Source organism: Streptomyces sp. NPDC060205 (assembly GCF_042728395.1).
GTDB lineage: Bacteria > Actinomycetota > Actinomycetes > Streptomycetales > Streptomycetaceae > Streptomyces.
In genome coordinates, this window is the sequence record NZ_JBHWZP010000011.1 from 1 (window position 1) to 57671 (window position 57671).

The 57671-nt window shown below is 72.2% G+C and carries 37 protein-coding genes, 1 tRNA gene, 1 pseudogene and 1 riboswitch (1 of these 40 running past the window's edge); of the genes and pseudogenes, 10 read left to right on the plus strand and 29 right to left on the minus strand.

What is annotated here, in order from left to right; translation table 11 throughout:
* Nucleotides 1–152 precede the first annotated feature (152 nt).
* Nucleotides 153–296, plus strand: a riboswitch (SAM riboswitch).
* The 3 genes from ACFWGJ_RS03385 (at nt 290) to ACFWGJ_RS03395 (ending at nt 1883) form a co-directional block, all read left to right on the plus strand.
* Nucleotides 290–397, plus strand: a complete 108-nt coding sequence (locus tag ACFWGJ_RS03385) for a putative leader peptide (protein WP_356538450.1) — start codon at nt 290–292, stop codon at nt 395–397. Its footprint overlaps the riboswitch before it by 7 nt.
* Nucleotides 398–552: 155 nt before the next feature.
* The gene (locus tag ACFWGJ_RS03390) at nt 553–1341 is read left to right on the plus strand and encodes a glutathione S-transferase family protein (RefSeq protein WP_387320622.1); all 789 of its coding nucleotides are present in this window, start codon (nt 553–555) and stop codon (nt 1339–1341) included.
* Complete coding sequence (locus ACFWGJ_RS03395) at nt 1338–1883, plus strand: GNAT family N-acetyltransferase (protein WP_387320624.1); 546 nt, start codon at nt 1338–1340, stop codon at nt 1881–1883. The genes ACFWGJ_RS03390 and ACFWGJ_RS03395 overlap by 4 nt, the downstream gene beginning before the upstream one ends.
* A 42-nt stretch (nt 1884–1925) precedes the next feature.
* Here the strand turns inward: ACFWGJ_RS03395 and ACFWGJ_RS03400 are convergent, their stop codons facing one another.
* From ACFWGJ_RS03400 to ACFWGJ_RS03460, 13 genes are all read right to left on the minus strand, one after another.
* The gene (locus ACFWGJ_RS03400; protein ID WP_387320626.1) at nt 1926–3503 is read right to left on the minus strand and encodes a C40 family peptidase; all 1578 of its coding nucleotides are present in this window, start codon (nt 3501–3503) and stop codon (nt 1926–1928) included.
* A 394-nt stretch (nt 3504–3897) separates the two neighbouring features.
* Nucleotides 3898–4899: a sugar kinase gene (locus ACFWGJ_RS03405; protein ID WP_387320627.1), complete on the minus strand. Its 1002-nt coding sequence runs from the start codon at nt 4897–4899 to the stop codon at nt 3898–3900.
* Nucleotides 4896–5822 carry an SMP-30/gluconolactonase/LRE family protein gene (locus ACFWGJ_RS03410; protein WP_387320628.1) on the minus strand — a complete coding sequence of 309 codons (927 nt, stop codon included), beginning with the start codon at nt 5820–5822 and terminating at the stop codon, nt 4896–4898. Before ACFWGJ_RS03410 ends, ACFWGJ_RS03405 begins: the two co-directional genes overlap by 4 nt.
* Nucleotides 5819–6451 (minus strand): bifunctional 4-hydroxy-2-oxoglutarate aldolase/2-dehydro-3-deoxy-phosphogluconate aldolase, encoded by a 633-nt coding sequence (locus ACFWGJ_RS03415; RefSeq protein WP_387320682.1) that lies wholly within the window; start codon nt 6449–6451, stop codon nt 5819–5821. Before ACFWGJ_RS03415 ends, ACFWGJ_RS03410 begins: the two co-directional genes overlap by 4 nt.
* A 35-nt stretch (nt 6452–6486) precedes the next feature.
* Nucleotides 6487–7320 (minus strand): hypothetical protein, encoded by an 834-nt coding sequence (locus ACFWGJ_RS03420; RefSeq protein WP_387320630.1) that lies wholly within the window; start codon nt 7318–7320, stop codon nt 6487–6489.
* 2 nt (nt 7321–7322) lie between these two features.
* On the minus strand, nt 7323–8468 hold the full coding sequence (dgoD, locus tag ACFWGJ_RS03425; RefSeq protein WP_387320632.1) for a galactonate dehydratase: 1146 nt from the start codon (nt 8466–8468) through the stop codon (nt 7323–7325).
* Nucleotides 8465–9271, minus strand: a complete 807-nt coding sequence (locus ACFWGJ_RS03430) for a FadR/GntR family transcriptional regulator (protein ID WP_387320635.1) — start codon at nt 9269–9271, stop codon at nt 8465–8467. Before ACFWGJ_RS03430 ends, dgoD begins: the two co-directional genes overlap by 4 nt.
* A 56-nt stretch (nt 9272–9327) precedes the next feature.
* The gene (locus tag ACFWGJ_RS03435) at nt 9328–10101 is read right to left on the minus strand and encodes an SDR family NAD(P)-dependent oxidoreductase (protein ID WP_387320636.1); all 774 of its coding nucleotides are present in this window, start codon (nt 10099–10101) and stop codon (nt 9328–9330) included.
* A gap of 67 nt (nt 10102–10168) precedes the next feature.
* Nucleotides 10169–12301, minus strand: a complete 2133-nt coding sequence (locus tag ACFWGJ_RS03440) for an alpha-galactosidase (protein WP_387320638.1) — start codon at nt 12299–12301, stop codon at nt 10169–10171.
* A complete protein-coding gene (locus tag ACFWGJ_RS03445; RefSeq protein ID WP_387320639.1) occupies nt 12298–13191 on the minus strand; it encodes a carbohydrate ABC transporter permease in 894 nt (297 codons plus the stop codon). The genes ACFWGJ_RS03440 and ACFWGJ_RS03445 overlap by 4 nt, the downstream gene beginning before the upstream one ends.
* Entirely contained in the window at nt 13191–14135 is a 945-nt protein-coding gene (locus ACFWGJ_RS03450; RefSeq protein WP_381834251.1) for a carbohydrate ABC transporter permease, read from the minus strand. Before ACFWGJ_RS03450 ends, ACFWGJ_RS03445 begins: the two co-directional genes overlap by 1 nt.
* A 1-nt stretch (nt 14136) precedes the next feature.
* The gene (locus ACFWGJ_RS03455) at nt 14137–15423 is read right to left on the minus strand and encodes an ABC transporter substrate-binding protein (RefSeq protein WP_387320641.1); all 1287 of its coding nucleotides are present in this window, start codon (nt 15421–15423) and stop codon (nt 14137–14139) included.
* A gap of 73 nt (nt 15424–15496) precedes the next feature.
* Nucleotides 15497–17707: a glycoside hydrolase family 27 protein gene (locus ACFWGJ_RS03460; RefSeq protein WP_387320643.1), complete on the minus strand. Its 2211-nt coding sequence runs from the start codon at nt 17705–17707 to the stop codon at nt 15497–15499.
* 285 nt (nt 17708–17992) lie between these two features.
* On the opposite strand from ACFWGJ_RS03460, the gene ACFWGJ_RS03465 reads away from it, so the two are divergent.
* Nucleotides 17993–22102 carry a discoidin domain-containing protein gene (locus tag ACFWGJ_RS03465; protein WP_387320645.1) on the plus strand — a complete coding sequence of 1370 codons (4110 nt, stop codon included), beginning with the start codon at nt 17993–17995 and terminating at the stop codon, nt 22100–22102.
* 22 nt (nt 22103–22124) lie between these two features.
* Here ACFWGJ_RS03465 and ACFWGJ_RS03470 read toward each other — a convergent pair whose 3' ends face one another.
* From ACFWGJ_RS03470 to ACFWGJ_RS03480, 3 genes are all read right to left on the minus strand, one after another.
* A complete protein-coding gene (locus tag ACFWGJ_RS03470) occupies nt 22125–24053 on the minus strand; it encodes a LamG-like jellyroll fold domain-containing protein (RefSeq protein WP_387320647.1) in 1929 nt (642 codons plus the stop codon).
* 146 nt (nt 24054–24199) lie between these two features.
* Nucleotides 24200–24508 (minus strand): hypothetical protein, encoded by a 309-nt coding sequence (locus ACFWGJ_RS03475; RefSeq protein ID WP_387320649.1) that lies wholly within the window; start codon nt 24506–24508, stop codon nt 24200–24202.
* A gap of 154 nt (nt 24509–24662) precedes the next feature.
* Nucleotides 24663–24736 (minus strand) — tRNA-Pro (locus ACFWGJ_RS03480).
* Nucleotides 24737–24836: 100 nt separating this feature from the next.
* On the opposite strand from ACFWGJ_RS03480, the gene ACFWGJ_RS03485 reads away from it, so the two are divergent.
* From ACFWGJ_RS03485 to ACFWGJ_RS03495, 3 genes are all read left to right on the plus strand, one after another.
* Nucleotides 24837–25385, plus strand: a complete 549-nt coding sequence (locus ACFWGJ_RS03485) for a DUF309 domain-containing protein (protein ID WP_387320651.1) — start codon at nt 24837–24839, stop codon at nt 25383–25385.
* A gap of 59 nt (nt 25386–25444) precedes the next feature.
* On the plus strand, nt 25445–26293 hold the full coding sequence (gene cobF / locus ACFWGJ_RS03490; protein WP_387320653.1) for a precorrin-6A synthase (deacetylating): 849 nt from the start codon (nt 25445–25447) through the stop codon (nt 26291–26293).
* 61 nt (nt 26294–26354) lie between these two features.
* Entirely contained in the window at nt 26355–28499 is a 2145-nt protein-coding gene (locus ACFWGJ_RS03495; protein ID WP_387320655.1) for an MDR family MFS transporter, read from the plus strand.
* A gap of 135 nt (nt 28500–28634) precedes the next feature.
* Here ACFWGJ_RS03495 and ACFWGJ_RS03500 read toward each other — a convergent pair whose 3' ends face one another.
* Nucleotides 28635–30527, minus strand: coding sequence for a glycoside hydrolase family 15 protein (locus ACFWGJ_RS03500; protein WP_387320657.1), 1893 nt, complete (start codon nt 30525–30527; stop codon nt 28635–28637).
* A gap of 201 nt (nt 30528–30728) precedes the next feature.
* Nucleotides 30729–31511 (minus strand): sulfite exporter TauE/SafE family protein, encoded by a 783-nt coding sequence (locus ACFWGJ_RS03505; RefSeq protein ID WP_387320659.1) that lies wholly within the window; start codon nt 31509–31511, stop codon nt 30729–30731.
* Between the two features lie 194 nt (nt 31512–31705).
* Between ACFWGJ_RS03505 and ACFWGJ_RS03510 the strand changes: the two genes are divergently transcribed.
* Both ACFWGJ_RS03510 and ACFWGJ_RS03515 read left to right on the plus strand, forming a co-directional pair.
* Nucleotides 31706–32512: an alpha/beta hydrolase gene (locus tag ACFWGJ_RS03510; RefSeq protein WP_387320660.1), complete on the plus strand. Its 807-nt coding sequence runs from the start codon at nt 31706–31708 to the stop codon at nt 32510–32512.
* 110 nt (nt 32513–32622) lie between these two features.
* Nucleotides 32623–32973 (plus strand): DUF3140 domain-containing protein, encoded by a 351-nt coding sequence (locus ACFWGJ_RS03515; RefSeq protein WP_387320662.1) that lies wholly within the window; start codon nt 32623–32625, stop codon nt 32971–32973.
* Nucleotides 32974–32995: 22 nt separating this feature from the next.
* Here the strand turns inward: ACFWGJ_RS03515 and ACFWGJ_RS03520 are convergent, their stop codons facing one another.
* The 7 genes and pseudogenes from ACFWGJ_RS03520 to ACFWGJ_RS03550 form a co-directional block, all read right to left on the minus strand.
* A complete protein-coding gene (locus tag ACFWGJ_RS03520; RefSeq protein WP_387320663.1) occupies nt 32996–33685 on the minus strand; it encodes an SDR family NAD(P)-dependent oxidoreductase in 690 nt (229 codons plus the stop codon).
* Nucleotides 33682–34596 (minus strand): cupin domain-containing protein, encoded by a 915-nt coding sequence (locus tag ACFWGJ_RS03525; RefSeq protein ID WP_387320664.1) that lies wholly within the window; start codon nt 34594–34596, stop codon nt 33682–33684. Before ACFWGJ_RS03525 ends, ACFWGJ_RS03520 begins: the two co-directional genes overlap by 4 nt.
* Nucleotides 34593–35953, minus strand: a pseudogene (locus tag ACFWGJ_RS03530) (amidohydrolase family protein). The gene ACFWGJ_RS03525 and the pseudogene ACFWGJ_RS03530 overlap by 4 nt, the downstream one beginning before the upstream one ends.
* 84 nt (nt 35954–36037) lie before the next feature.
* On the minus strand, nt 36038–37018 hold the full coding sequence (locus ACFWGJ_RS03535) for an alpha-ketoacid dehydrogenase subunit beta (RefSeq protein ID WP_387320666.1): 981 nt from the start codon (nt 37016–37018) through the stop codon (nt 36038–36040).
* Nucleotides 37006–38013 carry a thiamine pyrophosphate-dependent dehydrogenase E1 component subunit alpha gene (locus tag ACFWGJ_RS03540; protein ID WP_387320667.1) on the minus strand — a complete coding sequence of 336 codons (1008 nt, stop codon included), beginning with the start codon at nt 38011–38013 and terminating at the stop codon, nt 37006–37008. The genes ACFWGJ_RS03535 and ACFWGJ_RS03540 overlap by 13 nt, the downstream gene beginning before the upstream one ends.
* Entirely contained in the window at nt 38010–39350 is a 1341-nt protein-coding gene (locus ACFWGJ_RS03545) for a M24 family metallopeptidase (RefSeq protein WP_387320668.1), read from the minus strand. Before ACFWGJ_RS03545 ends, ACFWGJ_RS03540 begins: the two co-directional genes overlap by 4 nt.
* 47 nt (nt 39351–39397) lie before the next feature.
* Entirely contained in the window at nt 39398–40060 is a 663-nt protein-coding gene (locus ACFWGJ_RS03550; protein ID WP_387320669.1) for a helix-turn-helix domain-containing protein, read from the minus strand.
* 284 nt (nt 40061–40344) lie between these two features.
* On the opposite strand from ACFWGJ_RS03550, the gene ACFWGJ_RS03555 reads away from it, so the two are divergent.
* Nucleotides 40345–41004 carry an isochorismatase family protein gene (locus ACFWGJ_RS03555; RefSeq protein WP_387320670.1) on the plus strand — a complete coding sequence of 220 codons (660 nt, stop codon included), beginning with the start codon at nt 40345–40347 and terminating at the stop codon, nt 41002–41004.
* Between the two features lie 137 nt (nt 41005–41141).
* Here ACFWGJ_RS03555 and ACFWGJ_RS03560 read toward each other — a convergent pair whose 3' ends face one another.
* The 4 genes in view from ACFWGJ_RS03560 to ACFWGJ_RS03575 are tightly spaced (at most 58 nt apart) and all read right to left on the minus strand, a layout consistent with a single transcriptional unit that may run on beyond the window.
* Nucleotides 41142–41372, minus strand: a complete 231-nt coding sequence (locus ACFWGJ_RS03560; protein ID WP_387320671.1) for a hypothetical protein — start codon at nt 41370–41372, stop codon at nt 41142–41144.
* The gene (locus ACFWGJ_RS03565; RefSeq protein ID WP_387320672.1) at nt 41369–42943 is read right to left on the minus strand and encodes an amidohydrolase; all 1575 of its coding nucleotides are present in this window, start codon (nt 42941–42943) and stop codon (nt 41369–41371) included. Before ACFWGJ_RS03565 ends, ACFWGJ_RS03560 begins: the two co-directional genes overlap by 4 nt.
* Before the next feature lie 8 nt (nt 42944–42951).
* Nucleotides 42952–43176, minus strand: coding sequence for an MbtH family protein (locus tag ACFWGJ_RS03570; RefSeq protein ID WP_210887588.1), 225 nt, complete (start codon nt 43174–43176; stop codon nt 42952–42954).
* 58 nt (nt 43177–43234) lie between these two features.
* Nucleotides 43235–57671, minus strand: the 3' portion of a protein-coding gene (locus tag ACFWGJ_RS03575) for an amino acid adenylation domain-containing protein (protein ID WP_387320673.1). The gene runs 5075 nt beyond the window's last position; only the last 14437 of its 19512 coding nucleotides appear in the window; its start codon lies off the right edge, out of view; it ends in the stop codon at nt 43235–43237.

The following is a 57671-nucleotide window of genomic DNA, read 5'->3' on the forward strand; positions in this document are numbered from 1 at the left end:
CCTGAAGGCGGGGCTTCGCCCTCGCCCCCTAGGGGCGCGGGGAACTGCGCGGCCGGCCCCCACCGAACCCGCACACGGGCCACTGCCCACGTACTGAGACGTCGTCTCGGCATCTTGACGACGTCACTCACCGCACCGACACTTGCGGGGACGGTCACGATTGTCAGCGCCCGTCGGACGGGTCCCCCGTCCGTGCGGTCATCGGCCCCGGCCCGCTGACAGGCAACCCTTCCACCGCGACGGGGTGCCCCGGGTGACGACCGGGTTCCGCCGGTGCGGCGGGACAAGCGTGGTCTCGCCTCGTGCGAGCCCCGACCGGGACGGGTGGGAATTGCCGAGGAACGGCTTGACGAGGCGACTGCACATCGATCTGTTGCGCGTCTCCAGCGCTTACTAGTCCGCCACCGGTCCACCCGGTTCCCCAGGTCCGCCCGATCCGGACCTGCCGGACCCGTGGATCCTGCCGGACGTGCACGACACAGCGCAGTCACTCCGTTTCGCCACTGGTGCCCACAAGGCGGCCAGGGCTTCCGCGATTCCCTCTGGAGAGCCATGCCCGAGACAGTTTCCCGCGGTTCGAGCACAGGTACCTTCGCCACGGCCGCCCGTAAGGCCGTCACCGGCGCACCCGCCTGCGGCACGGTCGCACCGAGCGCGACCGCACGTCCGCACCGCTTCCGCGGCCGTATAGGTGTCGGCCTCGCCGGCGGCTTCTACCCGGCGCCGCACCGCTATCAGCTGTATCTGTCCGAAGGCTGTCAGCGTTCGCTGCGCGTCTCGATCACCCTCGCCCTGCTGGGACTTGAGAACTCGACGGCCACCACCGTGCTGACCCGGCCCGCCGAGACGCCCGACGCCTTCGCCTCGCTGCGCCGGGCCTACGAGGCGACCTGGCACCACTACGACGGCCCGCTCACCGCGCCCGCGCTGTGCGACCGGTGGAGCGGCCGTGTCGTCAGCAACCACACGCCCGACATCCTGCGCGACCTCGCCGACCTCGCCGACCTCCGGGACGACGAGGGGCCCGGCCTGCCCGCGCTGCGGCCGCCGGCCCTCGCCGCGGAGATCGACGCCCTGCGTGAACTCCTCGCCCGGGACGTCACACCGGACTCCCCGCCCCCTGCCCGGGCGGCGACACTGACCCTGCTCGACCGTCAACTGGCCGCCGGCCCCTATGTGCTGGGGGATGCGATCACGGCCGCGGACGTGGATCTGTGGGTGGCGCTCACATATCTCGCCGCGGCCGACGGCGCCCTGTCCGCGTACCTCCACCTGGACCGGTACGTCCGGCGTCTCGGCCGCCATCCGGCCTTCCTCGCCGGTGTGAGCATGTGCGCATGATCAAGGAAGACGTCAGGGAAGATGCCGGCGAAGAGGGGTGCGTCACTCGGTCGGGGCCGTCCGTCCGATGGGTGACCGAGGAGTGGGACGCCCCGGCCCCGGCCCGGCTGCGGGAGCAGATTTCCGCCGAACTGGCCCCGCGCTACGCGCCGGTCGAGCACCGGCGCGTACGTGCCCCGCAGCCCGCGGCCGAGGAGATCGTCGTCACGTGGGTCGCCTACGCCGACGACCTGCCGGTGGCGACCGCCTCGCTGCGCAGGCTGCCCGACCGGCACGAGGTGAAGCGGGTGTTCGTGCGCGCCGACCACCGCGGCCGGGGTCTGGCGCGAGCGGCCCTCGCGGCGGTGGAGTCGACCGCGCTGACCCTCGGCGTCGACCGGCTGTGGCTGCAGACGGGCGCGCTCCAGCCGGAGGCGCGGGCGCTCTACGCGCGGGAGGGCTGGCAGGAGGTGCGGCCGTACGCCCCGTACGACCGCAATCCGTTCAGTGTCTGCTTCACCAAGGCGCTCACGGAGCCGGCGGTGACACCGCAGTCACCCTGACCGCCGGCTCGTCGTCCCTGGCTCAAGCCCCTCGGCCGGCCCTCAGGCGGGGCGGATCACGCTGTGGATGGCCGCCTCGCCGGCCCAGTAGATCGACTCCTCGCGGATGGCGACGCCCGGGCTCGGTGCGTGGATCATCATCCCGTTGCCCGTGGCGATGCCGACGTGTGCGACCTGTCCGCTGAAGAGGACCAGGTCACCGGGCCGGACGTCCGCGACGGGGACCATCGTGCCGGCGGTCGCCTGGTCCTGGACGGAACGCGGGAGCGCGACTCCGGCGACCTTCCAGGCGGCCTGCGTGAGACTGGAGCAGTCGTACGAGCCCGGTCCCATGGAGCCCCAGACGCACGGCTTGCCGATCTGGGCGCGTGCGAAGTCGACGGCCCTGGCGCCCTGACCGCCGTACCCGGGGTCGGGTGCGGCATAGACGGGCGTGCCATGGGCGGGCGTCGTATAGACGGGCGTGCCATGCGCGGGCGTCGCATAGACGGGAGCGGGAGCAGCGGCCGGGGCGGGGGCGGGCACGCCGTAGCCGGGGTCGGCCGCGGCCTGCATGTCGAGGGCGACTCCCGTGGCGATGGGCGTGCTCGCGTCGACGTACCTGCTCGTGTCGCTCTGCCGGGCGGCGGTGTACGGGCCACCGGCGTACTGGTCGACGCCCAGGTGCACGCCGTTGCCGATGCTCCGGTCGGCGGCGACACCCGCTCCCGTACCGGGCAGGCCGGGGTGGACGGCCGTACCGGCGTACATGTCCGTGCCCGCGCGCATGTCCGTACCGATGGCCGGCTGCTGCCAGGCGTCCGCGGCGGGCGCGGCCGTGCGGTAGCTCTGCGGCTGGGGGGCGGCAGGGCCCCAGGCGCCCTCGACCGCCTGGAACGGCTGCAGTTCCGCCGCGGGCGCGCCGCGCCGGGCCGCGTGTCCGGCCAGCAGGTCGCGGGCCTGTCCGAGTTTGCGCTGGTTGCGCTGCTTCGACGTCCGCAGGGTCGTCTGCGACGGTCCGCCGGACGGCCCGGGCAGGGCCCTGTCGGCCGCCTGGCGCTGGGCCGGGACGGCCGGGAGCGCGGCGGTGGGTCCCGCGGTCAGCTCGGCGACCGGTCTCGCGGTCAGTTCCGCGAGGGGTCCGGCGCCGCCACCGGGGCCGGGGCCGGCGCTCGGGCCGGCGGTCAGCTCCAGGACGGGCTTGTCGGAACCCTCGCGGCCCCCGCGCCCCTCACGGCCACCGCCGCCCGGACGACCGCCGGAATCGGCGGGTCGGGAGCCGGCGGAACCACGGTCCGGCGTCCGGTCGGGCGGCAGCACCGCCGGGAAGACGGGGCCCAGTTGCGAGCGGCCCACGTCGAACCACTGCTTCGCGACGTCCGGCAGCGGGGCTGCCGCGTCGGAGGCTCCGCCCCGGCCGCCCCTGTCCCCTGACGCCGCTCGGGCGTCGCGCGTCGTGGTGCTCATCGCCCGGGTGACATTGATGTTGCCCGTGGCGTTCTCGACCCGGTCGTAGAGATTCGTGATCCGCTGCTGTACTTCCTCGCGGCTGGGTTCGTCACCCCGCTGGGCGGGAATGCCTGCGGAGGCGAACTGGTCCACGGAAGCGGGGGCCGCCTTCACGAGGGCGGAGCGGGACATGCCGGGGAGGCCGGTGCCTCCGGGGCGCTGCGTTCGTTCCGGCGCGATGGGAGACGACTCCTTCCGTGCACCGCCTGCCGGGCCGACCTTGGGTTTCGGGCTGAAGGTTCCGACGTTCATGCCCTACGGCCCCTGCCCGCCGGGCAGTTGGGCCGATTCACCCTGAAGTCGACTGACCTCCGGCTCCGGCCGCCACGAGGGCCGGTCGGATGCGGCGGAGACCGCGCGACCCGGCGAGGTTCACCGGAGCCAGTCGTACGGCCTAGCCGTCAACTTAGCCAACTTGTGTGTCTCGCGTGAAGATTGAAGTGCGAAGTGTCCGATATGTAATTGTGACCTTCGTCGTACCCGACGGTGACCTTGGACCGTTGACCACCTCAGCGCGACCGGTCCGTCACTCGCGGTCCATCCGGGCCCAGTCGGGCGCGGGGAGACCGAGGAGTTCCTCGATCCTGGCCTTGTCGGGCAACGGGCCGTGGTCGCCGGTCACTTGGAGTGCCGACCCGGCGGTGATGTGGCCGAGCCGCAGCGCACGCTCCATGTCGGCGCCCCGCAGCAGCCCGCCCAGGAACCCGGCGGCGAAGGCGTCCCCCGCGCCGACGGGCTCCACCACGTCCGTGCGCAGGGCGGGCACGGTCCAGGAGCCTTCGTCGCCGAAGACCGTGGCCGACCGGCCGCCGTCCTTGACGACGAGCAGACGCGGATGCGGCAACAGCCGCCGTACGCCGTCCGGTTCGAGGCCGGCGTCCCACAGGTCCTGTGCCTCGTCGAGGCCGACGAGGACGAGGTCGGCGCGGTCGGCCAGCTCGCGCAGTACGGGCGCGGCCGTGCCGGGCGGCCACAGCGCCCGGCGGTGGTTGACGTCGAAGCTGATGGCGTACGGGCGTTGGTCCGGCGGGGTGGCGAGGGCTTCCTCCACCAGGCTCAGGCAGGACGGGGACAGGGCCGGGGTGATCCCGGTGAGATGGAGGACGGAGGCGGACCGCAACCGGTCGTCCTTCAGCACCTCGGGGCCCAGGGCCGAGGCCGCCGAGCCGCCACGGTAGTAGTGGACGCGGGTACCGGTGGGGGCGGGCTCCTTCACGAGCAGGCCCGTGGGCCGCTCCGGGTCGTGCCGCACTCCCCCGACGTCGACACCTGCGGCGCCGACCGCGGCGCGCACCCGCCGGCCCAGCGCGTCGTCGCCGAGCGCCGAGAGCCAGGAGACAGGGACGCCCAGGTCGGCCAGGTACATCGCCACGTTCGACTCGGCCCCGGCCACCGACACCCGCAGGGCCTCGGCACTCTCCAGGGACTCGGCCGGGGCGGGGGCGAGGGCGGCCATGGTCTCCCCGACGCAGACCACCGGTCCTTCGCGGGGCAGCCAGGCGGCGCGGGAGGCGGACGCGCTGTTCATCGCAGCTCCTTCCGGGGCGAATCGGGGCCGTGGCGGTCAGGGCCGTGGGGCCGGTACGTGTCCGCCGGCCTCCCGGGTACGTCGACCCGGGCCGTGAACACGGCGCCGTCGTACGGGCCGGGCGCGGCGAGTCCCACGCGGGCGCTGGTGACGTACAGCAGGTCCTCCCGCAGGCACACTCCGGCGGGCTGCCGTGCGGGCAGCCGCAGCGTGCGGTCGAGGCGGCCGTCCGGCAGATACCGGCGTACGGTGCCGGTGCCCCACACCGCGATCCACACCGCGCCCTCGGCGTCCACCGCCATGCCGTCGGGGCTGCCGTCGTCGACGGTGACGTACGTCTCCGGGGTGCCGAGGTCGCCGGTGAGGGGGTCGACGGAGTACCGCCGGACGACTCCGCGGGCGCTGTCGGCCAGGTACATGGTGCGGCCGTCGGCCGTGAAGGCGGGCCCGTTCGGCACGGTGATGCCGTCGAGGACGCGGACCGCCGTGCCGTCTTGGTCGACGCGGTGGAGGGAACCGGCTCCGTCGTCGGCCCCGTAGGCCATGCTGCCCGCCCAGAAGCGGCCGGAGGGGTCGGCGGTCCCGTCGTTCATGCGCATGGGTCGTGCCGCGTCCGCCTCGGGCTGGGCGAGCCAGCGCGGCGGGGCGTCGGGGGTGAGCAGGCAGATGCCGGTTCCCGCGGCGGCGATCCAGGTGCCGGGGGCGTCGGCGACGGGTGCCACCGCGCCCAGGGGGAAGGGTAGTTGGGCCAGTTGCCGGAGGGGTTCGGCGGGACGGTCCGTGGCGGTGAGCAGGCGGCCCGCGAGGATGTCCACGAGCACGATGCCGTGGTCGTGCGTCCAGCGGATGCCCTCGCCGAGTTCGAGACGGTCGGGTCCGAGGACGTCCGCCCCCGCTGGGGCTGCGGCTTCGGGGTGGGTCACGAGGCGCCCTCGTTCGCCACCGCGACGAACGCCCGGGCGCGGTCCCGCAGCGCGGTCAGGCTGCCGCCGTCGGCCGCGTCCCCGATCAGCGGTGAGCCCACGCCGACGGCGGTCGCCCCGGCCGCCAGATACGCGCGGGCGGCGGCCCCGTCGACCCCGCCCACCGGCACGAACAGTTCGTGCGGGAACGGGCCGCGCAGGGCCTTGAGGTAGGCGGGGCCGCCGGCCTGGGCGGCGGGGAAGATCTTCAGGGCGGCGGCTCCGAGGGTCCGCGCGGCCAGGATCTCCGTCGGGGTCATCACCCCGGCCAGGACCGGCAGTCCCAGTTCGCGTGCCGCGGTGACGCCGTCCCCGAGCGCGGGGGTGACGGCGAAGTCCGCACCGGCCTGCCGGGCGGCGCGGGCGTCGTCGGCGGTCAGGACCGTACCGGCGCCGAGGGGGCGGTCGGGGCCGAGTTCCTTGCGGGCCCGCTCGATGACCGACAGGGCGTCCTTGCCGCTGAGCGACACCTCGATCAGCTCGACGCCCTCCTCGGCCAGGGCCAGTACGGTGCGCAGCGCCGCCTCCGGGTCGTCGCCGCGCACGATGGCGACCACGCGGTGGGCGGTCAGGGCCGCTCGAAGATCCAGCAGGTCCATGCAGACTCCTTGTGGAACAGGTCGGTTCAGGTGCAGCGGCAGTGCGTGGTGAGCGTCAGCCGCCACCGCACCTCGCCGGAGGCGGGTACCCGGGCCGCGTCGCCGGGATTCGCCTCCGCGAGGTCGAAGACGCGGCCGAGCATGGGCTCGACGCCTGTGCTGCGGTAGGGGCGCCCGGCGGGGAACCCGCCCAGGTTGCGCCAGAGGGCGACGGAGGTGGGCTGCCCGTCCGTCTCCAGGGCCAGCGAGAGCCGGTCCCGGCCGTCGTGGACGCAGCAGCCGGGGGCGTCCACGACGGCGCCGACCGCGGTGCCGTCGTCCGGCCCGAACCGGTCCAGCCGCAGCCCGCAGGGGGCGGGCCAAATCCCCTCCACCCACGGGGCGTCCTCGGGCCACTCCTGCGCCAACAGCGGGGCCGCCTCGCGGAAGAGCCGGGTGCGCGCCCCGTCGCCGATGCGCACGCTCGCCCGCTCGGACAGATCGAGCAGGGCGTGAGCGGCCCACACGAAGCGAAAACCCGCGCCGGCGGTCAGCACGTAGTCGGCCTCCGCTCCGTCGGGAGTACCGCGGATCGTGCGTCCGAGCGTGAACCGCTCGCAGTGGACGACGTACCGGTCGTCACCCCGCGCCGGGGCCGGGACCCGGGTCCAGGGGCGGGACCACGCGTCTCCGTGGTCCGGGCCGCCCCGGACCGTGGGAACGCATTCCTCCAGGCCGCCCGCGTCCACGAAGGCGTCGCCCGGTGCGACGCCCTCCCGTTCGGGGGCCTCGCGGTGCCACAGCCACTCCCGGCCGGCGGCCGTGCGCAGGGAGGTCCAACGGCCGCCGTGGGCCGGGTCGGTGGCCACTTCGAGCGGCATGCTCACCACTCGGCGAAGGAGCCGTCGGCGTGCCGCCACACCGGGTTGCGCCAGGCGTGTCCGGACCGGTCGGCGGCCCGGACGGCGGCCTCGTCGATGGTGACGCCCAGACCGGGGGCGTAGCCGCGCGCGGCGTGCCCGTCGACGAACCGGAACGGCTCGGGGTCGACCAGGTACGACAGGAGATCGGCGTCCTTGTTGTAGTGGATGCCCCGACTCTGCTCCTGGATCAGGAAGTTGGGGGTGGCGAAGGCGATCTGGAGGCTGGCCGCCAGCGCGATCGGGCCGAGCGGGCAGTGCGGGGCGAGCTGCGCGCCGTGGGTCTCGGCGAGCGAGGCGATGCGGTGCACCTCCGAGATGCCGCCGGCGTGGGACAGGTCCGGCTGGGCGACCGCGATGCCCGCGGTGAGTACGGGCAGGAAGTCGGCGCGTCCGTAGAGACGTTCACCGGTGGCGAGCGGGATCGGGCTCGCGGCGACGAGCCCGGCCAGCAGGTGGCCGTGCTCGGGCACGACGGGCTCCTCGACGAACAGCGGGTGCAGGGGCCCCAGTTCGGACAGGACCCGGCGCGCGCCCGCCGCCGTGAAACGGCCGTGGAAGTCGACGGCGACATCCCGGTCGGGGCCCAGCGCCTCGCGGGCGGCGGCCACCCGGCCCACGATCGCGGCGGTCTCGGCCGGGGTGGGGATCGGCGAGGTGGCTCCGGCGCCGTTCATCTTCACCGCCGTGAAGCCCGCCTCGACCTGCGCGGCTATCTGCTCGGTCAGCTCGGCGGGTTCGTCGCCGCCGACCCAGGCGTAGACGCGGACGCGGTCCCGCACCGGCCCGCCCAGCAGCGCGTGCACCGGAGCCCCGTACGTCTTGCCCGCGATGTCCCACAGGGCCTGGTCGAGCCCGGCGACGGCGCTGGAGAGCACCGGGCCGCCGCGGTAGAAGCCGCCCTTGGACAGCACCTGCCAGTGGTCCTGGATGCGCAACGGGTCCTGGCCGACGAGGTGTTCGGCCAGCACGTCGACGGCGGCGCGCACGACCTCGGCCCGCCCTTCGACGACCGGTTCGCCCCAGCCGACGACACCGTCGTCGGTCTCGACACGGCAGAACAGCCAGCGGGGCGGGACCAGGAAGGTCTCGATACGGGTGATCTTCACTGGGAGCGGGAGCCTTCCGTCGCGTCGGGCACATGGCTGTCACCGGCATCGGCGGCATCCGCTGTAGCGACGTCGCCGGCGTCGCCGGTGTCGTCGGCGTCGCCGAGGCGGTCCAGGTCGCGGCCCGCCTGGTCGAGCAGGGCCCGCATCGCGGCCTCGGCGGCCCGCGGGTCCCGGTCGCGTACGGCGTCCAGGACCGCCCGGTGCGCCGGGACCGGATCCTCGCTGTGCGGGGCGCTGTGCACGATCCGGTCGCGGTGGGCCAGCCCGGACTCGATCACCATCTCCATGCGTTCGAGGAGTTCGTTGTGGGTGGCGGCGAGCAGGGCCCGGTGGAAGGCGAGGTCGGCCTCGACCGCGTGGGCGGCGTCGCCACCGCCCTCCCCCATCGCGTCGAGCGCGCCGTCGAGAGCGGCCAGGTCGGCGTCGGTGCGCCGGTCGGCGGCCAGCCGGACCGCGGCCGGCTCGATGATGGCGCGCACCTCGGCGAGGTTCCGCAGCAGCGCTTCGTCCGCCTCGGAGGTGCGACCGCCCTCGAACTGCCAGCGCAGCACGTCGACGTCGAGGAGGTTCCACTCGGCACGGGTGCGGACGAACGTGCCGCGCTTCTGGCGGGCGTCGACCATCCCCTTGGCGGCGAGCACCTTGAGGGACTCGCGCAGAGCGGTGAGGCTCACGTCCAGCTCGCTCTGCAGCGCCACCAGGTCGAGCGTGGCCCCCTCGGGGATCTCGCCGCCCAGGATGCGGCGGGCGAGGACTTCCACGGTCTGGCCGTGCACGCCGCGGCGGGCATAGGGCGTCATTCTCGTACGGCCTTTCTCTGCGAGGGGGGTGTTCGGGTGAGGGTGCGGTGTCCTGGTCATGCGGAGGCCTTGACCACGCTCCAGCCGCCGTCCACCACCAGGCTCGTCCCGGTGATGTACGAGGCTTCGCCTGCGCTGAGGAAGGCGATGGCCGCGGCCACCTCCTCCGGTGTGCCGAAGCGGCGCGCCGCCGTCTCCGCGATGCTGCGTTCCCGGTCCTCGGGCGTGACCCTGTCCCAGGCGGCGGTCAGGATCGGGCCGGGTACGACGGCGTTGACGCGCACCTCGGGCCCGTACTCGACGGCGAGCTGCGAGCACAGGGACAGCAGGGCGCCCTTGGAGGCGGCGTACGCGGGGTGTCCCGGGATGCCCCTGTTCGCATGGACGGACGAGGTCAGCACGACCGCTCCCCGGCGTTCCCGCAGGTCGGGCAGGCAGGCCCGGAAGCCGAGGAAGGCGCCGGTGGTGTTGACGGCGAGCTGGCGCCGCCACGAGTCGAGGGACAGCTCATGGGCGGGCGCCACCTCGACGGTGTAGGCGTTGCTGACGAGGACGTCCACGGGTCCGAAGCCGTGGGCGGCGGCCACGATCCGGGTCCAGTCGTCCTCGGCGGCGACGTCGGCCCGTACGAACCGTGCGTGGCCGCCCGCCTTCGTGATGCGCGCGGCGACTCTCCCGCCGCGGTCCTCGGCGAGGTCGGCGAGGACCACGGCGGCACCCTCCTCGGCGAGGCGTTCGGCCGTGGCGGCTCCGATGCCGGAGGCCGCGCCGGTGACGACGGCCGTGCGGCCGGCGAAGCGGGCGCCGGGCGGTCGTGCGGGCTGCTCCATCGTGGGGTTCGACTCCTTCGCGTGCGGGGGACGGCCGTCCGTCCCGAAAACATATGCCGGACCGCTGTCACCGCCGCCGCAGCACCACCAGTTCGGCGTCGTGGCCCTCGCTCCAGGTGAAGGGCAGACCGTGGTGCAGCAGATGTGCTCCGCTGTACGTCCTGTCCGATCCGGCATCGCTGTAACGCGCTCCCGGGTCGAGACCGCGCAGTCTGAGCCGGTCGGGGCGGCCGGGCAGCAGCGGCGCCCCGTCGAGGCGCCCGGTGCCGAGGGCCGCGACGACCGTGCGCCCGGACCGCGGGTCGTCGTACTGCACACCGTAGGTGGGGCCATCGGGGGTGCCGAGGAGGTGGACCTCACCGTGGTGGACGGTTTCCCGTACGTCCTTGTAGCGGGCGATCCACCGGGCGGCCTCGGCCCGCTCCCGCGGTGTCCAGGCGCGCAGGTCGGCGCCGATGCCGAGGACTCCGCACATGGCGTTGACGAACCGGAACGCGAGGCTGCGCGGGCGCGGGTCGAAGATGCCGGGGGCGTCGGTGACCCATGAGCTCATGACGTGCGGGGCGTGGGCGTGCAGGAAGCCGTACTGGACGGACAGCCGGTCCAGCGGGGCGGTGTTGTCGCTGGGCCACACCACGTCGGTGCGCGCGAGGGTCGCGTGCTCGATGCGTGCGCCGCCGCCCGCGCAGCCCTCGACCGTGACGCCCGGGTGGGTGGCGCGCAGGTGGTCCAGGACGCGCAGGTATCCGGCGACGTGCTCGGCGTCCAGGTCGGGCCGGGCGTCGTGCGGGGCGTCCGGGCGCCCGCGTTCGGTGGGCGGCCGGTTCATGTCCCACTTGAGGTAGCTGATGTCGTACGCGGTCAGCAGCCGGTCGAGGGTGCCGATGACGAAGTCCTGGACGTCGGTACGGCCGAGGTCGAGGAGCAGTTGGTTGCGGACCAGGCGGGCGGGGCGGTACTCGATCCGGTAGACCCACTCGGGGTGTTCGGCGTACAGGCGGCTGCCGGGGCTGACCGCCTCGGGCTCCACCCACAGGCCGAAGTCGAGGCCCAGCCCCTTGATCTCGTCGACGAACCGGCCGAAGCCGTGCGGGAAGGCCGCCGGGTCCGGGTACCAGTCGCCGAGGCCTCCGGTGTCGTCGGCGCGGCCGGTGAACCAGCCGTCGTCGACGACGAACAGTTCCGCTCCGATGTCGGCGGCGGCTTTCGCCAGCTCCAGCTGCCCGGCCGCGTCGACGTCGAAGCCGGTGGCCTCCCAGGAGTTGTAGAGGACCTTGCGGGGCCGGTGCAGCCGCTCGCCGGAGAGCCGGCGTTCGTAGCGGTGCCAGACCCGGGAGAGCCCGTCGAGGCCGTCCGGGCTGAACGCGCAGGCCAGACGCGGGGTCGTGAGGGTTTCGCCGGGCGCCAGGAACACGGCGCCCTCGTGCGGGACCCGCCCGGCGCGGACGCGGACGAGACCGCCCGGTTCAGCCTCCGCGGTGATGTGCCAGTTGCCGGACCATTCGAGCGCGATGCCGTACGCGGCGCCGCCGCCCCCGGATGCCCCGTCCGCGCTGTCCTGCACCGCGAGCCAGGGCGCGTAGGCGTGCCCTGGCACGCCCTGGACGCTGCCCATGGTGAACGTGCCGCGCGGCAGGTCGAGTTGGGTGAGCTGGAATTCCTGCGACCACTGGCCGGTGAGGTACGTCAGCCGGGCGGCGCCGGTGACGGGGATGTTCACGGCGGCCGAGTCGAGCCGTTCCAGGCGCAGTTCACCGGTGCTCGCGGTCAGTTCGGTCCAGCGCAGGATCACGTCCGTGCCCGGCACCACCTCGTAGCACAGGACCGTACGCAGCCCGAGGACATGGTCGGTGAACGCGAGCCGCAGCCTGCCGTCCCCCTCTCCTTCCTCCGCCCCGTCGAACTCCCACCACACCCCCCGCTCCCCGCCCGGCCGCCCGGCGATCAGCTCGCTTCCGGTGAACGGCCGCAGCCCGTACGGCAGATACTCGGCCGGTGCCGCGTCCGCGGGCGTGATGAAGTGCGTGCGCCGCGACCAGTCGAGGGCGGACGGGCCGTCCTCGACACCGGTCGGCCCCCAGGCCTCCAGTTCGGCCCAGGGGCCGTCCGGGGACAGCCGCACGGTGTAGCTGGTGTGTTCGGCGCGCAGGGTCCAGCGCCGGGCCGTCGCCACCTGTTCCCTCCCCGTTCCCGCGGTCACTTCACCGCTCCCAGGTTGAGGCCGGCGACGAAGTGCCGCTGGAAGCGGAGGAACACGATCACCGTGGGCGCCGCGGCGATGACGGATCCGGCGGCGATGACGTTCCACATGGACACGTACTGCCCCTGGAGTCCGATGAGGGCGGCGGTGATCGGCATCTTGGTGTCGCTGCGCAGGACGGTGATCGCCCACAGCAGGTCGTTGAAGATCCAGGTGAACGACAGGGCGCTGAGGGCCGCGAGGGCGGGGCGGGTCAACGGCAGGATGATCCGCCAGAAGATCTGCCAGGGCCCGGCGCCGTCGACGACCGCCGCCTGCTGGATCTCCGGCGGGATCGACCGCATGAACCCGTGCAGGACGAAGACGTAGAAGCCGACACCGAAGCCGATCTGTACGCCGATCAGTGCGGGCAGGGTGTCGTAGATCCCCAGCAGTTCACTCAGCTTGGAGACGGGGATGAGCAGGATCTGCGGCGGGAGCAGGTTGCCGCCGAGCATGAGCAGCAGCAGGGAACGGCGGAACGGCAGGTCGTAGCGGCTGAGCCCGAACGCGGCCATGGCGGCCAGCGCGAGCGTCACCAGGACGGCCGGCACGGTGACCAGCAGGCTGTTGATCAGGGCGCGCTGCTGGCCGCCGTCGTTCCAGGCCTGGCCGAAGTTGCCGAGGGTGAAGGAGTGCGGCCAGCTGCCCAGACCGTGCGCGGCGATGTCGTCGAAGGACCGCAGGCTGGTCACCAGCACCAGGGCGATGGGCAGCAGCCACAGGACGGCCAGGGTGCCCGCGCCGAGATGGAACCCGGCGGTCGCGGCCCGCCTGCGGCGCAGCGCGGTGGCGGAGACCGAGGGAGCGGACGTGGCGGAGGTGTTCGAGGGGGCTGAGGGGGCGGACATCAGTCGGCCTCCCGGAACGCGCGGACGAGGTAGGAGCAGATGACGCCGAAGGCCAGCACGAAGATGACGACGGCGAGGGCGGACCCGTAACCGAGGCGCAGGGACTGGAAGGCGGTGGAGTACATGTACGTGCTCAGCAGTTCCGAGGAGTGGTAGGGGCCGCCCCGGGTCAGCGACCACACGACGTCGAAGGAGCGCAGTGAGTCGATGACGATGACGGACAGGACGACGGCGTTGACACTGCGCAGCTGGGGCAGGGTGACGTGCCGCAGCCGCTGCCAGGCACCGGCGCCGTCGACCTTGGCGGCCTCGTACAGGGCCGGGTCGATGCCCTTGAGGCCGGCGACGTACAGGACCATCACGTAACCGATCTGGCGCCAGAGCGCGGGGACCATCACGGCGTACAGGGCGGTGTCCTGGTCGGCGAGCCAGGCGTGGCGCAGGTTGCCGAGGCCGGCCGATGCGAGGAGTTGGTTGAGGACTCCGTCGGGCTGGTAGATCGCCTGCCACACCAGTGCGGTGGCGACCAGGGAGAAGACGACGGGCAGGAAGAGGGCGGCGCGGTAGAAGCCGACTCCGCGCCGTTCCTGCTGGAGCACGAGTGCGGCGCCGAGGCCGAGGACGGCGGACAGGCCGCCGAAGAGGAGGAGCCAGAGCACGGTGTGGCCGGCCGCGTCGAGGAAGACGTCGTCGTGGGCCATCTCGCGGAAGTTGTCGAGGCCGACGAACGTCGGTGCGGAGACGCCGTCCCAGCTGGTGAGGGCGAGGTAGAAGCCCTGGAGCGCCGGCCAGAACACCCACAGTGCCTCGGCGAGCAGCGGCACGAGGACGAAGGCGAGGACCAGCGGGGGTGTGCGGCGCGGGCCCCGGTTCCGCCTGCCCCGGGGCGGCGGCGGGGCGGGCGCCTTGCGGTCGGGGGCGGTCAGGACGGCCGTGTCGGGCATGTCAGGCGGTCCAGATCTTCGCGGCGTCGCGCTGCCAGTCGGTGAGGATGGAGCCGATCTGCTTCGGCTTGGCGATGAACTTGGTCAGCGCGTTGTCGGCGGTGGGCTGGAGGGCGTCGCTGGAGTCCCGGTTGAAGAACTGGGTGATCTCGGCGGCCTGTTCGATGTGCGCCCGGCCCTTCTTCACGAGGGCGGTTCCCGCGTCCTTCGCGTCGGGGTTGCACGGCAGGACCGTGCCGGAGGAGCCCTTGATGTAGATCTCCTGGGCCTCGGCGGTGGCGAGGTAGCGCATGAGGTCGACGACCTGGTCGTGGCGGCCGGTGCGGGCGCTGGCGAAGTAGCCGTCCGTGGGGGCTTCCTCGGCGAGCGGGACCTTCGGGTCGATGACGGGGAAGCGGAAGAAGTCGATGTCGTCGAGGGCGTCCTTGGGTGCGGCGTCCGCGAAGAAGGTGCCGATGAGCATCATGCCGCTGCGACCGTTGAGCAGGGAGGTCGTGGCGTCCTGGAAGGCGACCGCGGTGCCGTTCGGGTCGAAGTAGGGCAGCAGTTCCTGCCAGCGGTCGAAGACCTTGCGGACCTCGGGGTCGTCGAACCGGTGTTTCCCTGCGAGGAGTTGGCGGTGGTAGTCGGCGCCGTTGATGCGGATGTCGAGGTAGTCGAACCAGGCCGAGGCGACCCAGGCCGTGTTGCCGCCCGCGCCGAGGCCGATGGGGTCGACGCCCTTGCTCTTGAGCTTGTCGCACAGGTCGAGGAAGTCGTCCCAGCTCTTGGGCTCGCTCACGCCCCATTTGGCGAAGTTCGACTTCCGGTAGAACATGCCCCACCAGTAGTAGGTGGTCGGCACGAAGACCTTCTTGCCGGCGGCCGAGGTGCACAGGCTGTTCAGGGCCTTGGAGTAGCCCTTGAGGTCGGGCGAGGACCAGACCTCGCCGAGGTCGAGCAGCAGGTCCTTCTTCGCGTACGCGTCCGCCACCGACCCGGGGTACCAGGTGTAGACGTCCGGCGGGTTGGCGGAGGTGAGGTAGGTCGGCAGCTGGGTGCGGAAGGTCTCGGCGGCGACCGTGTTGAGGCTCGCGCTCCCCGCCCCCTTCTTGGCGTACGCGGCGACGACGTCCTGCATCGCGGCCTTGGCCTGCGGGGCCGAGAGGTTGGACTGGAGGGTCACCGAGCCCTTGGAGGAGCTCTTGCCGGAGGAGGTCGAGGTGACACAGCCGCTGAGCAGCGCCGCTGTCCCGGCGGCGCCGGCGCCGGCGAGGAACCGGCGCCTGCTGGTCTGGTGGTTCGTCATGGAGGGCTCCCTGTGGATCCGCGCTGATCCAGATTCGCGTGACGCTCACGCCACGTCAAGAATAATTACTAATTTATTTGGACGAGGTCTGGACGGTCTGGACGGTCTGGGCGAACGACGTCAGGTGCACCCGACCGTCGACGCCCCGGTACACCGCGTCCACACCGACCGTGCCGTCAGGCCCGGCCGCCCCGGCCACCGCTCCCAGCGAGCCCTCGAACGCGGCACTCGGGAACTCGTCCCGCTTCGTCCAGCCCTGCCAGGCCCCGTCCTCGTGACGCCGCTGCCAGAGCGTGTAGTCGGCGGCGCGCGCGTACAGCACGACGGTGTCCCCGGCCGTGACGAGGGTCGGGCTGCCGCTGACGGTTCCGCCGAGCGAGGTCCACGGCGACCACTGACCCGCCGCCGTCCGGGTCCGCGTCCACACGTCGTCGGCGGCGGTGCGGACGGCCAGGTGGAGCTGCCCGTCCGAGTCGACGACGGCCGACGGCCGCCCGTACGTCCGAAGCCCACCGGGGGTGCCGAGCGACGACCAGCCGGTCGACGGGCCGCGCTGCACGACCTCCCCGTCCGCGTCGCGGGCGACCAGCGTCCAGTGGCCGGGGTCGGTGAACGCCACCGTCGGCGCGTCGGTCACCCGTCCGCCCAGGCTCTGCCACGCGCCCCAGCGCCCGTCGGCGAAGACCCGCCGGTGGACCCGGGAGTCGGTACCGCGCACGAAGACGTCGATCCGGCCGCCGGCCGAGGCGTACGCGGCGGGCTGCCCCAGGAACCTGCCTCCCGTGGGACCGCCGAGGTCCCGGGTCCGGCCCCGCCCGTTGCCGTCGGAGGTCGTGGTGTGCTGGACGAGGGAGCCGCGCGGTCCGCGCAGGAACGTGCTGAGCGTGTCACCGTCGCGCACCACGGCCGGGCTCGCCGAGGTCTTCTGTCCGAGGCTCGTTCCGGGCAGGGCGTCGGTGCCGGTCAGCTTCAGGAACGCGGTGCCGTGCGCGGGCACTTCGACCGTGTACGTGTCACTGTGGGCGCCCCGGTCCGCACGGGCTCGCAGGTCGCGGACGCCGACGGCCCCGCCGAGCCCGACGTCGGAGAAGCGGACCGTGCGCTCGGCGGGCTCGTCGGAGCGGTTGAGCAGCACGACCGCGCGCCTGCCGTCGCCCTGGAGGACCTTGCTGTAGACGTCACCCGTGGAGTCGCTCGCCACCCGCACGCCCTGGACGGCCAGCGGGTCCTGGTCGACGGCGATGATCTCCGGGTTGCGCAGTGTCCTGAGCATCGACGGCGACAACGTCCGCGGATCGGAGCCGAGGACGAGCGGCGAGGCCATCTCGGCCCACATCACGAACTGCGTGGTGGACTCCTCCTCCGTCAGCTCCAGCGAGCCGTCGCTCATGCGCCGCGTGGGGATGAGGTAGTCGGGGTCGTTGTAGTGGCCGGGCCCCTGCGCCTCGGGGTGCCAGGCGTTGGCGTCCATGTTGCGCAGCACGTTGGGCCACTGGCCGGGGCTCGGGGTGCCCCACGCGATGTCCGTGCCCGTGCGCCACGAGTCGGCGATCGTCGGGGCGTAGACGTACGAGTTGTGCGCGTCCTGCTCGGGTGTGTGCGGCACGCCCCAGTCGTCGGTGAGCGGGTTGCAGAGGTTGAGCAGCATCGTGCGGCCGGACTTGGCGACCGCGTCGCTGAACTCCTTGAACGCCGGGCCCGGATCGAGCTTCGCCCCGATCCCGCACAGGAAGTCGACCTTGACCGCGTCGATCTTCCAGTCGGCGAACTGCCGTGCGTCCTGGTCGTAGTGCCCCCTGCTGCCGAGTCCGCAGCTCTTGCCGCCGTCGTAGGCGCCCGCGTCGGTGTAGATGCCCGCCTTCAGACCCCGCTTGTGGAGGTACGAGACCAGGGCCGGGATCCCGGAGGGGAAGCGATCCGGGTGGGCGACCAGGTTCCCTTGTGCATCGCGCGGGTTGTCGGCCTGCCAGCCGCCGTCGAGCCACACGACGTCGTAGCCGCTGTCGCGCAGACCGCTGCCGACCAGCTTGTCGGCGACGGAGCGCACCTCCTTCTCGGTGGGCGCGCCCAGGCCGTAGTAGGTGTTCCAGCCCATGTAGGGCGTGGGCGCGAGACCGCTGTCGTAGTACTCGGGCGCGCCCTGGTCGACACCGGTCACGGTCCCCGTGCCGGCGGTGGCCGCGGGGGCCGCGGTCACCGCCAGGACCGTTGCGATCGCGACCGTGGTGGTGCGGCGGGTCAGTCTCCGAGCCGCGGGTGTGCGGACCTGCGGGTGTGAAATCACTTGCCTCTCCCGATGGTTGGGAAGCACGAAAGCGCTGGGAAGCACGAGGGCGTGACGTGGGCCGCGCTGCGGCGGCGGCCGTCCGCGTCACGGCGAAGACTGTGGCCCGCGGCCGGAAACCCTGTCAATATTAATTCCTAATTTAATAGAAAGAGAGACGGGGTCTGTCGCAGGGGTTGACAGGAAACTCCGCGGGTCCCAGCCTTTGGCAACGTTGTCAGTGCCTCCCGCGCGCCGTGTTCGGGTCCGGCCCGCGCCGCTGTCTTCCGATGGGACATCACGCTCATGACAGATCAGTCGAGTTCGCCGCGTCAGCTCTCGCGGCGATCCGTCGTCGCCACGGGTTCCACCCTGCTGGCCGGGTTCGGCCTGGGCGCCCTGGCTCCCCTGCCGGCTGCCGCCGCCGCGGGTGGCGAGGGGTCGGCCGGGTCCGCCCCGCCCGCCGAACTCGCCCTGCACCGCCCGGTCACCGTCTCCTCCACGGCCTACGCGGCCACGCCGGGCTCCTTCGTGGTGGACCGGCTCACCTCGCCGGGCGTCCGGGGCAGCGGATGGCGGGCCGGGGCGGGCGACCCGCAGTGGATCTCGGTCGATCTGCAGGCCCGGTGCGAGGTCACCTGGATCCGGCTCACCTTCGAGGGTGACGCGAGCGACCCGGTGTTCACACCGCCCACCACGGGAAATCCGGCCAGTGGCACCACGGGCAAGGAGATCCAGTCGAGCTACGCGGTCGACTTCGTCGTCGAGACGTCGACCGATCACACGTCCTGGACCAGCGTGTACCGCACGACGGCGGGCACCGGCGGTGTGGTGGACATCCAGCTCCCCCGCCCGGTGTCGGCGCGCTGGGTGCGGATGACCTCGCGCAGGCGCTCCAGCCCTCTTCCCCTGGGTCTGAACGGCTTCGAGGTGCACGGCAGCGCCAAGGGTCACCGGCCGTCGGCCACCGGCTGGACGGACTGGGGAACCCTCAACGGTCCCGCGCCGAAGCTGACCGTGGCCGACGACGGCACGGTGCCGCTGGAGTCGGGCTGGCGGCTCACCCTCGACGACTGGGCGGACGGTGACAGCGACAGCGGGAAGGGCGGGGACGGCGGCGGGAAGGGCGGCGACGGCAAGGAGCTGTCGAAGACGTCCGCCGACACCAGCCGCTGGCTGCCCGCCACCGTGCCCGGCACGGTCCTGGCCTCGCTCGTCGACCAGGGCAAGCTGCCCGACCCGGTGGCCGGGCTCAACAACCTGCACATCCCGGAGGCCCTGTCCCGGCACGCGTGGTGGTACAAGCGGGACTTCGAGCTGCCGCGCGGCCTGCGCACCGGGCCCGGCCGCCGGATCTGGCTGGAGTTCGACGGCGTCAACCACCTGGCCGACATCTGGTTCAACGGCCACCGCGTGGGCGATCTGACGTACCCCTTCGCCCGCTCGGCCCACGACGTGACCGGGCTGCTCGCGCCGGGCGGCGGGGCCAACGGGCTCGCGGTGCGGATCACGCCGATGCCGGTGCCCGGCAGCCCAGGCGACAAGGGCCCCGCGGGTGAGGCCTGGGTGGACGCGGGCGCGAACCAGATGAACCTCAACTCGCCGACCTACCTGGCCGCTTCGGGCTGGGACTGGATGCCCGCGGTACGCGACCGGGCCGCGGGCATCTGGAACCACGTCCGGCTGAGATCCACCGGCCAGGTCGTGATCGGCGACCCCCGGGTCGACACCGCCCTGCCGAAGCTGCCCGACGTGTCGGTGGCCGAACTGACCATCGTGGTCCCGGTGCGCAACGCCGACACCGCCGACCACCGTACGACGGTCTCCGCGTCCTTCGACGACGTACGGGTCAGCAAGGTCGTCACCGTCCCGGCGGGCAGGAGCGTCGAGGTCACGTTCACCCCGGACGCCTACGGCCGGCTGCGGGTACGCGACCCCAAGCTGTGGTGGCCGAACGGACTCGGGGACGCCACCCTGCACGGCCTCACCCTCACCGCGTCGGTCGACGGCACCGAGAGCGACCGCCGCACCACCCGCTTCGGCATCCGCCGGTTCGGTTACGAGTTCGAGGTGCCGCTGCCGTTCACGTCCACCGGCGACGCGTACACCCAGTCCGTGCCCTTCGACCGGCAGGAGGCCAGATACGTACGCGTGAAGTGCCTTACGCGCGCGACCAGTTGGGGCAGTTCGCTGTGGGCGCTGTCCGTGTTCGACAGTGAACGGGGCGCGGCCGATCTCGCGCTGCACGCACCGGCCGAGGCATCCAGCGAGGACGGCGGCGACCGCGGTCCGGCCAACGCCACCGACGGCGATCCCGGCACCCGCTGGTCGTCGGCCTACGAGGACGATCAGTGGATCCGGGTCGACCTGGGGTCGCAGCAGTCGTTCGACCGGGTCGACCTGACCTGGGAGCAGGCGTACGCGAAGACCTTCGTCGTGCAGGTCTCCTCCGACGACGACACCTGGACCGATGTCACGGCGGTGGACAACGGAGCGATCCCCCTGCCCTTCAACAACGGCAACGCCAGCCTCCAGGTCGAGGACTTCGCGCCGCGCACCGCCCGCCATGTCCGGATCGCCTGCGGGGTGCGCAACACGAGCTGGGGCAACTCCCTGTGGTCACTCGGCGTCATCGACAGCGCCGAGCCGGGCACCGACCTCGCCCTGCGGCACAAGGCGACCGCGTCCACCGAGGAGTCCGACCACCCGGCCGCGAACGCCACCGACGGCGACCCGGGAACGCGCTGGTCGTCGGCGTACGAGGACCAGCAGTGGATCCAGGTCGACCTCGGCTCCGCGAAGCGGTTCGACCGGGTGGCGATCGTGTGGGAGCCCGCCTACCCGAAGACGTACGTCATCCAGGTCTCCGACGACGGGGACACCTGGACCGATGTGAAGTCCGTGTCCAACACCCCCGACCCGCTGAAGATCAGCGTGAACGGCGTCCGGGTGCTGGCCCGGGGCGGCAACTGGGGCTGGGACGAACTGCTGCGCCGGATGCCGCCGGAGCGGATGGACGCGGCGGTGCGGATGCACCGCGACATGAACTTCACGATGATCCGCAACTGGGTCGGGACCTGCGACCGGGAGGAGTTCTTCGCCGCCTGCGACGAGCACGGCATCCTGGTGTGGAACGACTTCCCGAACGCCTGGGCGATGGACCCGCCGGACCACGAGGCCTTCAACTCGATCGCGCGGGACACCGTGCTGCGCTACCGGATCCACCCGAGCGTGGTCGTCTGGTGCGGGGCCAACGAGGGCAATCCGCCCGCCGCCATCGACAAGGGCATGCGTGCCGCCGTCGAGGAGCAGGCTCCCGGTCTGCTCTACCAGAACAACTCGGCCGGCGGAATCATCACCGGCGGCGGCCCCTACGGCTGGGTCGAACCGGACACGTACTTCGACCCGGCCACGTACGGCAGCAAGGACTTCGGTTTCCACACGGAGATCGGCATGCCCGTCGTCTCCACCGCCGCCAGCATGCGGAACCTGACGGGCGACGAGCCCGAGTGGCCGATACGCGGCGCCTGGTACTACCACGACTGGAGCGAGCGCGGGAATCAGGCGCCGCAGAACTACAAGGCCGCGGTCGAGGCCCGGCTCGGGACGGTCACGGACCTGGACGACTTCGCCGCCAAGGCCCAGTTCGTCAACTACGAGAACACCCGCGCCATGTTCGAGGCGTGGAACGCGAACCTGTGGGACAACGCCAGCGGCCTGATGCTGTGGATGTCGCATCCGGCGTGGCACAGCACCGTCTGGCAGACGTACGACTACGACTTCGACGTCAACGGCACGTACTTCGGGGCGCGTTCGGCCTGTGAGCCGCTGCATGTCCAGGCCGACCCGAAGGGGCAGGTCATCGCGGTCAACCACACGCGCAAGGACCTGCGGGGGGCCGTCGTCTCGGCGCGGCTGCTCGATCTGTCGGGCAAGCAGCTCGGCAAGGGCAGGAGCGCCCGGCTGGACGTGGCACCGGCCGCGACCGGGAAGGCGTTCACCGTCGGCTGGGACGACGGCCTGCCCGAACTGCACCTGCTGCGGCTGACGTTGGAGGACGGCGACGGCCGTGAGCTGTCGCGGAACACCTACTGGCGCTACCGCACCCCGGCCGCCATGCGGGCCCTGACCCGGATGCCACGCGCCAAGGTGTCCTCCAAGGTCACCCGGGTGTCCCGGTCCGGGGCCCGGCACGAACTGACCGCCACCGTACGCAATCAGGGGTCGGCCGTCGCCGCCATGGTCCGGCTGTCGCTGCTGGACGAGAAGACGGGTGATCGCGTCCTGCCGACCCTCTACAGCGACAACTATCTGTGGCTGCTGCCCGGCGAGTCCCGGACGGTCACGCTGTCGTGGCCGGCCCGGGCACTCGTCTCGCACAAGCCGCTCCTGACGGCGAAGGCGTTCAACTCGTAGCGCCGAAGGGCTGGTTGGGCGGCTACGCGTAGGGAGTCAGGAACTCCCCCACGGACAGCGCCCTGTTCACGATGCGCGTGTCGCCCATCCAGCCGTAGAAGCCCTGCCCGAAGCTCTCGTCGAACTGGGTGGCTCCGAGCACGAAGGGCTTGCCGAGCGTGGCGATGCCGGTGGACGGCTGCGAGGGGTTGCGGGCGATCTTCGAGCCGTCCACGTACATCACCGTGCGGCGGCCGTCGTTGACGAGGGCGATGTGCATCCAGCGGCCCACCGGCACCGCGTGGCTCCACGAGGTGGGGTCGGCGTCCTGGCGCTGCGGATAGACCACGAACTGCAGGAACCGCTCGGGTGACAGGTTGAGGCTGCAGGTCGGTTCCAGCGGGGACCAGCCCGTGGTCTTGCCCGCGTCGCCGTTGCGGCCCTCCCAGCTGAGGATGCCCATCCAGGAGTGGTCGCCCTCGAAGGGTTCGGGCAGCCTGATGAAAGTCTCGATGGTGTAGCCGCGCAGGAACTTCTCGCTGTTCAGGGCAGCCCGGGCGGCGGTCGTCAGGATCGCGCCGCGGTCCGGGCTCTTGCCGCCGTCGAAGCGCAGGCTGGCGTGCGCGGGCTGGCCGGGGTGATGGTCGGCCGACCAGGTGAGCGCGTCGGGCCCGCTCGACGCGAGCCGGCTGACGGTCAGGTCGTTGCCGTTGCCGGTGAGGTCGCGCACGACGGCTCCGTCCGCGACGGGCCTGCCCGCGGTGCCGCCCGCCGGGGTCCCTGCGGCGTCGAAGCGCCAGTACGCGACCGTGCCGCGCGGCATGACCGCGGAGGCGGGCCGCGGCTTCGGCACGGCGACGGGGGCGAAGCCCTTGAAGCGCTCGTCGAAGTCGATGTCGAGGCTGAACCGGTCGGCGTCGCCGGTCAGTTCGATGGTCTCGGCCTCCAGCGGCGACCGCTTCTCCGGGTCCCTGGCGAGGAGCCACGGCGAGAAGGTCTCGACGTCGACGACCCCGCGGACCAGATCGAAGCCGTAGGTACGGATCATGCCGGCGCCGCCGTAGTAGCGGTCCTGGTAGTTGGTGATGTGGACGTGGACATCGTTGTCGGAGTCGTTGCGCAGGACGGTGCGGCCCGGCGGCCAGTAGTGGCCGCCCAGCGCGAGGAAGATCTGGTCGTTGGCGCGGATGAGGCCGTCCCACAGGCGCTTGCCGTTGTCGGAGAGCTGCGCCTTCCCGTCGTCGTCGGCCCAGGCGATGTCGTGCGTGGTCAGCACAGCGGGGAGCGTGGGGTGCGCGTCGAGGACGCCCTGCGCCCACGCCATCCCCTTGTCGGAGATCCGCCAGTCGAGGGCGAGGACCAGCCAGGACCGGTCCGCGGCCTTGAGCACGTGGTACGTGTTGTAGCCGTCGGGCGAGGCGCCGCGGTAGGTCGGCATGGACTGGTAGCGGGCGGGCCCGAAAGCGGCGAGGTACGCGGAGTCGCCGCGCTGGTCGTCGCCGGAAGCGATGTCGTGGTTGCCCGCCAGGACGCTGTAGGGCACCTTGCCGTGGAGGGTCCGGAAGGTGTCGGCGGCGCGTTCGATCTCGTCCTCGGTGCCGTGCTCGGTGACATCCCCGAGGTGCGTCATGAACGCGATGTTCGCCTCCCCGCGCTCGGCGACGAGGTGGCGGAAGGCCTCCCGCAGCGGGGCGGGGTCGGCGCTGTCGGCGTCGAAGAGGTACTGGGTGTCGGGCAGGACGGCCAGCACGAAGCGGGGGCTCTCGGGGTCGAAGCGGTCGCTGTGGGCGGCGGCGGTGGCGGTCGCGGCGGCGGTTGTCTGGGCGCCGGTGGGGGCCGAGCCGGCGGCGGCCTGCGCGGACGCCTCGAAGGCGGCGACACCCGCGCCGGCCACGGGCAGGGCTGCCGCTACGCGCAGCAGGGCGCGTCTGTGCAGGGGGTGCGGGGGCTTCTGAGGTTCTGCCGCAGTCATGGACACTCCGTAGGACAGGACCGGACGGCACCGGTCGGCAGCCCGTACGCTCCTCACCCGCCACAGCCGGGCGGTGGCGGGGAGTTGAACGTCCGCTGCCCGGTGTCCGGACGTTTGGCGGAGAAGCCGTCCCGACCTCGCCCGGCTCAGGCCCCGTCGGGGGTGTTCGCTTCCTTCCCGGCTTCCTTCTCCGCGTCGGCGGCTTCCCTCTCCGCCTCCGCCATGCCGAGGAAGTGCCGGATCGTCTCGGTCGGCATGTCGAGGCCCTCGGACGCGGACTGCTCGTCACCGAACACCTGCACCGCCTCGGCGACGGCCACGGCCAGCTCGGTCTCCGCCTTGCGGACCTTGATCTCGGCCTTGTCCACGGTGTCGACCACCGCCAGCTGACGACGCTGCTTCTCTTGAAGCCGCTGCTTACGGGACACCGTCTTGTCGATGTTCTGCACAGTCACGCGCAAGATCATAAGCGGGTGGGGCGTGGCCGCGAAATCAGCAAATCGGCCGCCACGGGCAGTTGTTCGAGGGCAGGAGCACAGGAAAAGGACCCCCGCGGACCGCACGAAAAGGGTCCCCACGGACTTCCGTCCGCGAAGACCCTTCGCATCGTCGGGACGACAGGATTTGAACCTGCGACCCCTTGACCCCCAGTCAAGTGCGCTACCAAGCTGCGCCACGTCCCGATGCGCCTCGTCGCGGTGAACCGCGTGATCGCGCGAACAGAACCTTACCGCACACAGGGGGATGCCTCGAAGACGGGGAGTGAGGGGAGACAATCGGTACATGAGTAACACCTCTGGCCACACCTCTGGCGACACGTCCGGCGACACGTCCGGCGACCGGCGGGACCGGGACACGGAGGGCCGGGCACGCAACGCCCGGCCCCGGGACGGGCTCGGGCGGCCCCTGCCGTACGGGGTGGACGGAGTGGAGCGGCAGCCCGAGGGGGTGGTGCGTGCCCCCGAGGACACCGTCACCGAGGCCCAGGCGCTGCTGGCGGCGGGGAAGCCGTTCCACGCGCACGAGGTCTTCGAGGACGCCTGGAAGTCGGGGCCCGACGAGGAGCGCGCGCTGTGGCGGGGGCTCGCCCAGCTCGCGGTCGGGCTCACGCACGCGGCCCGGGGGAACGTGACGGGCGGGGCCCGGTTGCTGCGGCGGGGGGCCGGCGCGGTCGAGGAGTGGGGCGCGGGCTCCGGCAGCCCCCGTCCGTACGGGCTCGCGTTGGCCGAACTCGCCTCCTGGGCCCGTGAGCTGGCGGCCGTAGTGGAGCGGGACGAAGCCGCCGTGGACGCGTCGGCGTGGGCACCGCGGTTGCGCGGCGGCGACGCGTAGGCCGCTCACCGTCGGGTGGGGGTGCCCTGGGCCGTGACTCCGTGCGGCACACTCGGGACGTGCGAAGGATTCATGTCATCGGCATCGGCGCGGGCGATCCCGACCAGCTGACCCTCCAGGCGGTCAAGGCGATGAGGGACACCGAGGTGTTCTTCATCCTGGACAAGGGCGAGGTGAAGTCGGACCTCGTACGGCTGCGCCGTGACATTCTCGGCGCGCATCTGCCGGAGGGCACGTACCGGACGGTCGAGGCGCGCGATCCCGAGCGCGACCGCACCGCGGAGGGCGCGGGCTACTCCCCCGCCGTCGGGGACTGGCGCAGCGCCCGCGCCGGCGTCTTCGAGCGGCTGATCGCCGGGGAACTGGGCGAGGACGGGACCGGGGCGTTCCTCGTCTGGGGCGACCCCTCGCTGTACGACAGCACGCTGGGTGTCCTGGAGGAGGTCCTGGAGCGGGGTGCCGTGGCCTTCGCGTACGACGTCGTGCCGGGCATCAGCAGCGTCTCGTCCCTGGCCGCCCGTCACCGCACCGGTCTCAACCGGGTGGCGCGTCCCGTGCAGATCACCACGGGCCGGCGGCTCGCCGAGGGCCTTCCCGAGGGCGTCGACGACGTGGTCGTCATGCTGGACGCCCATCAGACGTTCCAGCGGTACGCCGACACCGGCGAGGACATCGACATCTACTGGGGCGCCTATCTGGGCACCCCGGACGAGATCCTCGCCTCCGGTCCCCTGGCGGAAACGGCTCCCCGCATCGTCGAGCTGCGTGCGGAGGCCCGTGAGCGCAAGGGCTGGATCATGGACACGTATCTGCTGCGCAGGCGCCCCGGGAGCGTTTCCGGGGATGAGGGCGCTCCCGGAGTGGGGAGGGTGTCCAGGGACGAGGGCGCTCCCGGGTCGTCGGGCTGACCCGGGCTCCCGCCGTTTCGCTGTGCGGCAGCGGCCCGCGCCCCCGTGCGGACCGCCCCGCATGCACACCCCACCCGCCGGTGTGAAGCTGACCGGTGTGACGACCATCGACACCGCCGGACCCGCCGCCGGGCCGCCCGCCGCCGAAGCGCCCGCCACGCAGCCGCCCGTGCTGGACAAGCGGCGCCGCAACGTCGTCTTCGTGACGATCATGCTCGGCATGCTGCTGGCCGCACTGGACCAGACGATCGTGGGCACCGCCCTGCCCACGATCGTGTCGGACCTCGGCGGCGCGGAGCACATGTCGTGGGTGGTCACCAGCTATCTGCTGGCGGAGACCGTCGCCACGGTGCTCGTCGGCAAGTTCGGTGACCTGTTCGGCCGCAAGCTCGTCTTCCAGGCGTCGGCGATCATCTTCATCACCGGCTCGTTCCTGTGCGGCCTCTCCTCGAACATGCTCCTGCTGATCTCCTGGCGGGCCATGCAGGGCATCGGCGCGGGCGGTCTGATGGTCACCGCGATGGCCCTGATCGCCGACGTCATCCCGCTGCGGGAGCGCGGCAAGTACCAGGGTGCGATCGGCGCGGTGTTCGGCGTCGCCACCGTGATCGGGCCGCTGCTCGGCGGCCTCTTCACGGACCATCTGACCTGGCGCTGGGCGTTCTACGTCAACGTCCCCATCGCGATCCTCGTCGTGGTCGCCGCGGCCCGCACGATCCCGGTGGTGAAATCGCCCTCCCGGCCGGTCATCGACTACCTGGGCATCGCGCTGGTCGCGATCGGCGCCAGCGCACTGATCCTGGCGACGAGCTGGGGCGGCAACGAGTACGCCTGGGGCTCACCCACCATCATCGGCCTCTTCGCGGGCGGTGTCGTCGCCCTCGCCGGCTTCTGCTGGGTGGAGACCCGCGCCACCGAACCCATGCTGCCGATGCGCCTGTTCGGCAACCCCGTCTTCACGGTCTGCTCGATCCTCAGCTTCATCGTGGGCTTCGCGATGCTCGGCGCGATGACGTTCCTGCCGACGTATCTGCAGTACGTGGACGGCGACTCGGCGACGATCTCCGGCGTACGTACGCTGCCCATGGTCGTCGGGCTGCTCATCGCGTCGGTCTTCAGCGGCAACGTGATCAGCAAGACCGGCCACTACCGGGTCTTCCCCATCGTCGGCTCGCTGGTGATGGGCGTCGGGCTCTATCTGCTCTCCCTGATGAACAGCGGCACCAGCACCTGGCTCTCCTCGCTGTACATGTTCGTGCTAGGCGCGGGGATCGGGCTGTGCATGCAGGTCCTCACCATCGCCGTGCAGAACACCGTCGAGTACACCGACCTGGGTACCGCGACGTCCGGCGTCACCTTCTTCCGTACGCTCGGCAGCTCCTTCGGGACCGCCGTCTTCGGCACGATCTACGCCAACACGCTGAAGCCGAACCTGGCGGACGGGGTCGCCGAGGCCGCCCGCACGAGCGGGACCGACCCCGGGACGCTCACCAAGGCGGCGACCAGCCCGGAGGGACTGCACGATCTGCCGTCGGCGACCGCCGCGCCGCTCGTCAAGGCGTACGCGGAAACGCTGCAGACCGTCTTCCTGTGGACCGTGCCCGTGGCGGCGCTCGGTTTCCTGGTCTCCCTGTTCCTCAAGCAGGTGCAGCTGCGCGACAGTGCACGGATGGGGTCGACCGACATGGGCGAGGGGTTCGCGACGCCGTCGGCGGCCGACAACCGGCAGCGGCTGGAGGCCACGGTCGGGAAGATCCTCGGCGGTACCAGGCCCGACGAGCTGCGCCGGATCGTCGTCGGGGCGGACACGCGGCTGGACATCGCGGGGGCCTGGGCGGTCATGCAGGTCGAGATGTTCACCCGGATGGTCGGGCATGCGAACCTGTCGCTGATCGCCGCGCGCCGGCGGGTGCCGCCGGAGGTGCTGGTGCCCGTCTTCCAGCGGATGGTGGACGAGGGGTACCTCACGCATGAGGGGAACCTCTTCTCCCACACCTCGGCCGGGGCACGCGAAGCGGGTGTCATCGGCGAGGCGTGGGGGCGCTGGCTTGCCGACCGCGTCGAGCAGGACCTCGGTCGTCCCTCGGGAGCGGAGCTTCGGGTCGCCGTCGACAGCATCGCGAAGCGGTTGCTGGTGGAGGATCTGACGGACGGGGCGTCGGTGGGGCATGGTCCTGCGGCCCTCGCCACGGCCCCGGCCCCCTAAGGGGCGCGGGGAACTGCGCGGCCAGCCACGACGCGCCCGCAGTGGGCATACGGGGTGGAGGGGCAGGTCCGGTCCGGTTCTCGACTGCGGCTGCGTGGGGGCGGGCCGCGTAGTTCCCCGCGCCCCTTAGGGGGCTCAGCCCAGGGCGCGGTCCAGGTTGAAGGCCGCGCTGATCAGGGCCAGGTGAGTGAAGGCCTGGGGGAAGTTGCCCTGTTGTTCGCCGGTGTGGCTGATCTCCTCCGCGTACAGGCCGAGGTGGTTGGCGTAGGTGAGCATCTTCTCGAACGCCAGGCGTGCCTCGTCGAGCCGGCCGGCCCGGGTCATCGCCTCGACGTACCAGAAGGAGCAGATCGAGAACGTGCCCTCCTCGCCGCGCAGGCCGTCGGGGCTCACCTTCGGGTCGTAGCGGTAGACCAGCGAGTCGGAGACCAGGTCCTCGGTGAGCGCGTCGAGCGTGGAGAGCCACTTCGGGTCGGTCGGCGAGATGAACTTGGCCAGCGGCATCATCAGTACGGCGGCGTCCAGGACGTCGTCGTCCTCGTGCTGGACGAAGGCCTTGCGCGCCGGTGACCAGCAGCGGTCCATGATCCGCCGGTAGATCGTGTCGCGGGCGCCGCGCCAGCGCGGCAGGTCCGCGGGCAGGCCCCGCCGGTTGGCCAGCCTGATCGCCCGCTCGATCGCCACCCAGCACATGAGCCGGGAGTAGAGGAAGTTCTTACGGCCGCCGCGGGTCTCCCAGACGCCTTCGTCGGGCTGGTCCCAGTGGTCGCAGACCCACTCGACGAGCGCGCAGATGTCGTCCCACTGGTCGCTGGAGATCGGCTGGGCCCACTTGTCGTAGAGGTAGACCGAGTCGATGAGGGCGCCGTAGATGTCGAGCTGGAGCTGGTCGGCCGCCGCGTTGCCGATCCGGACGGGGGCGGAGCCCTGGTATCCCTCCAGGTGGCCGAGCTCCTCCTCGTGCAGGTCGGTGCGCCCGTCGATGCCGTACATGATCTGCAGCGGGCCCGCGGGGCGGCCGTCGCCGGGGCTGATGTGCCGGGCCGTGAACGCCATGAACGACTTGGCCTCGCTGGTGAACCCCAGGCGCAGGAGCGCGTACACGCAGAAGGCGGCGTCGCGGACCCACACGTACCGGTAGTCCCAGTTCCGTTCGCCGCCGATCTGCTCGGGGAGGCTGGTCGTCGCGGCGGCCACGATCGCGCCGGTGGGCGCGTAGGTGAGCAGTTTGAGGGTCAGCGCGGAGCGGTGCACCATCTCGCGCCACCGGCCGCGGTACTGGGAGGCGGTCAGCCAGTTCCGCCAGAACGCCACGGTGGCGCCGAACAGTTCCTCGGCCTCGGCGCGCGGGCAGCAGCGGGGCTGTATGTCGCCGCTGACCTGGTCGAGGGCGAACACCGCCGACTCGCCCTCGTGGAGTTTGAAGTCCGCCGTCGCGTCGAGTCCGTCGCAGGCGAGCGGTTCGGTGGAGGTCAGGGCGAGCGACAGGTTCTTGGACTCGAAGACCACCATGTCGTCGTGGAGGCGGGCGGTGTGCGGCTGCGCCGCGTAGTCGAAGCGGGGTGCCACGCGCGCGTGGAAGGGGACCGAGCCGCGGACGCACAGCACGCGGCGGATCAGCCGGTGCCGGTCCGCCTCCGTCCCGCCGCCGTCGCTGTCCCCGTCTCCGTCGCCCTCGACCGGCATGAAGTCCTGGATCTCGCCGACGCCGTCCTCCGTGAAGAAGCGGGTGAGCAGGACGTTCGTGTCCGGGAAGTAGAACTGCTTGGTCCTGGCGGGGACGGCCGCGGCCAGTTCGAAGGAGCCGCCCTTGTCCGCGTCGAGGATCGCGGCGAAGACGCTGGGGGCGTCGAAGGAGGGGCAGCAGTACCAGTCGATGGTGCCGTTGACGCCTACCAGGGCGACGCTGCGGAGGTCGCCGATGAGGCCGTGGTCGGCGATCGGGAGGTAGTGGCCGGAGGCCGGCCCCTCCTGGCCCTCCTGGGCCTCGGACGGCGGTGGGTCCTGGTGCGCGGATGCCTCGGACATGGGCTCAGCGTAGACGTTCCACTGGGAGGATTGTCGGTTTTCTGCGGGTCCGATGTGGCTGGTCGCGCAGTTCCCCGCGCCCCTGAAGAACGGGGCTGCGCCCCAGTTTTTCGCCCTGAAGGGGCGCGGGGAACTGCGCGGCCCGCCCCCACCGGCCGGCAGTCGACGAGCGGCCGATCAGGCGCCACCGCACGGCGCTCCTCAGCGCAGCAGCAGCTGCAGGCCGCCCAGGATCGTTGCCGCGATCACCAGGCGTTCGAAGAGGCGTTGGTTGATGCGGTCCACCGCCCACTTGCCGATCAGGGCGCCCGGGAGGACGAAGGCCACGAGGGCCGCGTCCAGGAGCAGGGAGTGGCCGTCGATCAGGCCGAGGCCGACGCTGAAGGGGACCTTGGAGACGTTGACGATCAGGAAGAAGAAGGCGGAGGTGCCGAGGAAGCCGAGTTTGCGGAAGCCCGCGGAGAGGAGGTACATCGACATCACGGGGCCGCCCGCGTTGGCGACCATCGTGGTGAAGCCGCCCATCACCCCGTAGGAGCGGGCCTTGATCCGGCCGGCCCGCGTGGCCACCGAGTCGGGCTCCTCGGCCGCGTCCGCGCTCTCGGCCTTCCGGCGGCGCCACACGGTGACCCCGGCCATGAACAGCAGGATCGCGCCGATCGACGTACGTACCATCGCGTCGTCGGCCCACACCAGGAACACCGTGCCGACGACCACGCCCGCGGCGACCGCCGGGAACAGCTTCCACAGGGTCGGCCAGTGGGCGTGCCGCCGGTAGGTGAGTACGGCGAGCACGTCCCCGGCGATCAGGATGGGCAGCAGCACCCCCGTGGACGCCCTGGCCGGCAGGACCGCCGCGAAGATCGCGAGGCTGACGGTGTTGGCCCCGCTCACGGCGGTCTTGGAGAAGCCGACGAGCAGAGCCGCGGCGGCGAGGGCGGCGAACTCCCAGGGAGTGATGTTCCAGAGCGTCATCGTGTTCATGCGGGGACCGATGTTATGCCCACCTATCCGGCGCTGTCAGGGGCGTCTCGACAGGTGACCCCCGACAGGCGTCCACTGCCAGGCGTCCCCTGCCAGGTGTCCCCCGCCACCGCCACCGGCCAGGCGCCCTGGACCGTCTCCTCACCCTTTGCGAAGATCGCCCTCGAACCTTCGCCGACGCCGATGGAGGACCCATGGCCGACTCCCGCGAGCACATCCTCACGGGCACCCGGAGCAGCATCACGGCACGCGCGTGGCCCCGGGAACGGCCGCGGTACGTGGCTGTGCTGGTCCATGGGTACGGCGAGCACATCGGCCGTTACGAGTACGTCGCCGACGTGCTGCACCGGCATGGCGCGGCGGTGTTCGGCCCCGACCACCTGGGGCACGGGAGGTCCGGCGGCGAGCGCGTGCTGATCGAGGACTTCGAGGACGTGGTGAGCGACGTCCACGCGGTGGAGCTGCTGGCCAGGGACGCGTACCCGGGTGTGCCTCTCGTGCTGATCGGCCACTCGATGGGCGGCCTGATCGCGGCGCGGTACGCGCAGCGGTACGGGGACGGGCTGGCCGCGCTCGTCCTGTCGGGGCCGGTGATCGGGAGCTGGGGGCCGCTCCATCAGCTGCTCGCGCTCGATCCGCTGCCCGAGGTCCCGATCGACCCGACGGCGCTCTCGCGCGATCCGGCGGTCGGACGGGCGTACGCGGCGGATCCTCTCGTGTGGCACGGACCGTTCAAGCGCCCCACGCTGGAGGCGTTCGTCCGCACCCTGGACACCATCTCCAAGAGCGGTGACGTGGGGGCGCTCCCGCTGCTGTGGCTGCACGGGGACGACGACCGGATCGTGCCCCTGGCCGCCAGCCGGGCCGGTGTCGAGGAGCTGCGCGGCACCGAGTGGGACGAGCGGGTGTACCCGGGCGCACAGCACGAGGTGTTCAACGAGACGGTCAAGGACACGGTCCTGGCCGATGTGACCCGTTTCGTGGACGACGTGCTCGCGTGAAATCCCACCTGCCGGGCAGGCAGGCAGGCAACACACGAAGAGCCTACGAACCAGAAGCCGGCGAGCCAGAAGCCGACGAACGAGAAGCTTCCAAACGAAAGGGACACCCGATGGCCGACGCCCTCGAACTCGACGCGCTGTGGGCCGAGTTCCACCGCGTGGTGAACATGACCTCACAGGAACTGGCCGCCTGGCTGCAGGTGAACGAGGCGTCCGAGGAGTCCGTGGTCCCGCCCGAGCACGCGGGTGCGCCGACCGGCGAGCACGTGCTGGCCATCCTGCAGAAGCGGCGCATCGATCTCACCGAGGACGATCTCGACGTGATGTACGAGGTCGTGGACACCGTCACCGCCGAGACCGGCCCGCAGGGCGGGTCGGGGCAGGCGTCCGAGGCCGAGGAGACCCGGCGCCGCCATCGGCTGATGACCCTGGGCCACGACCCGAGCCGGCCGCAGCTGTGAGAGGTGCGGCCGACCCGTTCCCTCAGCGCAGGGTCCATCCGCCGTCCACCGCGAGGTCGACGCCGTTGACCGCCGCGTTGCTGAGCAGGAAGTCGACGGCGTCCACGACGTCCCGCATGCGCGCGAGCCGTCCCGTGGGCGTCTGTGCGCGGTAGTCCTCCAGCACCTCGGCGGTCTTGTCCGCCCAGAACGGGCTGTCGCCGACGATCCCCGGGTGGACGGCGTTGACGCGGATCGGGGCGAGTTCCAGGGCGAGCGTGCGCACCAGGCCCGTGACGCCCGCGTTCACCGTCGCGACCGTCGTGGCGCCGGGGTAGGGCCGCTCCTTGGCCTGCCCGCCGAAGACCACGACGGCGCTCTCCTCGGTCATCCGCGGCAGCAGCGCGTGGACGACCTCGGTGTAGCCGACGAGTTTGAGGGTCACGAGCTGCAGCGCGGCCTCGACGTCGTACTCGGCGACGGTGTTCCGGTCGCGCGAGACACCGGCGAGCACCAGATGGCCGACGCGCTCGACCCCGGCCAGCGCGGGCGCGATCTCCTGCGGCCTGGCGAGGTCCAGGGCGAGCCCGTGCGCGCCGATCTCCTTGGCCACCGCCCCGGCCCGGTGGGCGTCGCGTCCGGTGAGGACGACGTCGTCACCGCGTTCCGCGCGGGCACGGGCGATCGCGAGACCGATACCGGCCGTACCTCCGACCACGACGACAGCACTCACGACTCAGCCTCCCTTGCCTCCGGTACGCCCAGTACGTCCCGCAGGTGGTCCCAGTCGCGCGCGAACCGGTACGAGTGACGCGACGGCGGCTGCGGTGCCTGCGTCTCCAGCCAACGCACCGGCCCCGTACCGGCGTTGCTGAAGCTGTGGACACACCCGGCGCCCGCCCAGGCGGCGTCGCCCACTCCCAGCCGGTGGTGCTCCCCGTCGAAGGTGGCGTCGACGACGCCCTCGACGATCAGGTACGTCTCCTCGAAGGGGTGGTCGTGGGCGCCCGCGACACCGTCGGCCGCGTACTGGACCATGAACATCGTCGAGGCGACCGCGCCCAGGTCCGCGTCCACCATCATCTTCACGGTGATCCCGCTGTAGACGAGCAGCGCGGTGCGCATGCCGGCCGACACCGACAGGAGGTCCTGGGACTGCTTGCCCGGGTCCATCTGCGCGGGCTCGAAGTGGCCGAAGGAGCGGGTGCGCGGATCGCGTACGTCGATCCGGACCGGCTCGCGGACGGGCAGGGCGGGCACCGCCTGGGTGTCGTGCCCGTAGCGGGCCCTCGGTACCGGCGCGAGCATGTCCGCCCAGCGCGCGACGGTGTCCCCGCCGCCGCGCCAGGCGTGCGGGACCCCCGCCGGCAGCAGCCCGTAGTCACCTTCTTCGAGGAGGTACGAGCCCTCGGGCGTATCGAGGAGCACGGTCCCGGAGAGCAGATGGAAGGACTCCTCGTACGAGTGGACGTGGGCCCCGACCGTCCCGTCCGGCGCCAGTTCGCACACTCCGAAGCCGGTGTGTACGGAGCCGTCCTCCTCCCCCACCACCGGCCACCGCCCGAATCCCGCGCTGGGGTGCGGCAGTTGGGATGGGGCGGCGAACGCGGCGTCCGCCGCCCGCCGGATCACGTGATGTGTCATGCCTGCTGCCGCTTCCCGCGCGCCTCGGCCGCTTCAGCGATGCGGTCGCGGGATTCCTCGACCAGGCGCCGGGCCCGCCCGACGTCGGCGAGGAGCCGGCCGTCGCGCTTGTGGACGACGCCGTCGACGATGACGGTCTCGACGTTGGAGACGTCCGCGCCCAGCGTCACGGCGGCCACCGGGTCGATGAGCGGCGCGAGGTTGAGTGCCGTCGCGTCGATCGCCACGACGTCGGCGCGCTTGCCCGGGACCAGCGATCCGGTCCGGTCTTCGAGGCCTGCGACGTGCGCGCCGTTGACGGTCGCGATCTCCAGCATCTGACGTGCCGTCAACATGGTGTCGGGGATGGGCTGTCGGCCTGCCAGCACTCGGCGTTGACGCGGGCGCGCTCGGCGCCGAAGGCCGCGCGGATCTGGGTGAACATGTCGCCGGGCACGGTGGTGACGACGTCGATGGACAGGGAGGGCCGCAGGCCGTACTCGATCGCCTTCATCACGGGCGGCCAGCCGTGCCCCATCTGTGTCTCGACCTGCGGGGCGACGGAGACGGTGCCGCCGCTGTCGGCGACCATCCGCCACTCCTCCTCGCTGAAGTAGCAGCAGTGGACGTAGGTGGTGTCCGGGCCGAGCAGACCGAGGCCGTGGAGCTGCTCGACCATGCCGAAGCGGCCGGCGAGCCGTCCCATGCCGGCGTGCACGGTGAGGGGGATGCCCAGTTCGCGGGCGAGGTGCCATTCGGCCTCGACGACGTCGTTGATGCAGAAGCCGGGGCCGCGGGTGGCGAGGCCCATCGTCAACAGGCCCTCGTCGGAGGAGAAGTGGCGTGCGCGCACCCTGCGTACGTCGTCGCCGGGTATCGCGATCTTGCTCTCGTACCAGTAGTCGGCGAGCGAGGTGTTGGCGCTGCCGTACGCGTACTGGGCGCGGATGCCGGTCTCGGTGAGGGCCTGGACCGCCGCGTCGGGGTGTTCGGGCGTGTTGTTGATGTGGGACCAGTCGACGAGGGTGGTGATACCGGCGTTGAGGCATTCAAGCGAGCCCGCCAGGTTGCCCGCGTACACGTCCTCGGGGCTGTAGACGGGTGCGTACGTGTCCAGGACCTCGACGAAGTAGTCGTCGAGGGTGGCGTCGGGCGCGCAGCCGCGGATGGAGGCCTCCCAGGTGTGCCGGTGGGTGTCGACGAAGCCGGGCAGGACGATACGGCCCGTCATGTCGAGCACTTCGGCGTCCGCGTCGAGGTCGTGTGCGACCGCGGCGATCCTGCCGTCCTCGATGAGGACGTCACCGCCGGGCAGGTCCCCGATGGCGGGATCCATCGAGAGCACGTGGCCCGAGCGCAGCAGCATTCGGTTGGTCATCGCCCTACTCGCCTCTCTCCATGCCGAGTTCCATGCCGAGTCCCATGCCGGGTTCCGAGTTCCGTGAGCCGTCCGAGGCCCGGTTCAGTACGTGGTGAGGTCGCGGACCTTCGCCACGACCTTGTCGACGGTCGGGATGACCTCTGCTTCGAGCACGTCCGCGAAAGGCAGCGGCACGCAGGCGGCGGCGACCCTGCGGACGGGTGCGTCGAGGAGGCCGAAGCCCTCGTCGGCGACGATCGACACGAGCGTGCCGCCCCAGCCGCCCTGGTAGGGGTTCTCCTCGACGGTCACGAGCCGTGAGGTCTTCGCGAGGGAGCCGAGGACGGTCATCGCGTCGAGCGGCACGAGGCAGCGCAGGTCGATCACTTCGGCGTCGATGCCCTCCTCGGCCAGCCGCTCGGCGGCGGTCAGGGCCAGCGGCACCATCGAGGCGAGGGCCACGAGTGTGACGTCGTCGCCCTCGCGCAGGACGGCCGCCTGTCCCAGTTCGACGACGTGGTCCGGTGGTGCGGGCGGGCCCTTGGTGGCGAGCAGTCCCTTGTGCTCGAAGAAGACCACGGGGTCGTCGCTGCGGACGGCGGCGGCCATCATGCCGATCACGTCGGCGGGCGTGGCCGGGGCCGCGATCTTCAGTCCGGGGACGGTCAGCGCCCAGTTCTCGGTGGCCTGGGAATGCTGTGCGCCGAAGCCGAGGCCGCCGCCGTTGGCCGTGCGCACCACCAGCGGGACGGTCACCTGACCGCCCGTCATGTAGCGGACCTTGGGGATCTCGTTGGCGAGGTAGTCCCAGCAGCAGGCGAGGAAGTCCGAGAACATGATCTCCGCGACGGGCCGCATCCCGGTCATCGCGGCGCCCATCGCCGCCCCGACGATGGCCTGTTCGGAGATCGGCGTGTCCCACACCCGCCCGGAGCCGAACTCTTCGTGCAGGCCTGCCGTCGTCTTGAACACCCCGCCCGCCGCGCCGATGTCCTCGCCCAGGCACACCACCGCCGGATCGCGCCGCATCTCCCGCGCGATGCCCTCGGCGACGGCCTGCCGGTAGGTGATCACGTCCGCCATCGCGCACCTCCGTCGGCCCATACGTCGGTCAGCGCTTCCCGGGGATCGGGCGCGGGCGCGTTCTTCGCGGCCTCGACGGCCGCCTGTACGACGGCTTCGGCACGCCCGTCCGCCGCGGCGACCGTCGCGTCCGGCACCCCGAGTTCGGCGAGCCGGCCCCGTGCCAGGTCGAGCGGGTCGTGCTTGAGCCAGCGCTCCACCTCCTCGGCGGGGCGGTAGGTCGCGGGGTCCGCGCGGCTGTGGCCGAAGTGCCGGTAGGTCCGCGCCTCAAGGAGGCCGGGCCCGTCCCCCGCCCGGGCCCGGCCCGCCAGCCGGTCCACCGCCTCCCGTACGGCGACCACGTCGTTGCCGTCGACGATCTCTCCGGGGATGCCGTAGGCGGGCGCCCGGTCGGCCGCGGGGTGGGCCACGGCGGTGACGTCGGCGATCGGGGTGTACTCCATGTAGAGGTTGTTCTCGCAGACGAACAGCACGGGCAGCTTCCATACGGCGGCCAGGTTGAGGGCTTCGTGGAAGGCGCCGATGTTGGTGGCCCCGTCGCCGAAGAAGGCCACGGCGATCTGTCCGGTCCCCCTCAGCCGTGCCGACCAGGCGGCACCGACCGCCATGGGGAGATGGGCGCCGACGATCGCGTACGAGCCGAGCATGTTGCCGGAGGCCTTGGTGAGGTGCATCGAGCCGCCCTTGGCCCCGCACAGGCCGCTCGCCCGGCTCATCAGTTCGGCGAGGCATTCCTCGGGGGTCGCGCCGCGGGCGAGGGCGTGGTGGTGGCCGCGGTAGGTGGCGAACACGTAGTCGTCGTCGCGCAGGGCCGCGCTCGCGCCGACCGCCACGGCCTCGTGTCCGGCGGCGAGGTGGGTGGTGCCCTTGACGAGGCCGGACAGGAACAGGTCGTGGGCGGCCTTCTCCGTGCGCCGGATGACGGCCATCTCCTCGTAGAGGGCGAGGAGTTCGGCTGTGTCCGGGCCGTCCGCGGTCCGTGGGGCGGCAGTCATCGTCCGCCCCTGCCCTCGCGGGTGTTCAGATGGGACTGGGACTCGCGGCGGGTGTTCAGCTCGCCGCCGACGGTCCAGTACTTGCGGCCCGCGACGAGGAGTTCCTCCGCCGGGAACTTGGTGATCACCTCGCACCCGTCGGCGGTGACGACGATCTCTTCCTCGATCCGGGCGGCCGACCAGCCGTCCGCCGCCGGCCAGTACGTCTCCAGCGCGAACACCATCCCCTCTTCGAGGACTTCGGGGTGGTCGAGCGAGACCAGCCGGCTGAAGATGGGCTTCTCCCAGATGGACAGGCCCACCCCGTGCCCGTACTGCAGGGCGAAGGCGGCGGTTTCGTCGGGGAAGCCGAACTCCTCGGCCCGGGGCCAGACTTCGACGATGTCGGCGGTGGTGGCGCCCGGCCGGACCAGCACGACCGCCTCGTCCATGAAGGCCCGGCAGCGGACGTACGCGTCACGTTGCGCGGGTGAGGCGCTGCCGACGGCGAACGTACGGTAGTAGCAGGTGCGGTAGCCGAGGTGGCTGTGCAGGATGTCGAAGAAGGCGGGGTCGCCGGGGCGGATCAGCCGGTCGCTGTAGACGTGCGGATGCGGTGAACAGCGTTCCCCGGAGATCGCGTTGACGCCTTCGACGTACTCGCTGCCCAGGTCGTACAGGACCTTGCTGACCAGTCCGACGCACTCGTTCTCCCGCACGCCCGGCCGTAAGTAGCCGTACAGCTCCTCGTAGGCGGCGTCGACCATCGAACAGGCCTGGGTGAGCAGGGAGATCTCGTCGGGTGTCTTGACCCTGCGGGCCTCCAGGAAGACCTGCTGGCCGTCGACGACGTCGATGCCCTGCTCCTTGAGGGCGTGCAGGACGGGCATCTCGGCGAGGTCGACGCCCAGCGGTTCGCCGGCCAGGCCGTGTTCGCGCAGTTCGGCGGCCACCTTCGCCGCGACGTCGGCGCCGATCCCGGCGTCCGGGTGGAAGGCGCCGCGCAGGGTGGAGATGCCCGCGCGGGCGCCGGTGGGCGGGCCGCCCTCCTTGCCGTCGCCGTGGTCGAGCCACGGGTTGTACAGCTGGTGGTGGCGGGCGGCGGAGCCGAAGTCCCACACGACCGGTTCGCCGCCGCGGACGAGGAGCGCGAAGCGGATCAGCTTGTCCATCGCCCAGGTGCCGATGTGGGTGGACGACATATAGCGGATGTTGGCGAAGTCGAAGCTCAGCAGGGCGCCCAACTCGCTGCGGTTCAGCGCCGTGTGGAGCCGCTGCAGGCGTTCCGTGCGGAGCCGGTCGAGGTCGATGCGCTGTTCCCAGTCGACGGCGTTCGGTCCGTAGGTGCGGATTGCCATGACGACCACCACCCTCATGCGGAGTGAACGACCGTCCGGGAGAAGTGTCAAGGCATACTGAACACGAACCAGACACCCACGGCTGGTTCGTCGCCGTCGTTGCGGTAGCGGTGCGGGGTCGTCGACTCGAAGCTGACCGCGTCGCCGGGCCGGATGACGTACTCGTCGAAGCCGAGGGTGAGAACGAGTTCGCCGGCGGTCAGGTAGCCGTACTCGGTCCCGGCGTGCCGCATCAGACCGCCCGTGCCGGAGGAGGCTCCGCCGGGGCGGTAGGTCACGAGCAGGAAGTCGACGTCCGCTCCGGGGACCCGGCCGAGGCGCTCCCACACGACGCCCGAGTCCAGCTCAAGCACCTCCCGTTCACCACCGCCGACCAGCGGGCCGATCCTGCGCCGGGGGTCGGCGGCGAAGGCGGCGAGCGCGTGCAGCACGGTGCCTTCGCCGGGCGGTGCGCCCACCGGGGCGGGAGCAGGGGCCGGGGCGGGGGCCGGCCCGCCCTCGGTGTCGAAGAGCGACTCCACCGGGATGGCGAGCGCGGTGGTGATCGCGTACAGGGTGCTCACCGACGGCTGGCTCTTGCCGGTCTCTATCTGCGAGACGAGGCTCGCGGACACCCCGATCTCCCGGGCCAGTGCGCGCAGGCTCATGCCTTGTGCCGTACGCGCCCGGCGGATGCGCGCGCCGACCGGCGGCACCACGACAGGGGACACGAGCGGCTCCTTTCGCAGCGGCGACGTTCGTGCGGGCGTGTGCAGCGGTGCGGAGCGGGGGCGTCGTCCGGCGGTGTTGTGCGAGAGCGTTGCGCGAGGGCGTTCACTTCCATTGAACAGTACGGCGCTCCCGCTCGTCGTCGGGTTCCCCGATGAGCCGGGCGGAGCCGGGGCCACGGCGCGATCGGGTGTCCGACACCCCACCCCTCATCAAGTTAGCTTAGGCTAAGCTAACTTCCCCTAAGAGGGCTCGGGTGTCCACGCCACCAGGGAGGAGTCCGCCCATGGTCCTGCCCGTCATCAACTCTTATGCCATGCCCGACCGTTCAGCGGTTCCCGCGTCCGGTCCGGCGTGGACGATCGATCCGGCGCGGTCCGCGCTGCTCGTCCACGACATGCAGAATCACTTCGTCCAGGCCTTCCCGCCGGACTGCTCGCCCGTCGTGGAACTGATCGACAACATCACCACCCTGCGCGAACTGGCGGGCACCCTCGGCATGCCGATCGTCTTCAGCGCCGAACCGGCCGGGCAACGCCCCGGCCAGCGCGGTCTGATGCGGGACATCTGGGGCCCCGGCATCGGCCCGGCGCCCGACGGGGACGCGGCGGTCGTGGCACCGCTCAAACCCCGGGCGGGCGAACACCTGATGGTCAACGTCCGCCACAACGCGTTCCTGCGCAGCCATCTCGGCAGGCTGCTGCGCGCCGAGGGGCGCGATCAGCTGATCCTCTGCGGGGTGCGGGCGCATCTGGGCATACTGCTCACGGCGGCGGACGCCTTCATGCACGACATCCAGCCGTTCGTGGTGGCGGACGCGGTGGCCGATTTCTCCGCCGAGGACCATTCCATGGCGCTGCGGTGGATCGCGCGGACCGGTGTCGTCTGCACCACCGACCAGCTGATCCGTCACCTTCTGCACGGCAGGGCGGCACGGAGCATGTGACGGGCGCAGGGCCGAGGGTGACGGCCCATCACCCTCGTGGACGCGGCAGCAAGAAAGCTGGGGCTGCGCCCCAGCCTTTCGCCCTTTGGGGGCGCGGGGAACTGCGCGGCCCGCCCCCACCGGCCCGCAGGGAACACCTACGCGCAGGGGCGCCCCGGATACTCGTCGCTCTCCGGTACGCCCGCCTCACGCATCCTGCGCAGGACCTCGCCGCGCGTCGGCCCGTCGTCGAAGTCCACCACCCCGTTGGTGTCCCGGTCGAAGACGAGGACGTCCCCCGCGGTGTCCCAGAGCACCCACCTGCGCGGGTAGGGGGGCGCCTGCCACAGATGGGCGTACGTCTCCACGCTGTCGGTGCGCGTGCTCACAGTGCGCCTCCTTCGCTCTCCCGGCCGTCGACGAACGTCGCGACCACGTCGATGTCACCGATGCGTGAGACCTCGACACCCGTGGGGTCGTCACCCAGGACGACCAGGTCCGCGCTCCTGCCCGGCGTGAGGCTGCCCGCGCGGTCCTCCCAGTGGCAGGCGAAGGCGCCGGCCACGGTGTAGGCGCGCAGTGCCTCTTCGACGGTGATGCCCTCGTCCGGGCCGATGACCTGCCCCGACGCGGAGGCCCGCTCGACCATGAACTGGATCGCCCTGAGCGGCGATCCGTCCGCGACGGGCCGGTCCGAACTGCCGACCAGCGTGATGCCGTGGTCGAGGAATCCCCGTCCACGGTACAGCCAGGGTGCCCGCTCCTTCCCCATGACGGCCGCGTAGTCGTCGCCGAAGTACCGCAGGAAGTTCGGCTGGACCACTGCTGCCACCCTCAGCGCCGCGAGGCGCTCCAGCTGGTCGGGCCGGATGAGGCCCGCGTGCTCGATGCGGTGCCGGGCGTCCGGCCTCGGCCGCAGGCGCTGGGCCCGCTCCAGGGCGTCGAGGGCCACGTCGGCCGCCCGGTCGCCGATGGCGTGGACGGCCAGCTGCCAGCCCGCGAGATGTCCGTCGACGATCGTGTCCGCCAGCGACTGGGCGTCGTCCTGCAACTGGCCCGCGTGGTCGAGCCCTTCGTAGGGGCGGCTGAGGGCGGCGGTACGGGCCATCATGCCGCCGTCGGTGTAGATCTTCAGCGCGCCGACGGAGAGCCGGTCGCCGCCGAACCCCGTACGCAGGCCGAGGTCGAGGGCGCGGGGAATGCCGTCGTCGCGGTGCGCGGTGACGGGCCGCAGCCGGTCGGCGGAGACCATGAGCTGGACGGGCAGGGGCAGTTGGCCCTGTTCCGATGCCAGTTGGTACGCGCCGAGCTCGACCGGGCTGTGCCCGAACAGGGCGCCGCCGATGCCCGCTTCGGCGCAGCCGGTGATGCCCTCGGCCAGACAGCCACGGGCCGCGTGACCGATGGCGTCGGCCAACTCCTGCTGGGAGTAGGGCAGTCGCAGGGCCCGCGCGGCCCCCATGGCTCCCTCGGCGAGGAAGCCGTCCCCGTCGGCGAGTTCGGCGGGCAGCAGGTCAAGGACGGCCGTGTTGACCATGCAGCCGTGTCCGGAGTCGTGCATCAGGAACACCTTGCGCCCGGCGCTGACCGCGTCCAGTTCGGCGGCGGTCAGATGGCGGCCGAGGCCCCGCTGGTCGTAGCCCGCGAGGTCGGTCCAGCCCCCTTCCGGTGTGCGTGCCACCGCCCCGGCCACGGCGGCCAGCACGTCGTCGACCGAGCGGCACGGCGCGATGCTCGGCGTGCCGGCCTTGAAGCCGGTCCAGGCCAGGTGGACATGGCTGTCGATGAATCCGGGCAGCACGGTGGCGCCCTGGAGGTCGACCTCCCTGCGGGCGGGCAGGGCGGCCACCTCCTCGTCCAGGCCCACGATCCGGCCCCGCCAGATGCCCAGTTCGCGGGCGGCGGGGCGGTCCGGATCCATGGTGAGGATGCGGGCGTTGGTGAGTCGGGTGGAGAGCATCGGCGGGCTCAGCCGGCCTGGTCCGCCGCCGTCCGCTCCACGAGGCTCTTGGGGCGCATGTCCGTCCAGTTGACCTCGATGTGGTCCAGGCACTCCTGCCGGGGAGCGGGGCCGTGCGCGACGGTCCAGCCGGCCGGCACGTCCACGAAGTCGGGCCACAGGCTGTACTGGCCCTCGTCGTTGACGAGCACGGAGTAGGTGCCTTCGGGGTTCTCGAACGGGTTGGTGCTCATGGGGTTCCTCCGACTCGCTTGGTTTCGCTGGGGGTTGATAGGGGTGGCAGGGGTGGAACTAGTCACCGGCCGTCCCGGTCGTACGCTCCGCCGCGCGGGCGACGAGCGCCCTGAGCGCCCGGAACCAGGACTCCGCCAGGTCGCGGACCGCCTCCTCGTCCAGGACCGCCTCCGGCCAGGACCAGTGGGCGGCCAGGACGGGACCGTCGGCGCGGTCCTCGGTCACGACGTTGATGCCCAGCGCGTGCCCTTCGCGCATACCGGGCTCGGGACCGATGTCGGAGACGTCCTCCTCGGGGGCGTACGACCAGTCGGTCTCCTCGGGGATGCCGAAGCGGCCGAGGTAGTTGAACTCGATCGGCGGTGCCTCGAAGCCGGCGAGCACCGGTGCCGTACGGGGGTTGAGGTGGCGGAGCATGCCGTAGCCGACGCCTCCTGCGGGCAGCGAGGCGAGGTGGCGGCGGGTCCGGTCGAGCGCCTCCTCGACGGCCGGGCCGCCGTCGAGGGCCGCGTCGAGGTCGACGGGGCCGGGGTCCAGGAGGACGGGGAAGATGCTGGTGAACCAGCCGACCGTACGGGACAGGTCGACGTCCTGCGCCACGTCCTCGTCGCGGCCGTGGCTCTCCAGGTCGACCAGGACCGGTCCCCCGGCGCCGCCGTCGTGCCGTCGCCGCCAGTCGGCCACGGCGAGTCCGAGGCCGGTCAGCAGGACGTCGTTGACGTTCGCGGTGAAGGCGGAGGGCACCGCGGACAGCAGGGGGCCCGTGTGTTCGGCGGGCAGCCGCAGCTCAAGGCGCCGTACGGTGCCGGTCGTGTCGCGGGCCGGGTCCAGCGGGCTCTTCAGCGGCAGGGGTGCGGCGCCTTCCAACACGCTGCTCCAGAAGGGCAGTTCCGACTCCCTTGCCGGGTCCAGGGCAAGCTCTTCGAGCGTGCGTGCCCAGGTGCGGAAGGACGTGTCGACGGGTGGCAGCTCGGCGGGGCGGCCCGCCTCGACCGCTCGCCAGGCGGTCTCCATGTCCGGCAGGAGGATGCGCCAGGAGACGCCGTCGGTCACGAGGTGGTGGGCCATCAGCAGGAGCCTGCCGGGTTCGTCACCGGCGTCGAACCAGACCGCCTTCACCATGGTGCCGGCCTCGGGGTCCAGGGACGCTCGGGCGGTGTGGGCGCCTTCCGCCACAGCCGTCCGCAGGGCATCTGGAGCCAGCCCGGTGACGTCGACGCGCTCGATCCAGGACGCGGGGTCCACGGAGTCCGTGGACGGGACTGCGATGCTCCAGCTGCCGCCGTTGCCGTCCTCGCCGTCGGCGGTGGTGCGTCGGCTGACGGTAAGTGGGGGCTGGTCGCGCAGTTCCCCGCGCCCCTCACGGGGCGCCTGCGGCGCGCCCTGCTTGCGGCCGTCCTCACCCGCGCGGCCATCGACGCCCGCGCCGTCACGAACCAGCGTGCCTCGCAGCATCGCGTGGCGGTCCGCCAGGGCTCGCAGGACTGCCGTGAGCTTCTGGCGGTCCAGGGTGGCGGGGGTGCGGACCAGGGCCGACTGGTGGTAGCCCTGGAACGGGCCGCCGAGTTCGCGCAGCCAGTGCATGACCGGGGTGAGCGGCACGATGCCGGTGCCGTCGTCGGCGGGACGGGCGTCGGCGGCCCCGGTGGTGGTCGCGACTTCGGCGAGACCGGCGACCGTACGGTGCCGGAGCACCAGGCGCGGAGTGATCCGCACGTCGGCCGCGCGGGCTCTGCTGACGAGCTGCATCGCCATGATGCTGTCGCCGCCGAGGGTGAAGAAGTCGTCGTCGACACCGACCTCGGCCAGGCCCAGCACCTCGGCGAACACCGTGCACAGGGTCTTCTCCAGCTCCGTCTCGGGCGCACGCCCGGTGGAGAGCACGGAGAAGTCCGGGGCGGGCAGGGCGGCCCGGTCCAGCTTTCCGTTGGCGAGCTTCGGCAGCCGGTCCAGGAGGACCACGGCGGCCGGGACCATGTGGTCGGGCAGCTGTCCGCCGACGTGGGCGCGCAGCCGTCCCGGGTCGGGCAGCGCCCCGGACGCCGGGACCGCGTACGCCACGAGGAGTTTCCGCCCGCCCTCCTGACGGACCGTCACCACGCTCTGTGAGACGTCCGGATGGGCGGTGAGTACGGATTCGATCTCGCCGGGTTCGATGCGGAAGCCGCGGATCTTGACCTGGTCGTCGGCGCGGCCCAGGTAGTCGAGGTGTCCGTCGGCGGTCCAGCGGGCGAGGTCGCCGGTGCGGTAGAGGCGGGAGCCGGGGCCGCCTCCGAAGGGGTTGGCGACGAAGCGTTCGGCCGTCAGGGCGGGGCGGCCCAGGTAGCCGCGGGCGAGGCCGCCGCCCGCCAGGTACAGCTCGCCCGTCACACCGGGCGGGACGGGCTGCAGCCGGTCGTCGAGGACGTACGCGCTGGTGCCCGCGACCGGGCGGCCGACGAGCGGGCGGTCGCTGTCGCGCACCCGGGCCACGAGCGCGTCGACGGTGGACTCGGTGGGCCCGTACAGGTTGAAGGCCTCGGTGCCGTTCAGGCGTCCGAGCCGTTCCCACAGGGCGTTCGGTACGGCCTCACCGCCGACGCCGACGACCGCGAGGGGGCTGCTGCCGTCCTCGCGTACGAGTCCGGTCTCGGCCATCTGCGCGAAGAACGACGGGGTGACCTCCAGGAAGTCGAAGCCGTGCTCGACGACGGCCGCGGCCAGCAGCTCCGGGTCGCGGCGGGTCTCGTCGGAGACGACGTGCACGCAGTGCCCGTCGAGGAGCCACAGCTGGGGCTGCCAGGAGGCGTCGAAGGAGAACGCCCAGGCGTGTCCGGCGCGCAGCTGCCGTCGGCCGGTGAGGGCCTTCGCGGGCCCGTACAGCGTCTCGCGGTGACTGTGGAAGAGGTTGCCGACCGTCTCGTGGGTGACGACGACACCCTTGGGGCGGCCGGTGGAGCCGGAGGTGTAGATGACGTACGCGGGGCTGCGCGGGGTCAGTGCCGCGATGCGGTCCGCGTCCGTGAGGTCGGTCGCGGGCTGGGCGGCGAGGAGTTCGGCGGTCGCCTCGGCGTCGAGTTCCAGTGCCGGCGGGCCGTCCGCGGGGAGCAGCGGTGCGATCTGCCGTGTGGTGAGCGTCAGGACCGGGCGGGCGTCGGTGAGGGTGTCGGTCAGGTGGGCGGTCGGGGCGTCCGGGTCGAGCGGCAGGTAGGCGGCGCCCGCTTTGTGCACGGCGAGGATCGCCAGCAGGGTGCGGGCGGTGCGGGGCAGGGCCAGTGCGACGAGCCGTTCCGGGCCGGCGCCCTGGGCGACGAGCAGCCGGGCGAGGCGGTTCGCCTTGGCGTTGAGCTGGGCGAACGTCAGCTTGATGCCGTCGGACGCGACGGCCGGCGCCTCCGGGGAGAGCGCGGCCTGCCGTTCGAAGAGGGCGGGCACGGTGGTCGGTCCGGCGAGCAGGGGCCGGGCGTTCCACTCGGTGAGGATGCGCCGGCGTTCGGCGTCCCCGAGGATGTCGATCCGGCTGATCGGGGTGTCGGGGGCGGCGGCCACGGCCCGCAGCAGCCGCACGAGCCGTTCGCCGATCGCCTGGGCGGTCGCGTGGTCGAACAGGTCGGTGCTGTATTCGAGCACGCCGTCGACACCGCCCGCACCGGTGCCGTCGGCTCCGCCGCGCTCCACGAAGTCGAAGGAGAGGTCGAACTTGGCGCCGGTCGCGCCGGCTTCCTCCCGCCGGGCGTCGAGGCCGGTGAGGAAGTCCCCCTCGCCGCCCGCCGCGAGGTACACGACCATGACCTGGAACAGCGGGTGCCGGGCGAGCGAGCGGGCGGGGCTGAGCGTGTCCACCACCCGCTCGAACGGCACGTCCTGGTGGTCGAAGGCGGCCAGGTCGGTCTCCCGAACGCGGGCGAGCAGGTCGCGGAACGCCGGGTCGCCGGAGGTGTCGGTGCGCAGCACCAGGGTGTTGAGGAAGAACCCGACCAGGTCCTCCAGCGCCTCCTCGGAGCGTCCGGCGATCGGGCTGCCGAGCGGAATGTCCGTACCGGCGCCCAGCCTCGTCAGCAGAGCGGCCACCGCCGCCTGAACGATCATGAACATGCTGACGTTGCCGGACCGGGCCAGTTCACGCAGGCCCGCCGCCAGCTCCGGGTCGAGGGCCATGTCGACCACGCCACCGCGGTAGCTGGCCTCCAGCGGGCGGGGCCGGTCGACGGGCAGCGCCAGCTCCTCGGGCAGCCCCTCCAACGTCTGCTTCCAGAAGCCGAGTTGGCGGGACGCCAGGCTGTGCGGGTCCTTCTCGTCGCCGAGCACCGCACGCTGCCACAGGCTGTAGTCGGCGTACTGGACGGGCAGGGGTGCCCACTCGGGCGTACGGCCCGCCGCGCGTGCCGCGTAGGCGGCGGCCAGGTCGCGGGTGAGGGGGCGGTCCGACCACTCGTCGCCCGCGATGTGGTGGAGCAGGAGCAGCAGGACGTGTTCGTCCTCGCCGGTACGGAAGAGGTGCACGCGCAGCGGCGCTTCCCGGTCCAGCTCGAAGCCGTACCCGACCGCCTCGGCCAGCCGCTGCGCCAGCTCCTCCACACCGCTCACGGAGGCGGTCCGCACCGCGACCCCGGCCCGCTCGGGCTCCAGGATCAGCTGGTACGCGCGCCCGTCCTCCTCGGGGAAGACGGTGCGCAGCGGCTCGTGGCGGGCCACCAGGTCGTCGACCGCGAGCCGCAGCGCGTCGGCGTCGAGCGCCCCGGAGAGCCGCCATACCAGCGGGATGTTGTACGTGGGACTCGGGCCCTCCACCCGGTACAGGACCCACAGCCGCTGCTGGGCGAAGGAGAGCGGCAGCCGCTCCGGCCGGTCCGCCGGGGCGAGGACGGGCAGGTCGGCGCGGGCCCCGTCGGTCGCCCCGTCGCGGAGCGCGTCGGCGAGCCGGGCGGGTGTCGGGGCGTCGAAGACCGTGCGCAGGGACGCCTCGGCGCCGAGCACGGCCCGGACACGGGCGGCGAGCCGCATGGCCACCAGGGAGTGACCGCCGAGGGCGAAGAAGTCGTCGTGGACACCGACCCGGTCGAGCTCCAGGACGTCGGCGAACAGACCGCAGAGGATCTCCTCGCGCGGGGTGCGCGGCAGGGACTCGGTGGTTCCGGCGGCGAAGTCGGGCGCGGGCAGCGCCCTGCGGTCGAGCTTGCCGTTGGGGGTCAGCGGCAGGGCGTCCAGGGTCATGAAGGCCGCGGGGACCATGTGCTCGGGCAGTTCGGCGGAGGAGTGCCGGCGCAGAGCGGCGGAGACATCAACGGCAAGGTCCGTGCCATCTGTGCCACGCCCCGCCGCCGGGACGACGTACGCCACAAGACGCTGGCCGTGCGGGACGACGACGGCCTGGGCGACGGTGTCGTGGCGTCCGAGGACCGACTCGATCTCGCCGAGTTCGATACGGAAGCCGCGGATCTTGACCTGGTCGTCGGTGCGGCCCAGGTACTCGACCGTGCCCTCGGACGTCCAGCGGGCGAGGTCGCCCGTGCGGTACATGCGCTCGCCGGGCCCGCCGTTCGGGTCGGCGACGAACCGCTCGGCGGTCAGACCGGCGCGGTCGAGATAGCCGCGGGCCAGCTGGTCACCGGCGAGGTACAGCTCCCCCGCCACGCCCGGCGGCACCGGCCGCAGCGCGGCGTCCAGGACGTACACGCGGGTGTTCCACACCGGCCGTCCGATGGGCACCGAGGTGGCGCCCGGGTGCACCTGGACGGCGGTGACGTCGACGGACGCCTCGGTCGGCCCGTACAGGTTGTGCAGTTCGGCAAAGGCGAGTGTCCGGTGGAAGCGGTGCGCGAGCGGGACGGGCAGGGCCTCGCCGCTGCACATCACGCGGCGCAGGTCCGTGCAGCCGGCGGCCGTCGGTTCCTCCAGGAACAGCTGGAGCATCGAGGGCACGAAGTGCGCGACGGTGACGCCCTGTTGCTGGATCAGCTCGGCGAGGTAGCGGGGGTCCTTGTGCCCGTCGGGCCTGGCGACCACCAGGGCGGCACCGGTGATCAGCGGCCAGAAGAACTCCCACACGGAGACGTCGAAGCTGGACGGGGTCTTCTGCAGCACCCGGTCCCCATCGGTCAGCCCGTACGCGTCCTGCATCCACAGCAGGCGGTTGACGATGCCCGACTGCGGTACGACGACACCCTTCGGGCGCCCGGTGGAGCCGGAGGTGTAGATGACATAGGCGGGACTCGACGGGTCGTACGAGGAGGGAAGCGCGCCCTCCGGCCCCTCGGGCAGGCCGTCGCGGATCACGCACACCGGGCGGGCGTCCTCCAGCATGAACGCGAGGCGCTCCTGCGGGTAGTCGGCGTCCAGCGGCAGATAGGCGCCGCCGGCGCGGTGCACCGCGAGGAGGGCGACGACGAGGTCCGCCGACCGCGGCAGCGCGACGGCCACCGTGCGCTCGGGGCCCACGCCCAGTCCGGCCAGCACCCGCGCGGTGTGTTCGACGCGGGCTTCCAACTCGGCGTACGTCAGGAGCTGTTCGCCGAAGACCAGCGCGAGCGCGTCGGGCGTGCGGGCGGCCTGGGCGCGGAACAGCTCGGGGAGGGTGGTGGGGACGGTGACCTGGGCCGTGTCGTTCCAGTCCGTGAGGACGAGCGCCCGCTCGTCCGAGGTCAGCACCTCCACCTCGCGCACCGGCAGGTCCGGGGCGTCGGCGACCTGTTCCAGCAGTCCGACCAGGCGTCCGGCGAGGCGGTCCGCGGTCGTCGCGTCGCACAGGTCGGTCGCGTAGTCGAGCAGGAGGACCAGCTGGTCCGACTCGTCCACGAAGGTGAAGTGCAGGTCGAACTTGGCGCGGCCGGTGTCCATGTCGGACCACTCGGTGGCCAGGCCCAGCAGGCTGGGGTCGCCGTCGGGGCGGTAGTGGTAGCCGAGCATCACCTGGAACAGCGGGTTGCGGCCCGCCACGCGCGGCGGGTTGACGGCCTCCACGACCCGGTCGAAGGGCAGGTCCTGGTGCTCGAAGGCGGCCAGTGCCGACTCGCGCACTCGGCCCGCGAGCTGACGGAACGTCAGGTCATCGCCGGACAGGTCGGTACGGAGGACCAGTGTGTTGACGAAGAAGCCGACCAGCTCGTCCAGGCCGCTGTCCGTGCGGCCCGCGATGGGCGCGCCGAGCGGGATGTCGTCGCCCGCACCCAGACGGTGCAGCAGGGTCGCCGTGGCCGCCTGGAGGAGCATGAACAGGCTGGTGCCGGTCTCGCCGGACAGCGCGCGCAGGGTGCGGCCGACCTCGGCGGGCACCTCGTGGCGGACCGTGCCGCCGAGTCCGGTGGGTTCGGCGGGACGCGGCCGGTCCAGGGGCAGCGCCAGCTCCTCGGGGAGATCGCGCAACGCCTCGGTCCAGTAGGCCAGTTGTTCGTCGCCGACCTGGGCGAGCAGCTGCTCCTGCCACAGCGTGTAGTCGGCGTACTGCACCGGCAGCGGCGTCCAGCCGGGTTCCCCGCCCGCGACCCGGGCCGCGTACGCGGTGTTCAGGTCGGCCAGGAACGGCCGGTCGGACCACTCGTCGGTGGTGATGTGGTGCAGGACGACGGCCACCACGTGGTCGGCCGGACCGACCCTGAACACCTCGCAGCGCAAGGGAAGTTCGCGGGCGAGATCGAAGGGGCGGCGTTGCGCCGACTCGATCAGCCCGTCCAGCTCCCGCTCGGCGCAGTCCGTCACGGTGAGGCCGGGCGCGGCCTCCGCGGCCGGGACGACGACCTGGTACGGCTCTCCGTCGTGCTCGTGGAACACCGTGCGCAGCGCCTCGTGCCGGCCGGCCACATCGCTCAGCGCGGACGACAGCGCGTCGAGATCGAGTTCCCCGCGCAGCCGGAAGACCAGCGGGAAGTTGTACGCGACACCGCTGCCGGTGATCCGCTCGACCAGCCACAGCCGTCGCTGGGCCGGCGAGAGCGGGACGCGGTCGGGGCGTACGGCCGGGGCGACGGCCGGGCGGGCGGGGCGCCCGGTGTCGGCGCGTGCGGCGAGCAGTTCGGGTGTCGGCGCCTCGAAGAGGTCGCGGATCGCCAGCTCGGCGCCCAGTTCCGTGCGGGCCCGGCTGATCAGCCGGGTGGCGAGCAGCGAGTGGCCGCCCAGATCGAAGAAGCCGTCCTCCGCGCCGACCTCGGGCAGGCCAAGGACCTCGGCGAAGAGACGGCAGAGCACCTCTTCCTGCGGGGTGCGCGGTCCGCGGCCGGTGCCGAGGGCGACCGCGGGCTCGGCGTCGGGCAGGGCGCGTACGTCCAGCTTGCCGTTGTCGTTCATGGGCAGCCGGTCGAGGGTCACGAACGCGGCCGGGACCATGTACTCGGGCAGCTGCTGCTTGAGGTCGTCGCGCAGCCGCCGGACGAGGCTGTTCGCACCGCGCGCCGCGGTGGGCTCGTTGGCGTACGGGGCCTCGCCGCCGCCGGGGAGGTAGAGCCCGGCGGTCCGCCCGGGACCGTCGGCGGGGATACCGGTGGCGGTGTCGGGCACGAACACGGCGTCGTACGTGCCGGGTTCGCGGGACCAGGTCGTCAGGACGTGGCAGCCCAGCCGTGCGCCGAGGTTGTGCAGCGTCTCGGGGTCCACTCCCCCGGCGGCGCCCACCCGGGCGTCGGGTACGCCGGTGAACCGCAGCGGGGTGACCGCGCGGACGAGGTCGGTCAGATCGAGGTCGGCGGTGAAGCCGACCGACGGCACGCGCTCCAGGGCGAGGTCGGCCTCACCGGCGTACAGGACGGCGTCGTACCGGTGGCGGGTCAGCTCGTTGTGGTGGCGGGCGCGCTTGGTGCGCAGGTCGACGCGGTGGCCGAGGGTGGTGAAGTAGTCGGGGTCGACGAGGAGTTCCTTCTCCAGGCGCAGCCCGCGCTCGACGGCCCGCTCAAGGCCCTCCCCGGTGACGCCTCTGGCCTGCTGGATCTCCGTCTGGAACGTCCGGGCGAGGCGCAGGTTGCGGACGTCCCCGACGAACAGGGCGCCGCCCGGGGCCAGGAGCCGCATCGCTCCCTCGATGACCGCGGTCAGGTAGTCGATGCTCGGGAAGTACTGGATGACGGAGTTGATGACGATCGTGTCGAAGTACCCGTCGGCGGGCAGGCCGGTCAGGTCGTCGGCGGGCTGGGCGCGCAGGGTGACGCGTGCGGCCAGCTCCGGGTCCTGCGCCAGCTCTTCTCCTATCTTGCGGATGACGGGGGCGGCGAAGTCGGTCGCCCAGTAGGCCTCGGCCTCCGGTGCGAGCTTCGACAGCAGCAGGCCGGAGCCGACGCCGATCTCCAGGATGCGGCGCGGTCGCAGCGAGCGGATCCGGGCGACGGTGGCCTCGCGCCACTCCCGCATCTCCTCGAAGGGGATGGGCCGCCCGTCGTACGAGGAGTCCCAGCCGGCGTAGTCCTCGGTGAAGACGGCGGTGCTGATCTCCTCGTACTCGTCGGAGTAGATCTCCTGCCACTCGCCGACCTGTTCGCGTTCGGCGCCGTCGCGGTCGTCGCCGGTGAGCGGGGCCGGGACCACATAGCCGACGAGCCGTTCGTCGCGGACGACCACGGCGGCGTGCGCGACCTGGGGGTGCCGGGAGAGCGCGGTCTCGATCTCGCCCAGTTCCACGCGGTAGCCGCGGATCTTGACCTGGTCGTCGGTGCGGCCGAGGAAGTCGAGATTGCCGTCGGGGTTGCGGCGTACGAGGTCGCCGGTGCGGTACATGCGCTCGCCGGGCTCGCCGAAGGGGTCGGCGACGAACCGCTCGGCGGTCAGGCCCGGCCGCTCCAGATAGCCGCGGGCCAGGCCGATGCCCGCGATGTACAGCTCGCCGGGCACGCCCTCGGGCACCGGGCGCAGCCAGGCGTCCAGGATGTGGGCGCGTGTCCCGCGGATCGGACGGCCGACGGTCGGGGTGGCGCTGTCGAGGGTGCCGCCGCCGAGGGTGTTGATGGTGTACTCGGTCGGCCCGTAGAGGTTGTAGCCGTAGGTGCCCTCGGTGTCACGGAGCTTGTTCCACACGGTCTCGGACACGGCCTCGCCGCCGAGCAGCACGAGCGGCGGCCGGTGGCCCTCCAGCAGGCCCTGTTCGATGAGGAGATGGGCGTAGGTGGGGGTCACGTTGATGACGTCGACGCGGTGGGTCTCGCAGTACGCGACCAGGGCCTCCGCGTCGCGCCGCAGCTCCTCGTCGCAGATGTGCACCTCATGTCCCTCGACGAGCCACAGCAGCTCCTCCCAGGACATGTCGAAGGCGAACGACACGGTGTGCGCGATCCGCAGTCCGCGCCCGCCCGCCGAGGCGACGGCCGGTGCGAAGATCTCCCGCTGGTGGTTGAGCTGCATGTTGGTCAGCCCGCGGTAGGGCGTGACGACACCCTTGGGCCGGCCGGTGGACCCGGAGGTGTAGATGACGTAGGCCGGGTGCTCCAGGCTGAAGTGCTGACGCTCCAAGTCGGCCGGATGGGCGGCCAGTTCCGTGGTCACGGCCGGGTCGTCGAGCAGGGCGCGAGGAGTGTCGGCCGCCGCCAGCCGTTCCGAGACGGCGGTGGTGGACAGGAGCAGCGTGGGCCGGGCGTCCTGGAGCATCGCGACGAGGCGGTCGTCCGGGTAGTCCAGTTCCAGCGGCAGGTACGCGGCGCCCGTGCGCAGGACGGCGAAGAGCGCGACGACCATGTCGAGGGAGCGGGGCAGTCCGAGCGCGACGACCCGCTCGGGCGCGGCGCCCCGGTCGATCAGCAGTCGGGCCATGCGGTTGATACGGGCGTCGAGCTGGGCGTAGGTGAGGGTCTGCTCGCCGAAGACGAGGGCGGTGGTGTCGGGCGTGGCCAGGGCCTGCGCCGCCAGCAGGTCGGCGATGGTGTCCTCGGGGTCGGGCACCCGCCCCTCGGCACGCTCAAGCTCCAATTTCTGCTGCTCGCTCGGCAGTTGCGCGTCGAGTCGGCCGACGGGTGCGTCGAGGTCGTCGGTGAGCCGTGCCAGGAGCAGGGTGAACCGGTCGAGCAGATCCTGCGCCCGGGGGCAGGCGATGACGTCGGCCCGGTGGGTCAGGGTGACCTGGATGCTGCGGCCCGGGGTGACGACCAGGTTGACGGGATAGTGCGTGGCGTCGACGTTGGCGACGGCGGTGGCCCCGTGGCGGTCGCTCAGTTCGGCGAGCCGCTCCTCGGTGTCGCTGTTGCGCAGCACGAAGAGGGTGTCGAACAGCCGCCGGTGCCCGGTCTCGGCCTGCAGCACGCCGAGGCCCAGATACTCGTACGGCATGACGGCCAGCCGCTCGTCCTGGACGCGCCGCAGCAGGGCGAGCACGGGTTCGGCCGGGTCGTAGGCGATCCGGGCGGGGACGGTGTTGAGGAACATGCCGATGACGTTCTCGATCTCCGGCACCTCGCTCGGCCGGCCCGCGACGGTGGTGCCGAAGACGACGTCACTGCGGCCGGTCGCGCTCGCCAGGGTCAGTCCCCAGGCGGCGTTGAGCACGGTGTTGAGGGTCAGTCCGTGGCGGCGGCCGAGGTCGCGCAGCCGTGCCCCGACCTCGTCCGGGACGGGCGCGTCGAGGCTCTCCGGGATGTCCGGCTCCAGGCCCTGGTCGGCGGCGGCGAGCAGGGTGGGCTCGTCGAGTCCGGCCAGCGCGGTGCGCCAGGCGGCGGTGGCGACGGCCGTGTCCTGGACCTCAAGCCAGGTCAGGTAGTCGCGGTACGAGCCGGGGGCGGCCAGGGCGCTCGGGTCGCCGCCGGACTCGTACAGGGCGAAGAGCTGGTCGAGGAAGAGCCAGGCGGACCAGCCGTCCCACAGGAGCAGGTGGCGGCCGACGACCAGGCGGTCTCCGCGCTCCTCGCCGAGGCGGACGACGAGGAGGCGGAAGAGCAGCGGGCGGGTCAGGTCGAAGCGGCGGGAGCGTTCGGCGTCTGTCAACTCCCGCAGTCGCACGTCCTGTTCGGCGACGGACAGTCCGGAGAGGTCGACCTCTTCGAGGGGGATCTCGGGGTCGCGGACGATGAACTGCACCGGCTGGCGCAAGCCTTCGCTGGTGAACCCGGCGCGCAGGCTGGGCGTGCGCTCCAGCAGGACCCGTACGGCGGTGCGCAGGCGGTCCGTGTCGAGCGGGACGGCGATGTCGAACGACTCGTGGACGGTGTAGACGTCCAGGGTGCCGGCGTCGTACGTGGAGTGGAAGAACAGGCCTTCCTGGAGCGGGGCGAGCGGCCAGATGTCGTCGACCGGGCCGGGGCTGAGCCGGTGGACGCGCTCGGTCTCCTCGGCGGTGAGGGCGAAGTCGGAGCGCGGGGCGTGCGTCTCGGCGACCGGGGTGGCCGCGGCGGCCAGGGCGAGCGGGGTGCGGTGCTCGAAGACGTCACGGGGGTTCAGGTCGAGGCCGGCCCGGCGGGCACGGCTGGAGACGCCGATCGAGGTGATGCTGTCGCCGCCGAGCATGAAGAAGTCGTCGTCGATGCCGACCTCGTCGAGCTTCAGCACCGCGGCGAAGATCCCGGTCAGCGCGGCCTCCCGCTCGTCGCGGGGCGCGCGCACCTCGGCCCGTACCGCCTGGGGGGCGGGCAGCGCGGCGCGGTCGAGCTTGCCGCTGGGAGTGAGCGGGAGGGCGTCCAGGACGACGAACGCGCCGGGGACCATGGGGGCGGGCAGGGCGTCGGAGAGGGCCGCCTGGAGTTCGGCGGGCTCGGGGTGGGCGTCGCGGGCGGGGACCACGTACGCGACGAGTGCGCTGCCGCCGCTGTCGGTGGAGACGACGGTCACGGCGGCCCGGGCGACGGACGTCTGCCGGGTCAGCGCGGCCTCGATCTCGCCCAGTTCGACGCGGTTCCCGCGGATCTTGACCTGGCGGTCGGTGCGGCCCAGGTACTCCACGACTCCGTCGGCGCGGCGGCGTACGAGGTCGCCCGTGCGGTACATGCGCTCGCCGGGCCCGCCGTACGGGTCGGCGACGAACCGCTCGGCGGTCAGGCCGGGCCTCGCGTGATAGCCGCGGGCGAGCTGGACGCCGGTCAGGTAGAGCTCTCCCGGGACACCCTCGGGCACCGGCCGCAGGCAGGTGTCCAGGACGCGCAGACCGGTGTTCCACACGGGTCGTCCGATGGGCACGGTGGTGCCGGGCGCGCCGTCGTAGGTGTGGTGGGTGACGTCGACGGCGGCCTCGGTGGGGCCGTACAGGTTGTGCAGCGGCACCCCGGTGAGGGCCAGCCAGCGGGCCGACGCGGCGACGGGCAGCGCCTCGCCGCTGCTGAGGACGCGCCGCAGGGAGGCCGCCCACGCGGGACGCCCGGTGGTCTCCTCCGGCTGACGGGAAGGCTCCTCGAAGGACTGGAGGAACGCTTCGAGCATCGACGGCACGAAGTGCAGTGTGGTGACGCCCTGTTCGCGGATCAGCTCGGCGAGGTAGACGGGGTCGCGGTGGCCGTCCGGGCGGGCCAGTACGACCGTGGCTCCCTCGCACAGCGCCCAGAAGAATTCCCACACGCTGACGTCGAAGCTGGCCGGGGTCTTCTGCAGCACCCGGTCGTCGGCGGTCAGCCCGTACGCGCCCTGCATCCAGGCCAGCCGGTTGACGATCGCGCGATGGGTGACGACGACACCCTTGGGCAGGCCGGTGGAGCCGGAGGTGTAGATCAGGTACGCGGGGTCGTCGGGGCCCGCCTCGACGGCGGTGGCGGCTGCCGGCCGTTCGGTGACGCCCGGCTGCTCGGTGGTTTGCGGCTGCTTACCGGCCGGGGCGTCCACCAGGAGGTGGGTGAGGCCCGGGACCTCGGGCAGTCGGTGGGCGGTACCGGAGGTGGTGACGACCGTCGTCGCGGCGGAGTCGGTGAGCATGTGGGTCACCCGGTCGGCGGGATAGTCCACGTCGACGGGCAGATAGGCGGCCCCTGACTTGAGCACGCCGAGCAGGGCGACCATGAGCTCGGCGGAGCGCGGAACGGCCACCGCGACGACGGTGCCCGGCCCGGCACCTCTCGTGCGCAGCCTGACGGCCAACTCCGCGGCACGGGCGTCGAGTTGTGCGTACGTGAGGGTCTCGTCCTCGTGGACGACCGCGGTCGCACCCGGGGTGCGGGCGGCCTGGGCCCCGAAGGCGGCGGCGAGGGTGGTCGCGGGCACGTCGTGGCGTTCGCCGGACGGGTGGGCGTGGGACAGCTCCGCCGCCGACAGCAGTTCCAGGGCGGCGGCCGGCTGACCGGGGTCCGCCGCCAGAGCGTGCAGGATGCGGGTGAGGCGGTCGGCGATTCGGCGTACGGCGTCGGCGTCGAGCCGCTGGGCGTGGTGCTTCAGACGCAGGTCCAGTCGGCGGCCCGGCTTCACGATCAGGGCGAGCGGATAGTGGACGGCGTCATGGAACTCGTGATCCGTGACCCGGATACGGCCGGAGGGGTCGGCGAGGCCGGTGGCGGCCGGGTAGTTCTCGAAGACGACGAGGGTGTCGAACAGTTCACCGCTGCCCGCGAGCCCCGCGACCCGCTGGATCTCGGCGAGCCCGAGGTGCTGGTGGTCGAGGAGCGCGGCCTGCTCGTCCTGGAGGCGCCCGAGGAGACCG

Excerpts from the sequence above, each read along its gene's own strand:
- ACFWGJ_RS03495 (WP_387320655.1), top strand. The coding sequence starts at position 26,355 with ATGCACACCCCACCCGCCGGTGTGAAGCTGACCGGTGTGACGACCATC.
- ACFWGJ_RS03510 (WP_387320660.1), top strand. The coding sequence starts at position 31,706 with ATGGCCGACTCCCGCGAGCACATCCTCACGGGCACCCGGAGCAGCATC.
- ACFWGJ_RS03390 (WP_387320622.1), top strand. The coding sequence starts at position 553 with ATGCCCGAGACAGTTTCCCGCGGTTCGAGCACAGGTACCTTCGCCACG.
- ACFWGJ_RS03565 (WP_387320672.1), bottom strand. The coding sequence starts at position 42,943 with ATGCTCTCCACCCGACTCACCAACGCCCGCATCCTCACCATGGATCCG.
- ACFWGJ_RS03450 (WP_381834251.1), bottom strand. The coding sequence starts at position 14,135 with ATGCCCGACACGGCCGTCCTGACCGCCCCCGACCGCAAGGCGCCCGCC.
- ACFWGJ_RS03540 (WP_387320667.1), bottom strand. The coding sequence starts at position 38,013 with ATGACTGCCGCCCCACGGACCGCGGACGGCCCGGACACAGCCGAACTC.
- ACFWGJ_RS03515 (WP_387320662.1), top strand. The coding sequence starts at position 32,623 with ATGGCCGACGCCCTCGAACTCGACGCGCTGTGGGCCGAGTTCCACCGC.
- ACFWGJ_RS03485 (WP_387320651.1), top strand. The coding sequence starts at position 24,837 with ATGAGTAACACCTCTGGCCACACCTCTGGCGACACGTCCGGCGACACG.
- ACFWGJ_RS03405 (WP_387320627.1), bottom strand. The coding sequence starts at position 4,899 with ATGAACAGCGCGTCCGCCTCCCGCGCCGCCTGGCTGCCCCGCGAAGGA.
- ACFWGJ_RS03465 (WP_387320645.1), top strand. The coding sequence starts at position 17,993 with ATGACAGATCAGTCGAGTTCGCCGCGTCAGCTCTCGCGGCGATCCGTC.
- ACFWGJ_RS03525 (WP_387320664.1), bottom strand. The coding sequence starts at position 34,596 with ATGACACATCACGTGATCCGGCGGGCGGCGGACGCCGCGTTCGCCGCC.
- ACFWGJ_RS03395 (WP_387320624.1), top strand. The coding sequence starts at position 1,338 with ATGATCAAGGAAGACGTCAGGGAAGATGCCGGCGAAGAGGGGTGCGTC.
- ACFWGJ_RS03400 (WP_387320626.1), bottom strand. The coding sequence starts at position 3,503 with ATGTCCCGCTCCGCCCTCGTGAAGGCGGCCCCCGCTTCCGTGGACCAG.
- ACFWGJ_RS03435 (WP_387320636.1), bottom strand. The coding sequence starts at position 10,101 with ATGGAGCAGCCCGCACGACCGCCCGGCGCCCGCTTCGCCGGCCGCACG.
- ACFWGJ_RS03455 (WP_387320641.1), bottom strand. The coding sequence starts at position 15,423 with ATGACGAACCACCAGACCAGCAGGCGCCGGTTCCTCGCCGGCGCCGGC.
- ACFWGJ_RS03535 (WP_387320666.1), bottom strand. The coding sequence starts at position 37,018 with ATGGCGGACGTGATCACCTACCGGCAGGCCGTCGCCGAGGGCATCGCG.
- ACFWGJ_RS03555 (WP_387320670.1), top strand. The coding sequence starts at position 40,345 with ATGGTCCTGCCCGTCATCAACTCTTATGCCATGCCCGACCGTTCAGCG.
- ACFWGJ_RS03570 (WP_210887588.1), bottom strand. The coding sequence starts at position 43,176 with ATGAGCACCAACCCGTTCGAGAACCCCGAAGGCACCTACTCCGTGCTC.
- ACFWGJ_RS03505 (WP_387320659.1), bottom strand. The coding sequence starts at position 31,511 with ATGAACACGATGACGCTCTGGAACATCACTCCCTGGGAGTTCGCCGCC.
- ACFWGJ_RS03500 (WP_387320657.1), bottom strand. The coding sequence starts at position 30,527 with ATGTCCGAGGCATCCGCGCACCAGGACCCACCGCCGTCCGAGGCCCAG.
- ACFWGJ_RS03430 (WP_387320635.1), bottom strand. The coding sequence starts at position 9,271 with ATGACGCCCTATGCCCGCCGCGGCGTGCACGGCCAGACCGTGGAAGTC.
- ACFWGJ_RS03445 (WP_387320639.1), bottom strand. The coding sequence starts at position 13,191 with ATGTCCGCCCCCTCAGCCCCCTCGAACACCTCCGCCACGTCCGCTCCC.
- ACFWGJ_RS03470 (WP_387320647.1), bottom strand. The coding sequence starts at position 24,053 with ATGACTGCGGCAGAACCTCAGAAGCCCCCGCACCCCCTGCACAGACGC.
- ACFWGJ_RS03420 (WP_387320630.1), bottom strand. The coding sequence starts at position 7,320 with ATGCCGCTCGAAGTGGCCACCGACCCGGCCCACGGCGGCCGTTGGACC.
- ACFWGJ_RS03545 (WP_387320668.1), bottom strand. The coding sequence starts at position 39,350 with ATGGCAATCCGCACCTACGGACCGAACGCCGTCGACTGGGAACAGCGC.